This is a genomic window from Lyngbya sp. CCAP 1446/10 (assembly GCF_026130175.1).
GTDB lineage: Bacteria > Cyanobacteriota > Cyanobacteriia > Cyanobacteriales > Microcoleaceae > Microcoleus.
The window spans coordinates 1-57,671 of sequence record NZ_JAIGNI010000033.1 but is presented as its reverse complement, the minus strand read 5'-3'; the positions used below and the strand labels follow the sequence as shown (position 1 = coordinate 57,671).

Annotated in this window: 39 protein-coding genes, 1 tRNA gene, 1 CRISPR repeat array and 1 riboswitch (1 of these 42 running past the window's edge); of the genes, 13 read left to right on the top strand and 27 right to left on the bottom strand. The window is 44.9% G+C overall.

Translation table 11 applies throughout. The features are described from left to right. The 5 genes from K4039_RS15455 to K4039_RS15435 form a co-directional block, all read right to left on the bottom strand. Positions 1 to 647 carry the 5' portion of a D-hexose-6-phosphate mutarotase gene (locus tag K4039_RS15455; RefSeq protein ID WP_265236271.1) on the bottom strand. 259 nt of this gene lie to the left of the window's left edge, so only the first 647 of its 906 coding nucleotides appear in the window; its start codon is at positions 645 to 647; the stop codon falls past the left edge of the window. Between the two features lie 393 nt (positions 648 to 1,040). Then, a CRISPR array of direct repeats spans positions 1,041 to 2,833; the repeat unit is 37 nt; unit sequence GTTTCAATCCCTAATAGGGTTTTAGGTATTTTCCGGC. Between the two features lie 271 nt (positions 2,834 to 3,104). Further along, positions 3,105 to 4,145, bottom strand: coding sequence for a GTPase ObgE (gene obgE, locus K4039_RS15450; RefSeq protein ID WP_265236269.1), 1,041 nt, complete (start codon positions 4,143 to 4,145; stop codon positions 3,105 to 3,107). Between the two features lie 252 nt (positions 4,146 to 4,397). Then, entirely contained in the window at positions 4,398 to 5,273 is an 876-nt protein-coding gene (locus K4039_RS15445; RefSeq protein ID WP_265236267.1) for a Mo-dependent nitrogenase C-terminal domain-containing protein, read from the bottom strand. A gap of 587 nt (positions 5,274 to 5,860) precedes the next feature. Then, complete coding sequence (locus K4039_RS15440) at positions 5,861 to 6,934, bottom strand: bifunctional 2-polyprenyl-6-hydroxyphenol methylase/3-demethylubiquinol 3-O-methyltransferase UbiG (protein WP_265236266.1); 1,074 nt, start codon at positions 6,932 to 6,934, stop codon at positions 5,861 to 5,863. A 351-nt stretch (positions 6,935 to 7,285) separates the two neighbouring features. After that, positions 7,286 to 7,606, bottom strand: coding sequence for a 30S ribosomal protein PSRP-3 (locus K4039_RS15435; RefSeq protein ID WP_265236287.1), 321 nt, complete (start codon positions 7,604 to 7,606; stop codon positions 7,286 to 7,288). A 167-nt stretch (positions 7,607 to 7,773) separates the two neighbouring features. Between K4039_RS15435 and K4039_RS15430 the strand changes: the two genes are divergently transcribed. Beyond that, positions 7,774 to 8,562: a TIGR01548 family HAD-type hydrolase gene (locus K4039_RS15430; RefSeq protein ID WP_265236263.1), complete on the top strand. Its 789-nt coding sequence runs from the start codon at positions 7,774 to 7,776 to the stop codon at positions 8,560 to 8,562. Between the two features lie 263 nt (positions 8,563 to 8,825). Here the strand turns inward: K4039_RS15430 and K4039_RS15425 are convergent, their stop codons facing one another. Further along, the gene (locus K4039_RS15425) at positions 8,826 to 9,644 is read right to left on the bottom strand and encodes a tetratricopeptide repeat protein (protein WP_265236261.1); all 819 of its coding nucleotides are present in this window, start codon (positions 9,642 to 9,644) and stop codon (positions 8,826 to 8,828) included. A gap of 82 nt (positions 9,645 to 9,726) precedes the next feature. Between K4039_RS15425 and K4039_RS15420 the strand changes: the two genes are divergently transcribed. Together K4039_RS15420 and K4039_RS15415 are read left to right on the top strand one after the other, a co-directional pair. After that, on the top strand, positions 9,727 to 10,473 hold the full coding sequence (locus tag K4039_RS15420) for a cobalt-precorrin-6A reductase (RefSeq protein ID WP_265236259.1): 747 nt from the start codon (positions 9,727 to 9,729) through the stop codon (positions 10,471 to 10,473). Positions 10,474 to 10,758: 285 nt separating this feature from the next. Next, entirely contained in the window at positions 10,759 to 12,294 is a 1,536-nt protein-coding gene (locus K4039_RS15415) for an NAD(P)/FAD-dependent oxidoreductase (RefSeq protein ID WP_265236257.1), read from the top strand. A 428-nt stretch (positions 12,295 to 12,722) separates the two neighbouring features. On the opposite strand, the gene K4039_RS15410 is transcribed toward K4039_RS15415, so the two are convergent. Further along, positions 12,723 to 13,937 (bottom strand): CapA family protein, encoded by a 1,215-nt coding sequence (locus K4039_RS15410; RefSeq protein ID WP_265236255.1) that lies wholly within the window; start codon positions 13,935 to 13,937, stop codon positions 12,723 to 12,725. A gap of 63 nt (positions 13,938 to 14,000) precedes the next feature. On the opposite strand from K4039_RS15410, the gene K4039_RS15405 reads away from it, so the two are divergent. After that, positions 14,001 to 14,981, top strand: a complete 981-nt coding sequence (locus K4039_RS15405) for a metallophosphoesterase (RefSeq protein ID WP_265236253.1) — start codon at positions 14,001 to 14,003, stop codon at positions 14,979 to 14,981. Positions 14,982 to 15,059: 78 nt separating this feature from the next. Further along, a complete protein-coding gene (locus tag K4039_RS15400) occupies positions 15,060 to 15,620 on the top strand; it encodes a Uma2 family endonuclease (RefSeq protein WP_265236251.1) in 561 nt (186 codons plus the stop codon). Between the two features lie 158 nt (positions 15,621 to 15,778). Here K4039_RS15400 and K4039_RS15395 read toward each other — a convergent pair whose 3' ends face one another. After that, positions 15,779 to 16,189 (bottom strand): DUF1636 domain-containing protein, encoded by a 411-nt coding sequence (locus K4039_RS15395; protein ID WP_321161615.1) that lies wholly within the window; start codon positions 16,187 to 16,189, stop codon positions 15,779 to 15,781. 21 nt (positions 16,190 to 16,210) lie between these two features. After that, positions 16,211 to 16,358: riboswitch (cobalamin riboswitch) on the bottom strand. A 144-nt stretch (positions 16,359 to 16,502) separates the two neighbouring features. On the opposite strand from K4039_RS15395, the gene K4039_RS15390 reads away from it, so the two are divergent. Together K4039_RS15390 and K4039_RS15385 are read left to right on the top strand one after the other, a co-directional pair. Further along, positions 16,503 to 18,476, top strand: coding sequence for a protein kinase (locus K4039_RS15390; protein WP_265236249.1), 1,974 nt, complete (start codon positions 16,503 to 16,505; stop codon positions 18,474 to 18,476). A gap of 81 nt (positions 18,477 to 18,557) precedes the next feature. Beyond that, positions 18,558 to 19,829, top strand: coding sequence for a serine/threonine-protein kinase (locus K4039_RS15385; protein ID WP_265236247.1), 1,272 nt, complete (start codon positions 18,558 to 18,560; stop codon positions 19,827 to 19,829). Here the strand turns inward: K4039_RS15385 and K4039_RS15380 are convergent. The 3 genes from K4039_RS15380 to cynS all read right to left on the bottom strand — a co-directional run bounded on the left by K4039_RS15380 (position 19,821) and on the right by cynS (position 22,673). Beyond that, on the bottom strand, positions 19,821 to 20,411 hold the full coding sequence (locus K4039_RS15380; RefSeq protein ID WP_265236245.1) for a type IV pilin-like G/H family protein: 591 nt from the start codon (positions 20,409 to 20,411) through the stop codon (positions 19,821 to 19,823). The genes K4039_RS15385 and K4039_RS15380 overlap by 9 nt on opposite strands. Before the next feature lie 74 nt (positions 20,412 to 20,485). Then, entirely contained in the window at positions 20,486 to 21,871 is a 1,386-nt protein-coding gene (gene clpX, locus K4039_RS15375) for an ATP-dependent protease ATP-binding subunit ClpX (protein ID WP_265236243.1), read from the bottom strand. 358 nt (positions 21,872 to 22,229) lie between these two features. Further along, entirely contained in the window at positions 22,230 to 22,673 is a 444-nt protein-coding gene (gene cynS, locus K4039_RS15370) for a cyanase (protein ID WP_265236241.1), read from the bottom strand. 566 nt (positions 22,674 to 23,239) lie between these two features. Between cynS and K4039_RS15365 the strand changes: the two genes are divergently transcribed. The 5 genes from K4039_RS15365 to K4039_RS15345 all read left to right on the top strand — a co-directional run bounded on the left by K4039_RS15365 (position 23,240) and on the right by K4039_RS15345 (position 30,658). Next, positions 23,240 to 24,430, top strand: a complete 1,191-nt coding sequence (locus K4039_RS15365; protein WP_265236239.1) for a transposase — start codon at positions 23,240 to 23,242, stop codon at positions 24,428 to 24,430. 73 nt (positions 24,431 to 24,503) lie between these two features. Then, complete coding sequence (locus K4039_RS15360; RefSeq protein ID WP_265236237.1) at positions 24,504 to 24,851, top strand: hypothetical protein; 348 nt, start codon at positions 24,504 to 24,506, stop codon at positions 24,849 to 24,851. 144 nt (positions 24,852 to 24,995) lie between these two features. After that, positions 24,996 to 27,137 (top strand): PAS domain-containing sensor histidine kinase, encoded by a 2,142-nt coding sequence (locus tag K4039_RS15355; protein WP_265236235.1) that lies wholly within the window; start codon positions 24,996 to 24,998, stop codon positions 27,135 to 27,137. A gap of 491 nt (positions 27,138 to 27,628) precedes the next feature. Further along, the gene (locus K4039_RS15350) at positions 27,629 to 27,952 is read left to right on the top strand and encodes a hypothetical protein (protein WP_265236234.1); all 324 of its coding nucleotides are present in this window, start codon (positions 27,629 to 27,631) and stop codon (positions 27,950 to 27,952) included. Positions 27,953 to 28,081: 129 nt separating this feature from the next. Beyond that, positions 28,082 to 30,658 carry a PAS domain S-box protein gene (locus tag K4039_RS15345; RefSeq protein WP_265236232.1) on the top strand — a complete coding sequence of 859 codons (2,577 nt, stop codon included), beginning with the start codon at positions 28,082 to 28,084 and terminating at the stop codon, positions 30,656 to 30,658. Positions 30,659 to 30,773: 115 nt separating this feature from the next. Here the strand turns inward: K4039_RS15345 and K4039_RS15340 are convergent, their stop codons facing one another. The 16 genes from K4039_RS15340 to K4039_RS15265 all read right to left on the bottom strand — a co-directional run bounded on the left by K4039_RS15340 (position 30,774) and on the right by K4039_RS15265 (position 54,774). After that, a complete protein-coding gene (locus K4039_RS15340; RefSeq protein WP_265236230.1) occupies positions 30,774 to 31,235 on the bottom strand; it encodes a VOC family protein in 462 nt (153 codons plus the stop codon). Between the two features lie 523 nt (positions 31,236 to 31,758). Beyond that, complete coding sequence (locus K4039_RS15335) at positions 31,759 to 32,244, bottom strand: glutathione peroxidase (protein ID WP_265236228.1); 486 nt, start codon at positions 32,242 to 32,244, stop codon at positions 31,759 to 31,761. Between the two features lie 159 nt (positions 32,245 to 32,403). Continuing rightward, positions 32,404 to 33,303: a YsnF/AvaK domain-containing protein gene (locus K4039_RS15330; protein ID WP_265236226.1), complete on the bottom strand. Its 900-nt coding sequence runs from the start codon at positions 33,301 to 33,303 to the stop codon at positions 32,404 to 32,406. Positions 33,304 to 33,665: 362 nt separating this feature from the next. Then, a complete protein-coding gene (locus tag K4039_RS15325; RefSeq protein WP_265236225.1) occupies positions 33,666 to 34,520 on the bottom strand; it encodes a DUF2382 domain-containing protein in 855 nt (284 codons plus the stop codon). Positions 34,521 to 34,844: 324 nt separating this feature from the next. Next, entirely contained in the window at positions 34,845 to 35,351 is a 507-nt protein-coding gene (locus K4039_RS15320) for a DUF1499 domain-containing protein (RefSeq protein WP_375339809.1), read from the bottom strand. A gap of 175 nt (positions 35,352 to 35,526) precedes the next feature. Continuing rightward, on the bottom strand, positions 35,527 to 37,191 hold the full coding sequence (locus tag K4039_RS15315; RefSeq protein ID WP_265236222.1) for an adenylate/guanylate cyclase domain-containing protein: 1,665 nt from the start codon (positions 37,189 to 37,191) through the stop codon (positions 35,527 to 35,529). Continuing rightward, complete coding sequence (locus tag K4039_RS15310) at positions 37,166 to 39,739, bottom strand: response regulator (RefSeq protein ID WP_265236220.1); 2,574 nt, start codon at positions 39,737 to 39,739, stop codon at positions 37,166 to 37,168. The genes K4039_RS15315 and K4039_RS15310 overlap by 26 nt, the downstream gene beginning before the upstream one ends. After that, entirely contained in the window at positions 39,736 to 40,131 is a 396-nt protein-coding gene (locus K4039_RS15305) for a response regulator (protein ID WP_265236218.1), read from the bottom strand. The genes K4039_RS15310 and K4039_RS15305 overlap by 4 nt, the downstream gene beginning before the upstream one ends. A 210-nt stretch (positions 40,132 to 40,341) precedes the next feature. Beyond that, positions 40,342 to 41,766 carry a response regulator gene (locus tag K4039_RS15300; RefSeq protein ID WP_265236216.1) on the bottom strand — a complete coding sequence of 475 codons (1,425 nt, stop codon included), beginning with the start codon at positions 41,764 to 41,766 and terminating at the stop codon, positions 40,342 to 40,344. Positions 41,767 to 41,773: 7 nt separating this feature from the next. After that, entirely contained in the window at positions 41,774 to 45,718 is a 3,945-nt protein-coding gene (locus tag K4039_RS15295; protein WP_265236214.1) for a PAS domain S-box protein, read from the bottom strand. Positions 45,719 to 46,066: 348 nt separating this feature from the next. Next, a complete protein-coding gene (locus K4039_RS15290) occupies positions 46,067 to 48,826 on the bottom strand; it encodes a family 10 glycosylhydrolase (protein WP_265236212.1) in 2,760 nt (919 codons plus the stop codon). 404 nt (positions 48,827 to 49,230) lie between these two features. Continuing rightward, positions 49,231 to 51,972 (bottom strand): RNA helicase, encoded by a 2,742-nt coding sequence (locus tag K4039_RS15285; protein WP_265236210.1) that lies wholly within the window; start codon positions 51,970 to 51,972, stop codon positions 49,231 to 49,233. Between the two features lie 654 nt (positions 51,973 to 52,626). Beyond that, positions 52,627 to 53,778, bottom strand: coding sequence for a glycine cleavage system aminomethyltransferase GcvT (gcvT, locus tag K4039_RS15280; protein ID WP_265236208.1), 1,152 nt, complete (start codon positions 53,776 to 53,778; stop codon positions 52,627 to 52,629). Positions 53,779 to 54,034: 256 nt separating this feature from the next. Further along, positions 54,035 to 54,107 (bottom strand) — tRNA-Ala (locus tag K4039_RS15275). A gap of 147 nt (positions 54,108 to 54,254) precedes the next feature. Then, entirely contained in the window at positions 54,255 to 54,458 is a 204-nt protein-coding gene (locus tag K4039_RS15270) for a hypothetical protein (RefSeq protein ID WP_265236206.1), read from the bottom strand. A gap of 181 nt (positions 54,459 to 54,639) precedes the next feature. Continuing rightward, on the bottom strand, positions 54,640 to 54,774 hold the full coding sequence (locus K4039_RS15265) for a hypothetical protein (protein ID WP_265236204.1): 135 nt from the start codon (positions 54,772 to 54,774) through the stop codon (positions 54,640 to 54,642). 62 nt (positions 54,775 to 54,836) lie between these two features. Here K4039_RS15265 and K4039_RS15260 point away from each other — a divergent pair, with 62 nt between their 5' ends. Further along, positions 54,837 to 57,563, top strand: coding sequence for a BREX-1 system adenine-specific DNA-methyltransferase PglX (locus tag K4039_RS15260; RefSeq protein ID WP_265236202.1), 2,727 nt, complete (start codon positions 54,837 to 54,839; stop codon positions 57,561 to 57,563). The last annotated feature ends 108 nt before the right edge of the window (positions 57,564 to 57,671 follow it).

Genomic DNA, 57,671 nt, shown 5'->3' with positions numbered 1-57,671 from the left:
ATTCGATCGACCTCACCGACAGCTACAACTGCACCTACTTGAGTTTTTTCGACTCCACCGTCAACTTTATCAAGATATTGGCTGTTTTCTAAACCCAAAACCTGCACGCGGTTGATGTCGCCGACTAGGAAGTAGGTGTGGAAAGCTTGGGTGAGGGGAAATGCTTTGTCACCGAGATTGCGGGTGATTAATTCTACTGTGAGAGTGGTGCCGACGGTAATTACGATCGCCAGTTCAAAGGCTTGGGGCCAAATTGCTCTAGTTTCCTCGGTATCCTTGAGGCCTAAAGTGACTTGGGTTGCGCCGTCTGGTGTGGTGGAGGTGTTGACGACATTCCAGAGGCGATTGCGGACAAAACCGTGGGCTGGGCGGCCCAAACCTTCGGGATCTGGGCCAAACCAGGGCCAACAGATTGGTACACCGCCTTTGATGGCTTTTCCTTCGGCGTAGTAGGCTTTGTCGCTGAGGAACATCAAATCTGCGGTTTCGGTGGCTGGTTGGAAGGAGAGCACTTGGCCGGAATACACAGAAATTAAGGCTTTGGCTTGGCCGTTGTCGATGTGAATCATCGGGAAACCGCCGTTTCCGGTGGCGAAGGTGAGGTGGCCGGCGATGCTGTAGTCTGTGTTTAGTTGGTCAATACTCATGCTGGTGGCCTGGTTAATTGCTTCCCAATTATCCGATATTATGGTGGCTACGGTTGTTTGTATTGTTGAGTTTGAGTGGGATGTGCGATCGGTTAATACAGTTGTAATGTGGATAATATTGATGTGTTCTGAGAAAATTTAGGTTTGCTGGCGAGAGTATCTGGGAAGAAACCCGGTTTCTGGGAATTACGCAAAGATTAAGAAACCGGGTTTCTCAGAAAATCTAGGTTGGTGGCGAGAGTATCTGGGAAGAAACCCGGTTTCTGGGAATTACGCAAAGATTAATACCACTGGTTTTTGATATCAATTGCCAAAAATAATACTAAATCCCCGATACGAATTTAGGGTTTTTCTTGCTGTTTTTGATTGTGCCAATCTGCACAGGTATAACGGTTTCAAGCCCTAGACCGGAAAATAGGTATTTTCCGGCGTAGTGATTCAAAAGCGCCGAGGTGTAGCGCTTTTGGTTTCAATCCCTAATAGGGTTTTAGGTATTTTCCGGCGGTATTGATTTAAGAAAACGTACTCCCATAAATTTAAAAAGTTTCAATCCCTAATAGGGTTTTAGGTATTTTCCGGCAATCGGATCAAGAGTGGATACAACAAGCGAACAGGTTTCAATCCCTAATAGGGTTTTAGGTATTTTCCGGCCTTCCTTCATTCTGCGGATCACCTTTGTCACGGCTAGTTTCAATCCCTAATAGGGTTTTAGGTATTTTCCGGCTCACAATGCCATTGCGGATCGATATCATTGGTATAGTTTCAATCCCTAATAGGGTTTTAGGTATTTTCCGGCGATACGCTGTGGTTAAGCTCAATTATTATGCTTGTTTCAATCCCTAATAGGGTTTTAGGTATTTTCCGGCCTGACTGGAAAAAGGGGAAAAAACATGAGTCTTAAAGTTTCAATCCCTAATAGGGTTTTAGGTATTTTCCGGCTTTTCGATTGCGGAACGACGCGCTTTGTTGTACACATAGGCGTTGGTTTCAATCCCTAATAGGGTTTTAGGTATTTTCCGGCCTGTGCTAAGCATCTTGAAATGTGGTACGAGTCCGACTTTGTTTCAATCCCTAATAGGGTTTTAGGTATTTTCCGGCCCATAGAAAAGTTGTTGAAATCCCCTCCTGCTAGTTTCAATCCCTAATAGGGTTTTAGGTATTTTCCGGCCAAAACTGCTGGCTCGGTACTTCCAGAAATTAATAGGTTTCAATCCCTAATAGGGTTTTAGGTATTTTCCGGCTTGAAAACTACTACAGCAACGTCAACAAACGCCCAATTCCGTTTCAATCCCTAATAGGGTTTTAGGTATTTTCCGGCTTGGCAAAGGATTGCTAGATTCGATATCTTTTGCGTAGTTGTTTCAATCCCTAATAGGGTTTTAGGTATTTTCCGGCGTGGCAAACGAAACCCTAAATTAACTATTTCAATGTTTCAATCCCTAATAGGGTTTTAGGTATTTTCCGGCTTGAATACGAATATTGGAGAGATGAATGCTATGCCGTTTCAATCCCTAATAGGGTTTTAGGTATTTTCCGGCTTTGGACTAAAAAAGGTTTGGTGCAATCACAGATGTTTCAATCCCTAATAGGGTTTTAGGTATTTTCCGGCGTAAGAACTCCCGGACATATATCTAAGTTCGGGGGATGTTTCAATCCCTAATAGGGTTTTAGGTATTTTCCGGCTTGCAAACACATTTGGCAAACTGAAATCGCACCCGAAGTTTCAATCCCTAATAGGGTTTTAGGTATTTTCCGGCGTAAGCAGCCATTCCAGCAAGCTGCCTTTCGTTCCGTTTCAATCCCTAATAGGGTTTTAGGTATTTTCCGGCTTCCAACTGTTTGGAGTGTAGCTGTAGATGGCACGTTTCAATCCCTAATAGGGTTTTAGGTATTTTCCGGCATCGACTGGTTTGTGGTAGTTCTGGCACTGTTTGGTTTCAATCCCTAATAGGGTTTTAGGTATTTTCCGGCTGCGTCAGGCGTGGCTCCTAGCTGTATACAGGGTGTTTCAATCCCTAATAGGGTTTTAGGTATTTTCCGGCTTTTTGTCTGCGCGCCCGCAGCGGGAGGCAGCGGGTGTTTCAATCCCTAATAGGGTTTTAGGTATTTTCCGGCGCGCTGGTAAAAAGTTTGGATTTCTTCATGCGCGGTTTCAATCCCTAATAGGGTTTTAGGTATTTTCCGGCCGCCCGTTCCAGAAGGCTTGCTGTATTTGGTTTTCAACGTTCATTTGCGTCTGTATTAGCAAAAATACCATTTCAGCCACCGGCTTGTCAAGAGGCAAAATTTTCAACAGCCCTCAAAACCAATCACAGCAACCATTACAGAGTTTGCGGAAATCGTTTTTTTCGGCTAAGTACCTCAAACCCATGCTCTGCAAGCAATACAGCCGAAAAACTTGACCCCTCAAAAAAAACACCTACCGGTTCCCGCAAATTCTCATAAATCAGAACCGGGCTACAAAACTCCGACTGCTGACAGCGCCTCCGCTTCAACCTCGTTCATCTCATCGAGTTTCTGCCAAACTTGGTGCATCAACTCATCCAACCCAACTCGACTCACCGCCGAAATCATCAACACCGGAGCACCGCTGATTTCCTGCAATCGCGCGATCGCATTTCCAATTTCCTCATCCTCAAGATCGATCGCATCTACCTTATTAAAAGCCAAAATCTGCGGCCGATCGCCCAAACCTCGCCCATAAGCCTTCAATTCTTCTTGAATTGTGATGTAATCGGCGATCGGATCTTCATCAGTAATATCCACCAAATGCAGCAACAACCGAGTCCGTTCAATATGCCGCAAAAACTCATAACCCAAGCCCGCGCCCTCGTGAGCCCCAGCAATTAATCCAGGAATATCAGCAAAAACAGTACCGTCGCCGCTCGGTTTCCTGACTACGCCCAAATTCGGAATTAAAGTTGTAAACGGATAATCTGCAATCTTCGGACGCGCCGCCGACAAAGCAGAAATTAGCGTCGATTTGCCCGCATTCGGCAAACCAATAATTCCCACTTCAGCTAATAGCTTCAATTCCAAACGCAAAAACTTATGTTCCCCTTCTTTTCCCGGCATCGCATAATCTGGAGCCCGGTTAGAATTTGTCAGAAAACACTTATTTCCTAAACCGCCTTTGCCACCTTTGGCCACACAAAAAGTCTGTCCCGGCGTGACTAAATCTGCTAAAACTGCCTGAGTTTCCGCGTCGTAAACTACTGTACCGCAGGGAACTTCAATTGTGCGATCGTCCCCAGAAGCCCCAGTCATATTCTTCGGCGCGCCCTTCTTCCCGTTTTCGCCTTTAAAAATCCGGTTGTACTGGAAATCTAGCAGCGTTTGCAGGCTTTCCACCGCCACCATAAACACAGAACCGCCCCGCCCGCCGGTGCCACCGCTTGGCCCGCCCGCCGGTATATACTTTTCTCTGCGAAAAGCTACCATACCGTCGCCGCCTTTGCCGGCTGCGACTTGAACATCCGCTCGATCGATAAATTGCATAATTTAGTCAGTTGTCAGTTGTCAGTTGTCAGTTGTCAGTTGTCATTAGTTATGATACCAGATCCAAGTACAATGTTTATCTTTTGGTGCGCTGTGTACCATCCTAATCAACTAATTAGTAGTCATTGGTTAATAGCTGACACTCATTAATCGAACATTTCAAAAGAATGACAACTAACAACTAGCAACTGACAACCTGACAACTGACAACTAGCAACTAACAACTGACCAATGACAACTGACAACTGACTACTAACAATATGTCGATACATCTTCCTTACAATCATCTGCCAAATAGCAGAGAGCTCGAAAGCGCATCCCCACCAACTGTTCGTAAAGTGGGTTAATCTGGCACATCGCCGGAATGTGGACGATTTTGCGACCAAATAGTACGACATCTCGCTCAAACGGACACTGAGACGGAATCATTTTGCAGACGAAATGTGCCACTCTGGGATCGTGAACTTCCCAGGCGTCAAGCCAGTCTTTGACAGGTTGCAGGACATTTTTGTGGTGAGGTTGAGGTGGCCGCGCCGAAAGCGGTGTTGCTGCATAATCAACGACTGCTTGGCTGCTTGGGCCCTGCGGCTGACAGTTGCTGTCTTCGATGGTGTGTCGCAGAGATTCGATCGCCTCGACGTTATGACCCAAAGCTATGCAAAAATTGTAAAGTACCTCGTCTTCGCTGAGCGAGTACGTACCGTCTGCTAAGGCTACCATGACTGCTGTTCTCAAAAAATTCTCGCCGTTGGCGGTTCCTTTCCCTAACACAGCAGCTAGTTCCTCTGGGGCAATCGGTTCAAAACCGGCATCGAAAGATACTGGATGTAATTGATCCTGAGTTAGATTCGCAATCATTTTTTGCTCGTTTTCGTCAAAGTTGCCGTCAGCCCAAGCAATTGTCAGCAATCCCCGCAGCCAAGCGGCAATCTCTTGATCCGTGCAGTTGCATTTCGCGTTACTCATCAGCATTTCCAGTTCGATATACCAGTCGATTTGTTGGTTTGGAGCGGGATCAATATTCCACCCTAAATAATTTTTACTGCTTTTTTGCTCGATCGATCTTTTTGTTGAAGGTTTGTGCCCGAAGATTGCTCCAAACGCTTGTAGTGGACGTGTTAAAAGCATATTTGTGTCTCAGGAGTGTCGCTGTCTAGCGAGCTAATCTATTGGCTAATTCTATTCCCCTAAAGTGTCATCTATCTGGAGGAATAGGTTTGTCTGATTCATCTTAACTATAGTTGCACCGATTCGAGATGGCGATCGAATTTTTGGCAAGAAATAACAGATTGGCTAATATAGGATCTGCTAGGGAACCCAGTTTCTCGCGGACGGGGCGATCGAACTTCGCTATGTTTATATCTTAATATATATTTTTGTAAATTTTTGTGTATCGGAGCGCAATATTTGACAGCGAGCCGGCTTAATGCTTTGGAAAGAACAAAAGCTGATGCAACTATTACCGTCTATCAAGGGTTATGATTGCTGTGTTCGTCTAGAAATAATACCATTTATCAAAAAAAATTACTGCAAAAGAAGTGTTGGGTTTGTTTGCTGAATCTGTTTGTCGGGTGCGTCGCTGTGAAACTCTCTATCGAATTGAGAGCTTCTCGACAGGGACCCACCCACGGCTTTATGTATACTATTCCCTTCTTCCTTCTGTCAACAGCCAACTATCAACTATCAACTGTCAACTGTCAACTGTCAACTGTTACTTAACTGCGGCGACACAAAATCCAACGCAATTCCATCGGCGGGCGTCCATTTGCCATCGGGAAAACATCTCTACCCGTGGCCCAACTGGGAAACCAGGGCGTCGGAGGCCAGGCTTCTTTTGGCAGGTGGTGGCGTTCGTACTCCCACACCAATTCGTCGGAGATTTGGACTAAGGGTAAGCCTTCCATTGCGGTGGCGAGCTCTTGGGGCGTAAATAAAGTAGACCAGGAGAGTTGGGCAACTTGTCGCACGAGGGGATCAGGCTGGTAGTCGCCGACAGTTAAGAATGTGCTGAACAACAACACGCCTCCGGGACAGAGGAAATCGCACATTTTAGCGAGGAAAAGCCGTACTTGATCGATGTCTCGAAAATGTGAGATGACTTCGGCGGCAACTGCCAACTGGTAGCGGGCTGGTTTCATCCGCATTAACGGGTCGAGCACATCGCCTTCTGTTACTGTGACGGGAAGGTTTTCGGCGGTTGCGGCTGCTTGCAATTGTTCTGCAAAAGCTGGGGTGAGCTCGATCGCATCTACAGAATAGCCTAATCTCGCCAGCGGCAAGGTATTGCGGCCAGTACCAGCACCCACGTCTAAGATGCGGATGCGATCGGGATTTCCCAATTTAGCAGCCGTTGCCATCAATTTTGCATCGGGATGGGAGCCAAATAGAGGCGGTTCTCTAGTGTCAACCCAGCTTTTATATTGTTCTCCAACTGTTGAAGTAGTGACAATTACTTTGCAAGCTAAACCGGTTTGTGGCGGCTCCACAGATTCGTATTGCAGGATCATCATTGATGCTGTTGAGGTGCGATAGCCCTGTTCTAACTTAGTAACTAAAAGCTTTCTGAGTTCCTCTTTACGGTCTTCTGGGAGGGGTCTGTCAAGGGTGCTAAATAGCTTTTCGATTGACTTGAGATAGTGGTTTACCATTCCCGGTACGCAGGGGAAAGCTAATTCTCCGCGTGCGGTGACACGAGTATTGATTTTGTAGAGGATGGCTTGCTGGAGAATGTCGGGATTTACTACCAGCGGTAGCTGTTCGGTTTGGTCGATCGTGCTTTCGGCGCCCATAAGTTCAGTTGACAGTTGACAGTTGACAGTTGACAGTTGACGGTTGACGGTTGACAGTTGTCAGTTGTTAGTTGTCAGTTGTTAGTTAAAAAAAATAGTATCTTGTAGATACGATGTTTTTGCCCTGATCTACTTAGAGCTTTGTTTTGGATAAATCTTAAATTTATAATCTCAAATCTACCAAGCCCAAAATCCGATTAAGTCTGAAAATTCGAGTTAATATCTCGATCGACTGTAGCGCATTTAAATTGGATCTTTTACGGCGAGGTGGAAAAAGCGTCAAATCTTCCCGCCTTCTCCCCCCGTCAGCCATCACAGGCAATTTATCTGGGTAGCAACTTAAAGCAGGGCTTAGTTGCTGCCGGTAAAAGTCACTTCGGGGAACTTTGACTGAGCCTCAGTCATCGGGCGCCGTCTGCCTTCCTCTTGCCAGTAGTTGATCACTTCTGTGGCTTGGTTAAGGACTTCGACGCGATCGTTGTCAGCAATCCAGTGTTTGGCTTCGAGTTCGTTTTTGAGTTCTTCCCACGCATCCTTGCGGGGCCAGAAAAAGTAAGCAGTCAGCGGGCTAGTTCCTTTACCGACCACTTGGTCAACGGCGAGGGCAACATTCTCTTCTAGCCAGAGAACTTTTAAGATGAACTTGGACAAGCAAACCTCCGGGGTTCCGATCGAACTTATTAAAAATTTCTACAATCGCTAAGTGTAGCACATTCTGTTCAATAATGAGTCATCGACGATTAAAAGTTTTGTCGCGCGGCTGGGTTTCCCGCTGCTTATGGGCTGGAAACCGATAAAATTTGTGCAAAACCCGCCCCAGCTACAGGGATAATTAAGTTGTGAACAGAGTTATTTTAGTTTTTGACATTGACGGTGTGGTGCGGGATGTGTCCGGTTCCTATCGGCGGGCGATCGCCGATGCGGTAGAACATTTCACGGCGGGTGCTTTTCGCCCGAATTCTCTGGATATCGACTCTCTGAAGTCGGAGGGAGTGTGGAATAATGACTGGCAAGCGTCTTTCGAGTTAGTTTGCCGTTATTTTGAGCGGATTGGGCGATCGCGAAATCAACTTGCTTTCAACTATGACGAATTAGTCGCTTTTTTCCAAAGTCGGTATCGCGGAGATGACGATCAAAATTGGACTGGTTACATTTGTGACGAACCGCTACTATTAAGTCCAGCTTACCTGGAAAATTTAACAGTTGGAGGGATTATTTGGGGCTTTTTCAGCGGGGCGATGCGAGATGAAGCAGCTTATGTTTTGAAAGGGAAACTCGGCTTAAATTCTCCCGTGTTAGTGGCGATGGAAGATGCACCGGGAAAACCAGATCCGACTGGACTTTTCGCCGCAATTGAACAGTTGGAAAACCTGCACGATTTAGACAAAAATTTGCCCGTGATTTACGCCGGAGATACAGTTGCCGATATTTACACTATTGTGAAAGCGCGGGAAGTACAACCAAATCGGGTTTGGCTGGGGATAGGAATTTTGCCACCTCACGTTTTGGATGATGCTGTGCGCTGCGAGGCCTATGCTGCGGCGCTGAAAAATGCTGGTGCAGCAGCAGTTTTTAGGAATGTCGAAGAGTTGACTGCTGCACGAATTGGAGAATTAGACGGCGGTTGAAACCGCGTCTACGGAAGATCAGAAGATCAGACGGCGGTTGAAACCGCGTCTACACAAACGATGTCCGAGCTCAGAGGGACTCAAGAAAATAACATAATTTAAACCGTCCGATCTTCAACCCGCGCAGGCGGGTTTTGTTTGTGTAGACGCGGTTTCAACCGCCGTCTTCTTCGGATAATATTGGCATTTTTGGGGAGAATTCCTGATTGCAAAATGCCGTACAATCATCGGGATTCTCGAACTTTACCATTAACACTTTGAAATTATTTCAAATTCAAAAAATCGTCTAAGGCGCTAACTACAACTGGCGGCCAGCGACGGGTTTTTGCCACCCAATCGAGGTGTTTGTAGCGGGAATCGAGGCCGACTGCGGCTACCCAATTGCTCTCAGCTTCACCGGGCTGTCCTGCCTCCCAAAGACAGGCACTGAGGGCTGCTCTCATGTCAGCAAATTGGGGATATCTGCGGACAATATTTTTCATGTTGCGAATTGCTTCTTTGGTTTGCCCGTTTTGATAAAGTGCGAGGGCGTGGTTGGCGCGGGCAAAGGCGTATTCTGGAGCTAATTCAAAGGCTTTTCCGTAGTCGGCAATTGCTATTTCCCATTTACCTAAACCTGCTTCGGCGTTACCTCGGTTGTTGTAGGCTGCTGGATCTTTGGGGTCTAATTCTAGTACATGATTGTAGTCGGCGATTGCTTCTTCCCAGCGTCCTAAACCTTCTAAAGCTGTGCCGCGATTTAGGTAGGGATCGGGGGCATTGGGAGCTAGTTCGATCGCCTTTTCGTAGTCAGCAATTGCTAGTTCTAGTTTATTTTGGCTAACTCTAGAATTACCTCGGTTACTCCAAGCTGCGGCTTGTGAGGGAAATTTGTCAACGATTTGAGTCCACAAAGTTTCGGCTGCGGGAAATTTGCCTTCGTTTGTAGCTTCAAAAGCTTTCTGAACAAGTTCTCCTAATTCCTGCTGGGGATCGGCGAGATCTGTTGGTTGTACTTGTGCGGTAGCGGGCGCGATATTTCCCAACCAAACTAACCCAGTTACAATTAATACTGTAAAAAATGTGAAAAGTGAGCGAATCATCTTTGGTGGCAGTTGAAACTTTACTTAAAGACATTATTAACCGAAATTCCGGGTATTGGTTCGATATTTTAGGAGTAATTTTATGAAAAAACGCTTATTAATTTTGGGCGGAACGGGTGATGCTGTTGAACTAGCTGCCAAAGCGTCTCAAATCGCTGATATCGAGGTGATATCTTCGTTAGCAGGACGCACTAAACAGCCTTTGACCCCAAAAACGGGTACGGTGCGAATTGGGGGGTTTGGTGGGGCGACTGGGCTGGCTGAGTTTTTGCGTTGTAGCCCGATCGACTTATTAATCGATGCGACTCATCCGTTTGCGGCGCAGATTTCTGCCAATGCTGCGATCGCTGCGGTTGAGTGTAATGTCCCTCATTTGATGATGGTGCGCCCTGGTTGGGAGATGGTGGAGGGCGATCGCTGGATTGAAGTTGCCAACCACTCGGAGGCTGCAACGGCTTTATCAGGGCAGTCTCAGCGGGTGTTTTTGACGATTGGTAGGCAGGAATTGGCTGCCTTTGCGGGTTTGGATGCTATTTGGTTTTTGATGCGGGCGATCGATCCTCCTGCACCCAATACTCCTGTTCCTAACGGTAAATTGTTATTAGCAAGGGGGCCTTTTTCTTTGGCAGATGAGCGGCAATTGCTGTTAGAATATCGCATCGATACAATTGTCAGCAAAAACAGCGGCGGCGCTGCTACCTATGCGAAAATTGTGGCTGCTAGGGAACTGGGTATTCCGGTTGTGATGGTGCAGCGGCCGCCGATTCCCGATGTTGAGCAGGTTGCTGATGTTGAAGGGGCAATTTCTTGGTTAGTTGAGCAGTTATGAGTTATTAGTTATTAATTACATCCTTTTGGCGATCGGAATGTACCCGATCCAGAAACTGAGGTTGTAGCAGCCAGACTGCAAAAATTGCTCTCCCCCTTAGTGTCTAATCAACTAGCCTACTAGCAGCAGTTGGGGTTAAGGTCGCAGATCTGACGGGGTGACAACGCTTCTGTCTTTTTAATAGCGATCGATTTAAACTCTTATAAGTGCAAGGCTTTCCGGTTGCTGGTCACTGCCTCAGTAAAATTATTCTAATACCCATACCAAATAAGGAGACTCAAATATATGCAATACAAAAACGGTATGCCCATTGCCATTATTGGCGCGGGAATATCAGGCATTACGACAGCCCATATTCTCAAGAAAAATGGTTTCCAAGCAGTTGTTTTCGAGAAATCCCAACAGGTTGGCGGAGTATGGGCACTTGCATACCCAAACGTACACCTGCAAAATATCAAGGAACAGTATCATTTATCTGATTTTCCCTGGCCATTCACCCCTGATTTACATCCCACCGGAGAACAAATCCTGAATTATTTGGAGCAAGCGGTCAACCATTTAAATCTTGATGTGCGGTTAAATCACGAAGTTATCGAACTCAAAGAAACAGAAGATGGTTGGCTATTAAAATATAAAAACGAGGATGGCGTTCACGAAGAATTATTTGGATACGTCGTTATCTCAGTTGGGCAATATACAGAAGGAAAGTATCAACCTGAATTTCCAGGTATAGAAAATTTCGGCGGCAAAATCATCACTGAACGGGATGTCCACACCCTTGATATATTCGACAATCAACGAGTTGTAATCCTTGGCTTCGGAAAAAGTGCTTTGGACATGGCGACTTTCGCAGCCAAACAAGGCGCACAAGTAAATCATGTATTTCGTACACCGCGCTGGCTTGTGCCAGAATGGATTTTGGGCGTACATTTTACCCACGCATTATTCAGCCGTTTTGGAACAGTGATGATGACAAGTTGGGCACATCCAACCGCCATTGAACGTTTCCTGCACAATCGCCTTGGTTTCATTGTTTCAGGTTTTTGGGATTTGATTGCATCCATCTTCCGCTTTCAAGTTCAGCGAAATGCTTCTGGAAAAGGTCAAGAGGCCCAGCGCCGCATCCAAGCTGTACAACCAGATCACAAACTATTGCCTGATTTACGTTCAGCCACAGCGGTTGCGCCTGAAAATTACTATCCGTTTATTGCAGAAGGAAAAATCTCGCCCCACCGTGCAGAATTATCTGGTTTTTCGCGAGAAGCAGTAAAGTTGAAAAATGGTTGCGAGATTCCATGCGATTTAGTCATTCTATCTTTGGGTTCGCAAACGCCGATTTTTCCATTTTTGCCTGATCAATATCGAAAAATGTTGGAAACCGAACCCGATGGCGTGCAGTTATATCGCCACTTGCTTCATCCTCGCATTCCTGGCATTGCCTTTGCCGGGTTCAATCATGGATATATGCACGTGCCAGCAGTCGAAATTGCCACACAATGGCTGTGTGCTTACTTGCGTGGTGAACTTGAGTTACCTTCCAGCGAAAATATGGAAAAAAGTATTGAATATATCCGCCAGTGGAAACGCGCAAATATTCAATTTGAACCTTCGCGATCCTGTGCGATTAACACTCGCTTTCAACAATATATTGACATCATGCTTAAAGATATGGGTGTTTCTCCTTACCGAAAATTGCCTAACGTTTTCGCTGAGATATTCGGCAGATATCAATCATCCGATTATCTTGGCGTATCGGAAGAATATAATCACAAAAAGAAAAGTCGCTCTACTCCACTACACCCTCTTCCGTTGGATACATGATTGCTTCTAAAGCTTACCAGGGGGTCAATTGATATAAATTCCGGTTGCACCGGAATTATTGTTGACTGTTGACTGTTGACTGTTAACTGTCAGTCAACAAACTGAATGATAGTTGAGTATTGACTGTTGGTTCGATTGTACAATTCCGATGCTAGCGGAGTTGATATGACGCGCTATTCTGCTGTCCATTTCGCACTTATTGGAAAGGATATCCAAGTTTGGGTAAATTTATTTGCTGACAATTCGGCATGATTGTTCGATCGCCAAAATCTAAGTTTTCTACCCAAAATTTGAGTAAATTCTGAGCATAATTCCTGATTGAAAAATGCTTCCCTAGCTGAAGTTATTACCTTACCAATGGGTACTGCCTGGGAATATAAATCTCTCGGCTATGCCTTCAATTCCAATCACCAATTCTAAATGCCAAATTACTTTGATTTTTTCTGACTATTCAAAGAATTAAGATGATTTTTCATCTCTTGTAAATATGCTTTTAAAACTGGATACTGCGAAGTTGTTAGCAGCGCATCTTTTTTCTGGGTGACAGTTGTTTCTAATGGCAGAATGCGATAGTTAGATTTATTGTTCAGAGTATAGCGGTGTACCCAAGTTGGAATTGCTTTGATGCTAGTAATTTCTGTAGTTTTTTCGGGAAATTTCTTGCGAATATTGATTTGCAAAATTACGCCTAAGTCTGTATGATCTTGAGTCTGACCGGAGATGAAGTTTCCCATTGAATAAATTGCTACGGCTTTTCTTGTTTTCCCGTTTTTTCCGGGGAATTTAAAGATTTTGTAAGGCTGCACGACGTGGGGATGACTGCCGAGAATGATGTCTGCACCGGCTTTTAATAAATTTTCAACTAATTGTTTTTGTTGGGGGTTTGGCTGTCGCTGATATTCGTCGCCAAAATGTAGGGAAATTGCAATTATATCTGCTCCTTTTTTTCTGGCTTTGGCGATGTCTTTGACTATCTGTTTTTCGTCAATTAGCGAAACCAGGTAATCTTTGCCTTTGGGTATCGGGATGCCGTTAGTGCCGTAGCTGTAGGCTAACATCGCAAGTGAAATCTTGTTTTTGGTGATGATTAAAGTCGTATCGCCCGCTGCTTTCGATTTGGCTGTCCCTGTGGACGCTATTTTGCGATCGCCCAAATTCGCGATCGTCTTAATTACTCCTGTTTCTCCCCGATCCAAAGCATGATTGTTGGCAGTTGTCAAGATATTAAATCCAGCTTTTTTAGCCGCATCCAGTAATTGAGCCGGTGCGTTAAATAGCGGATATCCCGTATATCCGCCCGCATCTTTGCCCGCTAAGGGTGTTTCGAGATTTCCCGTTACCCAATCGCCTTTTGACAGGATGCTTTTAACTGGTGCGAAGAAATTATCAAAATTGTATGTTTGCTTTTTTGCGTCGTAGCCCGATCGCGTTTGCGTACTGTGCATCATGATATCGCCCACAGCAATCAGTTGTGCTTCTTTGATTTCAGACTTGGGTTTTGCGCGTATAGTGGCTGCAATGGGCGATGGCATCCCGCCCCGCAAGCTACGACTTTCGCGCTGTATATTGGGTTTTGGCGTTTGGATGTCGCAGCTTGCGATCGAAAGCACAGCAATTACCGAAAGCAACCGACGAAAATCCATAACTTTTAATAGTGATTTATCGGCATCTATGGTATCATAACTAAATTAGTTTTCGCGAAATAAATGACTAAAAAATATCTAATTATTGCCTTTTTTATTTTTATCTCAATTACCACTTTTAGTATTTTAACTTACGCTCAAAATTCTGGCGATAAACCTTTTGAATTTGCCTTAATTGGCGACTTGCCCTACAGTGCAGAACAAGAAGCAAAATTTCCGAATTTGATTGCAGAAATCAATCGATCGCCCGCAGCATTTGTCGTCCACGACGGCGATATCAAAAACGCTTCTAGTGTGTGCGATGATGCAACTTTTGTCAGTCGCCAGCAGTTATTTAACAAATTTGAAATGCCGTTTATTCTCGTCTATGGCGATAACGAATGGACTGACTGTCACCGTTCAAATAACAGCAGTTACAATAATCCCATAGAAAGACTCGCTAAACTGCGGGAAATCTTCAACAAAGGTACTCAAAGTTTGGGAAAGCGCACCTTGACTCTCACCCGTCAAAGCGAAAACCCACAGTTTGCTAAATACCGTGAAAATGTCCGCTGGACTTATAATGGGATGGTATTTTTTGCGATAAATATGCCGGGAAGTAACAACAATTTTGGTCGCAAACCTGAACAAGATCAAGAATATGCCGATCGCAATTCAGCTAATTTAGCCTGGATCAAAGAATGTTTTACCTTAGCCAAACGCAGCAACAGCAAAGGAATTATGTTAGTTGCTCAGGCAAATCCGGGCTTTGAACTCGATCGAACCGACAAAAGAATAACTGGCTACAACGATTTTATCACAACTCTGGAAACAGAAACCCGCAGTTTTCCGGGACAAGTCGTATTCGTGCACGGCGATACTCACTACTTCCGCATCGATAAACCTTTACCCCGTTTTACCGATGAAACTCAACTTCCGAGACTGAAAAACTTTACTAGAGTTGAAACTTTTGGTTCTCCCAACGTGCATTGGTTGCGCGCTACTTACGATCCTAAAAGTCCTAATTTATTTGAATTTAAACAGCAGATTGTTCTGCAAAATTAGGCGATTCAACAGCACTTTTATACAAGATAAATATTTTTTGTCTTACAATGAAGATCGGTAGCATTGAGGAATTTATTTATGACGATCGCAATTGAGCGCATTACCCTTGAAGAATTTCTGAAACGGCCAGAAACGAAACCAGCCAGCGAATACATTGAAGGCGAGATCATCCAAAAACCTATGCCGAAAACAAAGCACAGCCTATTGCAATTAAGAAGCTGCAACGAAATTAATTGTGTGACTGAAACTCCCAAGATAGCTTATGCTTTTCCTGAGTTGCGGTGTACGTTTGGCGGGCGATCGATTGTTCCCGATGTTGCGGTACTATTGTGGGAACAGATTCAATTTGATGAGAACGGCGAACCGTTGGATGATGTGCTAATTGCACCCTATTGGGCGATCGAAATCCTGTCGCCACAACAAAGCTCAAATCGCGTAACTAAAAAAATTATTCACTGTCTGCAACATAATTGTCAGTTGGGATGGCTAGTCGATCCAGGCGATCGATCAATTTTAGTATTTTTACCCAATCAACAACCGCAATTCTGCGAAGGTAGCGATGTCGTTCCCGTGCCCGAAATGATTCCCCTAAAAATCACCGCCGAACAAGTGTTTAGCTGGCTGAGAATGCAAGCATAAACAGCAGGTTCTTAGTGAGGACTTGGCGTTGCTGATTGACGGTATGAATTAAGTTCTACCCAAAACCTCAACGACCCAAAAAGTCTATGTTTTACTCAATGGTAAAAAAAGTCAATTCATACTCAAGTTCAGCAACGCCAAATTTTCGTTCCTTATCTCTAATTTCCCAGCGGTGGAATCTTCGCCAAAACACCTTTTTTCAAAGCTTGAGGACGCTCAGACCAAGGCAATAAACCATCCGGCTTAGCATAATATTGACTCGCACATTCAAGCACAGCCTCGACGCTTTCCGGCTCATTGGCAGGCAAATCACCAAACAAATAAGTATACTTTCCAGCAGCAGCAAAAGACACGGCACAAGCATGACTGCAAGCACTCATACACTCAACTTCCCGAATATCAAATTCATCTGAAAACTTCCAATCTTTAGCGAGTTTCGATAAATCTTCCATGAATTGTTGGCCGCCACTTTTACCTTCGCGCTTGCCATCTTTCCAAACACTAGCGCAAGCAGTACAAACTAAAAGACAGTGTTTTGTGCGTACAGCCGTGTTAGTTCCATTCATCATCCATACCTCGCAGATGCGTTTAAAAGTGAGTTAGATATCGGCGGGCATTCTGACTTGAGAAACCACAAGGATTTCATTACAGTTGCGGGACAGCGCCGGACTTGCACCGAACTTTCCCCGTTTCCTCTGGCGGCTGCTCCCCGCTAGAACCGATCGCGAATTCAAATCCTACCACACTTGCCGCCTTTTTCCAAAAAAGTTATCTTGGTAACAGCGCTTTTTAATATCTACCCACATAAACCCCGTTCGTAGTAAGGACTTTAGTCCTTCTTAAATAACGGCTGAAGGACTGAAGTCCGAACGATCAAACCTTATGAACACTTTTCCCGACTTTTCCACCCACGGCTATCAAATAACCCGCGAACTCGGATACAACAGTTTGGGCGGCCGCGTCACCTATCTCGCCACAAAAGTTAACACAAATAAGTCCGTTGTCATCAAGCAATTTCAATTCGCGCAATTAGGTGCTAGCTGGACAGAATACGATGCTTACGAACAAGAAATCAAAGTGCTCAAAAAGCTCTCACACCCTGGAATTCCCCGCTATCTCGATGCTTTCGGGACTGACAGCGGATTTTGTATGGTGCAGGAATACAAAAATGCCGAATGTGCGATCGCCCGGACTTTCTCGCCGCCGGATATTAAACAAATTGCGATCGCCACTTTAGAAATTTTAGTTTACCTGCAATCCCAGAAACCGCCCGTAATTCACCGGGACATCAAACCGGAAAACTTGTTAATCGATGACGAGTTAAACGTTTACTTAGTAGACTTCGGTTTTGCCCGCTTAGGAGGCGGAAACATCGCCGCCAGCAGCGTTGTCAAAGGCACAATGGGATTCATGCCACCAGAGCAAATGTTTAACCGGGAATTAACACAAGCATCCGACCTTTACGGCTTGGGCGCGACGCTGATTTGCTTGTTGACTGGTACCAAATCTGTGGATGTCGGCAACTTGATTGATGATAATTATAGCATTCATTTCCGGCATTTAGTACCGCCGTTGCAGCAGGGTTGGATGAATTGGCTGGACAGGATGGTAGCGCCGAGAATTCAAGATAGATACAAGTCGGCTGCTGATGCTTTGGCTGTTCTGGAATCTCTGGATGTTAGCAGCTTGCCGAAAGTGAGAAGTAATCGCGATATGCTGGAATTTGCCGCTACAGAATATGGAGAAACAATAACACAAACCATCGAAATTAGCAACCCAATTCCCGATACAATACTTTCAGGGCGATGGGAAGTCGCTCCGCATCCGAACGACCGGCCGCACACGCCTTACGACCACTCTTGGATATCTTTTGAACCGGAGGCATTTGACAGCAATAATATTCAGTGCAAAATCGCAGTCGATACGAGCCAATTGCTGGCAAGTAAAACTTACAAACGCCAAATTATATTGCGCGCCAATTCTGAGCCTGAAACTCATACAATAGAATTACAAGTCACCACATCTGCCCTGCCAGTACCTCAAAAAACTAACGCTTTGTCGGCCTGGCTGGCTTTTATGTGCAGTTTTATTTTTGCAGGTTTTAGGCTGCACCAGATTGCAATCCCCAACTTTTTTGACGACAAAAATACCGAGAATTATATTGTTGTTACCATTTTTATGAGTGTATTATTGGGATTTTTAGTTGCTGAAATCACAAGCACGACCAAATTCAACAAATACAAGTCTAATTGGTTCGGAGCGTTATTTGTAGGGGCAATTGTAGCTCTATTATCGGTTATATTTATGGACTTCTTAACGGCTACTAATCCTTTACTCTATAACAGTAATATAAATCAGTTTATTATTAGAGTGGTTGTTCCTATAGCATTAACTTTACTGGGAGCTTTGGTCGGCAATATAATGAATGTTATGGCAGTGGCTTTGCTGTTTTTATTAGTTTCATTGTGTGGTTTGACGTGGCCGTCATTGTTGCTGGTTATTGTGCCGCTCGCATTCGTGATGTTGATATCCGCTTTGGCTTACGCGATCGTCAATCCGATAGCTAACAATCTAGTTTCCGATCAGACAACCAGAAAAGTTCTTAAAGTAGATGCTGCCAAAATAGCCTTTCTTACTGCCGGATTTTGTACTAGCTTGGGAGCAGCATTTCCACTGTTTTTAAAAGTCGGTACTCAATTAGAATGGGTGGAACCAATGGAAATGATAGCTGTTGGAGGAACAACAATGGCATCTCTAGCCGTCACTGCAATTCCGTTAATTGACCTGATTGTTTTTAAACCAAAAAGAATTATTGCCAAGTATCGCAAATCTCAACCAAATTTAATCAAACCGTAAAAACTTTTTCGTAGTAAGGACTTCAGTCCTTACTACAAGCTTTTTCAGGACTGAAGTCCTTACTACAACCCTTACTAATTTATGAACGATTTTCCTGACTTTTCCAACTACGGCTATCAAGTAACTCGCGAACTCGGACACAACCGCGCGGGCGGTAGAGTTACCTATCTCGCTACTGAAATTAATACCAAACGTTCCGTTGTTGTCAAACAATTTCAATTTGCCCAGACTGGCGCTAATTGGGCGGAATATCAAGCTTACGAAAAAGAAATTCAGATTTTGCGTGCACTCGATAACCCCAACATTCCCCGCTATTTAGATTCTTTCCAAACTGCATCGGGTTTCTGCATGGTACAGGAATACAAAGATGCCAATTCCCTCGCTACTTCGCGCCAGCAAACACCGCAAAAAACCAAGCAAATTGCTATTTCTGTGTTAGAAATACTCAAATACCTGCAAAATCGGATGCCGCCAGTTATCCACAGAGATTTGAAGCCGGAAAATATCTTGGTGGACGATCGCCTAAATGTCAGCCTTGTCGATTTCGGATTTGCTAGAATCGGGGGGGGAGAAGTGGCCGCCAGCAGCGTTGTCAAAGGCACCTTGGGCTTTATGCCGCCCGAACAAATGTTCAACCGCCAGCTAACCGTCGCATCGGATTTATACAGTCTCGGCGCCACGCTAATTTGCTTGCTAATCGGCATTAATTCTACCGAAGTTGGTAGTTTGATGGATGAGACGGGCCGGATTAATTTTAAACATCGCTTACCGCAGTTAACTCCAGAATTTCTTGACTGGCTGCAAAAAATGGTGGAACCAAATTTTAAACACCGCTATGCTTCCGCAGATGCAGCCCTCAATGCTTTGATTCCTTTAGAGGTAGTTCAGCAGCGTGAAAAATCAAAATTTGCACTGATATCAGTCGGAGTATTAACAGCAATTGCTGCTATTTTCATTCCGTTGTTCTGGAAATCTCCCGAACCCCAAGCAGTGAAACCAAAATTAAAGCCAAATGAAAAAATATTGAATTCTCAAACTCAAGTGATGTTAACTAACGAATTAGAATCGACAATAACTAGAGATGTTTGGTATCTGAACCAAAAGAATAAAGTTTATTTTGCGGTAAGTGCTACTGAATTGCCAGAGGGAGAATATGAAGGTTCTTGCAAAGTTGTCAACTCTCAAGGAAAAATAGCAGCCGAGAGTCGAGCTTATTTAAAAACGACGGGCGATCGATTAAATACTTGGTGTTGGTACAATTTTAACAAAGATGACAAACCAGGCTATTGGCAGTTTCAATTTTACTTAGACGGTCAAAAAGTGGCACAAAATAGTTTCAAAGTTTTACCTTAATTCTCCAATCAGCATAGTTGTTCCGGGCTGGCAGCGAATTTCTTTGCCATCAAAAGTTGGCGGATTCCAAATCACTGCATAACTTGGATTAACACTATTACTTTCGCAAACGCCCGCAATAGTTATTATTTGAATTGTCCACTTTGGTTTAAAAGCAAATACTGCGCTTGTATAGGATTTTCCGGTTTTCATATCATTAGGTTTGGCAATCGCGATCGCGCTTTCAAATTGTGCTGGTTTGCGTTGAGTTTGTAAGGTTTGAACCGGCCCCATTGATGACACGATTGTGTAATTATAGTTATCGGTGTGTTCTTTAATTCCCAAACCCAATTTGGCAATATCATTGCTAAATTGACCGTTTTTTGCATAGTAAGCTTGCTGTCCTTTATTGATCCTAGCAATATATTGTTTGGCTTCTGATGAGGATTTCGTACCGATTGAAAAGGAGAATGTATTGAGTTTGAAGTCGTAAAGTGATGATATGATGCCAGCGACAACTGCACTGTAAATTGCTATTCTCGGCAGCAAGCTGGATACTAGCAATCTCGATTTTTGACTGGCTTTAGTTAAATTTGCTGACATTTATTTTTTTAGCTGGCATAAGGTACATCTGCTAAGTTTGCAGGGTGCGCGCCGCACACCCTACAAACTACAAACTAAGCTGTTTCGTGCTGTTTGTGCCATGCGGGATGCCACAGCAATTCGGCAGTCGATCGCTTCTCGACCATTTCCTTGGTAATCATACAGTTAGCAACATCCTTGCGGGAAGGCAATTCGTACATCACATCGAGCATTAACTCCTCTAAAATGCTGCGGAGAGCTCTCGCGCCGGTTTTGCGCCGATAGGCCTCCTGGGCGATCGCCCGTAGCGCATCCGGCTCAAATTCCAACTCCACACTATCCATCTTCAACAGCTTCTGATACTGCTTCACCAGAGCATTTCGGGGCTCAGTCAAAATCTGCATCAAAGCCGCCTCATCCAGCGGCGAAATCACCGTCACCACCGGAATCCGCCCGACAAACTCAGGAATCAAACCAAACTTAACTAAATCGTCCGGTTGTACCTGCTGCAAAATATCAGCCGCCCGCTTATCCTTCGCCGGCAAAGTTGAGTTACTTTCGGTTTCTGTTGGCTGAATAAAGCCCAAGGATTTTTTACCCAAACGCTGTTCAACTATTTTTTCCAAACCGACAAAAGCACCGCCACAAATAAATAAAATCTTGCTAGTGTCAACTTGAATAAAATCTTGGTAAGGATGTTTGCGGCCACCTTGCGGGGGCACGTTAACTACCGTTCCTTCCAACATTTTTAGTAGCGCTTGTTGCACTCCTTCTCCCGATACATCCCTGGTGATCGAAGTGTTTTCACTTTTGCGAGCAATCTTGTCAATTTCATCAATATAAATAATCCCGCGCTGTGCAGATTCGACATCAAAATCCGACATTTGCAACAGCCGCAGCAAGATATTTTCTACATCGTCGCCCACATATCCAGCTTCTGTCAGCGTCGTCGCATCGGCTACCGCAAACGGCACTTCCAGCATTTGCGCCAAACTTTGCGCTAACAAGGTTTTGCCGCAACCAGTCGGCCCGACTAGCAGGATGTTGGATTTTTGCAATTCGACATCGCCGTCGGGGGAAGATTTGCCGCTCTCTTTGGCTTGGTCTACGCTTAAGCGCTTGTAATGGTTGTAAACTGCGACAGAAAGGACTTTTTTGGCTGAGTGCTGGCCGATGACGTGGTTGTCTAAATGCTGTTTAATGTCTGTGGGTTTGGGAATTTGGGCTAATACAATTTTAGATTTGTTCGATCGACTCTGGCGTCGTGTTCCTTGTCCCTGAGACTCTCGCACCTCTGATTGGGGAATCTGTTGACCAACTTGTGTTTTGCTGGAATCAAAGAACTCTTCTTCTAAAATTTCATTGCACAGTTCCACGCATTCATCGCAAATGTAGACGCCGGGCCCAGCTATTAACTTGCGGACGTACTCCTGGGACTTACCGCAAAAGGAGCATCTGAGATGGGAGTCATATTTTGACATATTTAGCCTCTTACTTTACGGTTACGGTTGCTTGTTTTGACTGGAGAAGTTGCGGCGCGATCGAATTCTTTGCCCTAGAAAGGTTTCCCGATCGGACACCCACGCCAGTCTGTCGATTTTAGATTGAAGAATTTTAGATTTTAGATTTACTCCACAAATAAATTTTGGAGGTTGAACCTTCGTCTAAAACTTGGGGATATACACAAATTAAGTCAGGGGCTTGTCTCAATTTTTTGCTTGGTCAAGCTTCGCGGTCTCTATTTCTAAGTTAACACTTTTGAGGCACGGTCATTAGTCGTCAGCCCTCCGACCCAATTTTTAATTTTTAATTTTCACTTTCGAGCAAAGCGGCACGGGCTTACCATTTTTTGTATTCCAAAAATTTTCCCGACATAATTATTTTCACTCGATCCCCTTTTGAGTCTGCTTCTTTCTCGACATCCAAAGTAAAGTCGATCGCGCTCATAATCCCGTCACCAAATTTTTCGTGGATTACTGCTTTGAGTGGCATTCCGTACACCTGCATGATTTCATAGAAGCGATAAATCAGCGGGTCAACCGGAACAGCAGCATCCAAAGAACCTTTTAACGGAGGTTCACAGAGAATCGCAGCCGTCTCGCCCGACAGTCCCAAAGCCGAGAAAATTGTCTCGGCTTCATCGACCGATGCGGTAGCTTGACGGTAAATAACCGCAGCAATCCAAACTTCGTCGCGCCCCAAAACTTTTTCCAAATCTGCAAAACTAATTCCCTGAGCTTTTTTAGCCGCCAAAAGCTTTTCTGTAATTCCTGAAATTGCCATTAAATATTCTCCCTTCACTTCAGTCTCAGATGTGCAATATCTCTCACATTTTGGTGATTTTGTCAATACTAACTTGAGAAAAAAAATCGAATTGATAGCTCGGAACTTCAGCAAAAGCTGGTCTCGTCAACCCCACAACTCATACAATTTGAGATTTGAGATTTGAGATGTTAGATTGGCAATGACTGATGACTATCAGGGTTTGGAGCTAGTCAACAGTTGCATTCTTTTTTCCAACAGGTATCACAACTGGTAAATTTTAAAAGAACTCATAACTGCCTGTGGCAATGGTACAGTTGGCAGTATATGTAATAAAAGTTACACACGCAAAGGCCTTCGGCATTCGGCAAACGGCTGAATTTTGATCGTGCTAGCCTGAAGCTCAATCCTCGCTCACGTAGCCAAAGCCCCTTTACCGGAAGAACGAGACGAAAGCCCCTAGCTTTAGATATGGGGATGAAGTCGGGCGCGGTTTCAACCGCCTTGAAATTAATTTCCCAATCTTCCTGATTGCTTATTGCTTAGTATACTATGGTATAGTAAATTAAGAACACAAAGGAGGGGAAATGAAAGGGCGGTATCAATACAGATTCTATCCGACAATTGAACAAAAAATTAGATTATCTAAATTGTTTGGCTGTGTGCGGGTAGTCTGGAATGATGCTCTAAGACTTTGCAAACAGTCAGACAGAAAACCTAGTTCTGCCGAATTGCAAAAATTAGTTTTAACTTTAGCTAAAAAGACACCAGAAAGAGAATGGTTGGGAGAAGTTTCAGCTATTCCTCTACAACAATCTGTCTCAGATTTAGAGACTGCGTTTAGCAATTTTTTCAAGTCCTGCACAGGAAAAAGAAAAGGAAAAAAAGTCGGCTATCCTAAGTTCAAGAAAAAGACAAACAGCCAATCGGCAAGGTTAACGCGCAACGGTTTTGTATTGAGAGGTAATGAGGTTTATCTGGCCAAAATAGGGGACGTATTTCCCGTTTGGTCTAGAAAATTACCATCCAATCCTAGCTCTGTTACGATAATCAAGGACTGTGCAAACCGATATTTGCTAAGCTTTGTTGTAGAAGTTTCCACCATCCAGAGCGAGGCTAAAGACCAAAGCATCGGTGTAGACTTGGGCATTAAAACCTTCGCTGCAATGAGTGATGGTACAACCGCACAAAGTCCAAGCTACAAAGTGCTAGATCGTAAAATTCGCAGACTACAGCGCCAGCTATCCCGTCAAGTCCAGACCTCAAAACGTCGGGATAAAACTAGGCTTAAAATTGCCAAGCTACACAACCAGATTGCTGATACTCGAAAGGATTTTCTGCACAAACTATCTACTAAGTTGGTGAGTGAAAACCAAACCATTATCTTAGAAGATTTGAACGTAGCAGGTCTGGTTAAAAATCGGAGATTGTCAAGGGCAATAAGTCAGCAAGGATGGGGAGAATTTAGGACGCTTTGTGAGGGCAAGTCGGAGAAATACGGCAGAGAATTTAAGGTAATTTCTCGCTGGGAGCCGACCTCTAAAATTTGCTCAGAGTGCGGGTTTAGATGGGGAAAAATAGACCTCTGTGTGCGCCGGGTCCAGTGCTTAAACTGCGGAGCTAAACACGATCGAGATTTGAACGCCGCTAAAAATATAGAAAAAGTCGGGATGGGGCATCGCCACGACTCTAAACGAGCACAGAGTTTGAGTAAAACTACTTCGGTAGTATCGGACAATGAAGTGAAGCGCCTAAACTTCGGAGACTATTTATTTTAGTCCGGGTTTAGAATCCCCTCGCCTTTAGGCATGGGGAGTATGTCAACACTCAAAACCGGCAACTGACAAAAGTATGGAGATTCAGACCAAAGATTACAACATCCATTACGATCGCCCTACACAAACAGTCACCTGCTGCGGCTCGTTCCGGCTCAGCCAGGCGGAAGAATACGCACCGATCGTCGATCTGCTCAACGAAGTGGCTGACTCCTGCCCAAACACCGTTACTCTAGACTTGCGAAAGCTAGAATTTTTAAATAGTTCTGGAATTAATATTTTCTCAAAATTTGTGATCAAAGTGCGCCAGCAAAAAAATATTCAAATCGCCATCAAAGGTTCTAAACAGATCCCCTGGCAGATAAAATCCCTGAAGAACTTGCAGCGGCTGATGCCTTCCTTGCACTTAGAATTGGAAGAGTAGCGAAAAAGGTAAAGATGAATCCCAGGCTAAGTCCGGGAACCAGGATGAGGGTGGCTGAAGTTAATCGGAATAAGTCATAGTTAAACTAGCACAAAACCGTAAAAAACTTCAGCACAGACTAAAAATTACCAATTTTCAATTGCTATGCAGGAAGAACCATCGAGAGAACAGCTACTTTTGGACGTTCAGCGGCTGAGTGCGGAACTTGAAAACTTGAAGCGCGAAAAGGTTGACCTAGAAATTTTGCTGGAGACTACCACCGAACATTCAGATACGATGGAAGCTCACTTGCTGAGCAAAGCTCAGTTGGCGCTGCGTTCAAGCGAAGAGCAGTTTCGGGCGATCGCCTCGGCAACTCCCGTGCCCGTATTAGTTTCTCGCCTCTGTGACGGCTTAATTCTGTATGCGAACGCTCAATTGGCTTCTCTCCTGAACATACCCCTAGAAAAATTGATCGGCTGCACCACTCCAGACTTTTACTTGAACCCCGCCGATCGCCCAAAGGTACTTGAGGCACTTGCTAAAGAAGGACACCTGCAAAACTACGAACTCCACTGCAAAAAATCAGACGGCACCGTTTTCTGGGCGATGATCTCGGTTCAGTCGCTGGTGTTTAACGGGCAGCAGACGGCATTGTGCGCCTTGTACGACCTCACCCAACGCAAGGAAGCAGAACAAACTCTCCAAGAGAGCGAAAAGCGTCTCCGCCGCCAGAGTTTGGCTTTGTTGCAGCTAGGTAGGCAGAGGACTCTCAACAACGGCGCGCTGAATGTGGGAATTCGCGAAATTACCGAGGCTGCTTCCCGCACTTTGGAAGTGGAAAAAGTCAGCGTCTGGCTTTACAACCACTTGAGATTTGGAACTCGTTACCCCAATCCGTCTCAGCTAAATTTTACCGAGAGAGTGCTCGCCCAGAACCAAACAGAGGCACTCGATACAGAGGCCACTGCCCCAGAGCAACACGAGGGGGTGAATCATTCTAAGTTTAAAATCCCCAACCTCAAATTAGTTTGTCTCGACTTGTACGATCGCACCCAGGAGAATCATTTGAGCCGGGAGTCCACATCGGCAAGCGATTTAAATTTATCAATTTTAGAGGTTGAAGGCGACACACCGGGCGAAAATTTGCGATCGGACAATGCTTTAGAACCTACGACAAAAACTCAAAAATCTCTACAAACAAATTTTTCCCACTCATCTTCGCTAGCCGAACATTCCACTGTGCGGCCAAATGCCAGCAAGCCCAATTCATCCATATTAAATGTAGCAATTAGGCTCGGCGGCCAGATCGTGGGCATCCTCTCTCTCGAACATATCGGCGCGCCCCGCCAGTGGGCTTTGGAGGAGCGAACCTTCGCTGATTCTTTGGCAAATTTGGTAGCGTTGGCGATCGAAGGATTTGAGCGCCAGCGGGCTCAGGAAGCACTCTCCAAAGCCAAAGCGCAGCTAGAAATGACCGTCGATCAGCGCACCGCTCAACTCACCGCCGCCAATAAACTGCTCCGCATCGAAATTGCCGAGCGCAAAAGAGCCGAAATAGCCTTGCAAGAAGCCTTACACAAAGCTGAAGCAGCTTCGAGAGCTAAAAGCACTTTTTTAGCCAATATGAGCCACGAGCTGCGGACACCGCTCAACGCGATTATCGGTTACAGCGAAATGCTACAAGAAGAAGCACGCGAATCGGGACTCGAAGACATCATTCCCGATACCCAAAAAATTTATAACGCCGGCAAACACTTGCTGACTTTAATTAACGATATTCTAGACCTTTCTAAGATAGAAGCTGGTCGGATGGAGCTTTATTTAGAAAAATTTGACCTCAGTAATTTAATAGAAGAAGTCGTTGCAACTTTGCACCCTTTGGTCGAAAAAAATCAAAATCAATTGCAAGTTTCTTGCTCTGAAAATTTGGGAGTGATGTATGCAGATTTGACTAAAGTCCGGCAAATTCTGTTCAATTTGCTCTCGAATGCCCTGAAGTTTACCGAAGGTGGAACGGTGCTGTTGAGCGCGACTCGCGAACCAGCAGGCGACAGCGATTGGGTTTATTTGCAGGTATCTGATACGGGGATTGGAATGTCGCCAGAACAGCAGCATGGTTTGTTTCAACCTTTTATGCAAGGAGATGCTTCGACTACTCGCAAGTACGGTGGCACCGGTTTAGGATTGGCGATTAGCCGCTTGTTTTGTCAGATGATGGGCGGCGATATTACTCTTGAGAGTCAATTAGATATTGGCTCTACTTTTACAGTTCAATTAAAAGCAAAAGTTGATATTAGTCAGTAGTCAGTAGTCAGTAGTCAGTAGTCAGTAGTCAGTAGTCAGTAGTCATTAGGAAGAAGGCAAGGAGTACGCGATGGATTTAACAGATTTAACGGATGGGTGAAAGATGCAATAATTCGCCATGACCAATGACCAATCACCAATGACCAATGACCAATGACCTATTCCTGTTTTAATTGTGACACCGATCGCGATCGACCTCTGTTGCCGATCACACAGTAGCATTTTTTCCCAGCCTAGAATACCTGTATTATCCCAAAATTGTGTCGCAGGCGGGATCAGGCGCCTCGCTGCATTCACAAGTCGCACCTCAACCTGATTAAGGGGGTGGGGGGTTGCTTGCAGAAAGGCAATTGGGTAAAAGTAATGCTATGGTCGGGAACCAGTAGAAGGCAAAAGTTAACAGGAAATCAGGAATTATCAAAGGTCTCTGGACGCAGAAACACAATTCTGCTTTTTACCTTCAAACTGCTGCCTCTACTGGCGAGATAGCAATGCCGCCTTCATCAGCGCGCAAGTTCTCAGAATCAAAGGAGTGCATCTACATGATTAAACCTTGCAGTCAACCGCTAAAAATAAATCCTTTCACTTGTCATCGCGATCCCGCTACAGGCAGGTGGATTGTAGTTCCAACAGTTCAGAATGCTTGCGAAACAGACTCTACTTTTAAAGCAAAAGCCGAAGGCGAAAACGAGGGTAAAGTAGAAACGATTCTTTCTGCTTCGCCTACGATTTCGCTGCCGAAAAAAACCCTTTCCTTCTCCTTACTTCCGTTTAAAAAGCTTGGTAAAAAATCTGTTGTAACTTTCAGCAGGTAGCTATTGCAGGGGTCTAATCTAGTTTCCACGGTTAGTCCCCAGTTATTGCCAAACAAAAAAATGAACTTATCCCTAGCCTAAATTGCCAAAAAGCGATATACTGCCAACAAACTTTATCCTTCAATATCCGTGAAGTATTTGCTCGATCGCTTCATCGAACTTACATGGACAGACCGACCGATTCGCCAGCGGGGAACAGTCATCGTTGCTATCCCCGTGATTTGTCTGTTTGCTTCACTTATAGCAATTGTAGGTATCCGCGATATTACCCTAAAAATCAGACAGCGAGCAGATACTAATAGGGAAATACTTCAGGAAACTAACCGCTCGTTAACACTGGCGGTGGATGCGGAAACGGGCATTCGAGGTTACGGGTTGACGAATCGCCGCGATTTTCTAGAACCCTACTTAAAAGCAAAGAAAAGTTTGCCTCCGCTGCTGGCTAAAATCAAAGTTATGGTTCGAGAAAATAAACTGCAAGCTCAGCCATTTGAAGAAATCAAAAAAAGTAGCGAACAGCAAATAACTTTCTTGCAAAATACTTTGAATAAGCTCGACAGTTCTGCCATAAAAGTACAGTCACCGGAAATAATTCAGGTGTTTGCTCAAGGCAAATTGAAGATGGATAAGCTGCGCGCACAAATTAATGCGTTTCTTGATGTCGGCGAAGCCCAGCAGAAAGCTTTAGATCGGCAAAGACGAGAGTTGATAGATTTAACTAATTTCGTACAAGTTGCTGGTTTGGTTTTCGGCTGTTTAGGTGCAGGGGCTTCCTGGTATTTATTTGATAGTTTAGAGCAGGAATTGAGGAAGCGGCAAGCAGGCTTGGAGGAAAGTAAAACTCGGATTCAAGCTGTGGTAGATAATGCGGCTGACGGGATTATTACTTTGGACGAAGGGGGAAATATTGAGTCTTTTAATGCGGCCGCAGAACGGATTTTTGGCGCTCAAGCCGATCGCACAATTGGCTCGAACCTACGCAGGCTGATAGCTCAACCACAGCCGTACAACACCGCGGGGGATTACTCGATAGAATATTTTATGTTAAATCCCGATGCTAAGCTGAAGACTTACCAGCAAGAAACAGTTGGACTTCACAGGGACGGAACCAAGTTTCCGATGGAGTTGGCCCTCAGCGAGATGCGTCTGGCAAATCAACACTTGTTTATTGCGATTTGCCGCGATGCTAGAGGACGAAAACAAGCTGAGGAAACTCTGCGCAAGCAAGCGCAAATGCTGGATTTGGCGAACGATACGATCGCGGTACTCGACTTGAACGGGACGATTTCTTATTGGAATTTGGGCGCGAAGTGGCTCTACGGATGGCGGAAGTCGCAAGCAATCGGAAAAAATATTCACGAGCTTTTGCAAACAGAATGGAAGCAGCCTTTGGAGGAAATTCAAAAAGTATTTTTCGAGCGGGGTTCTTGGCAAGGGGAACTGGTGCGTACCAAGAAAGACGGCACAAAAATAATGGTGGCAAGCCGGTGGACTTTGCAGTACGACGATCAAGATCAACCCGTGGCTATTTTGGAAATTAGCAACGATATTAGCGATCGCAAACGCTCAGAAATTGCTTTAGCCGAAAGCGCACAGCGGTTTCGAGATACCTTTGAACAAGCCGCAGTCGGCATGGCTCAAGCGAGTGTGGATGGCAAGTTGCTGTTAGTCAATCAAAAACTTTGCGAAATTTTGGGCTACAGTCGCCCAGAATTGGTTGAGAAAAGATTTCAGCAGATTACTTGGCCCGGAGATTTAGCAAGCGAACAGGAACTTTTGCGCCAATTGTTAGCAGGAGAAATTGAAAATTTCTCTCTGGAAAAGCGCTACATCCGCAACGACGGAGAGTTGGTTTGGGCAAACTTGACGGTTTCGCTGCTGCGAGAACAAAATGGCAGTCAATTTCTGATGAGTGTGGTAGAAGATATTAGGGAACGCAAACAAGCTGAAGAAGCGCTCAAGTTGCGCGCTGAAGAATTGAATTGGATGGCGCAGTCGCTGGCTAAGACGACGAGTGTTTTGAGAAAGCGGAATCAAGAATTAGACCAGTTTGCTTATGTAGTTTCTCACGATTTGAAAGCGCCACTCAGGGCGATCGCAAATCTCAGCAGTTGGATAGAAGAAGACCTCAGCGAGTCGATGACAGAGGATACTCTGCACCAAATGAACCTGCTGCGCGGCAGAGTTCACAGGATGGAAGCTTTGATTGAGGGACTGCTGCAATATTCCCGCGTCGGACGCATTCAAGTGCCTTCAGAAATGGTAAAAGTTGAGAAGTTATTAGCAGAAGTTATTGATTCGTTGGCGCCGCCGTCGGGATTTGAGGTGAAAATTGAACCGGGAATGCCAACTTTTGTGACTGAAAGATTGCCGTTGCAGCAGGTTTTTGCTAATTTAATTAGCAACGCTATCAAGCACAATAGAAGTGAATCCGGTTACGTAAACATATCGGTTAAAGACTTTGACGATTTTTACGAGTTTGCTGTGGCGGATGACGGGCAGGGGATTGCTGCTCAATATCATGATAAAGTTTTTGTGATTTTTCAGACTTTGGAAGCTCGTGATAAAGTTGAAAATACTGGCATTGGTTTGTCGCTGGTGAAGAAGATTGTTGAAGGTCAAGGGGGCAGTATTTCCATAGAATCAGCCGAAGGTGAGGGAGCAACTTTTCGGTTTACTTGGCCAAAGCAATCTGTTAGCAAATAAGATATAGCCTTTCTCAGAAAGATCAGGTACGCTTCCAACATAGGGCATAGCGCACCGCGAAGCCGATCGTAAATGTGTGGTGATCCGTGCGCACCGAAAGTCCGATAGCGCCTGTTTAAACGGCATCGCAGCGGATTTCGATGATAAATCCATCAGGATCGTAAAAGTAAATGCCGCGTCCTGTAGCGCGCGTGACGGGGCCACTGTCGATCGCAATTTGATTAGACTTTAGCACTTCCAGAGCGCGATCGAACAAATCGCGATCGATATCAAAAGCCAAGTGGTTAGCGCGAGTAAAAGCCTTCTGGGGATCTGGGTTTGGCGGTTCCAAATCTGGCTGCCAAAATAGGTCAATCACAGTCCCGTCTGGAGTGATGAAATTAGCGACTTTACCAGCGGCGACCATTTCTGTTAAACTTGCGGGAATTTCCGCACCTGTGAGTTCCTGCAAGCCGAGAATTGTACCGTAGAAGTGGCGGGAAGCATTCATATCGCGCACGTTTAAAGCGATATGGTGAACGCGGCGCAAGTTCCCCGGCGCGAGGACAATTTTGACGGTGCTTTCGGTAGTTTGCATGATTGTCAATTGCGAGTGTTAAAATTGAATGCTGTTAAGCTATTCTGCATTTAAATTATATGTCAAAAAACAATCAAACTCTTGTGGTACGTTGCTCTGAGCATCGCCCCGAATATATAATTTAAATGTGCAACAGCTTAGTGAGGACATTAGCTAAATTATGATTATTTGTCATTAGGGAACGATGCCATACCTACAAATAGCATTGCTAGCCCGCCTCCCAGAATCGCGAACGCCAATAAACCCACAGCTAAATCTAATCCCGATGTATTTTCCATTAAATTAAACCATTCTCCAATTAAATCTAATCATCGGTATTTGTTAATTGCTGATTGCTTGTCAACAATGGTGAAGAGAAGTAGGTGCCATCTTATAGCATCGGCTAATCTTGTAGAGTGCGAATTTCGCACCGAAAAAGTCAAGCGATGCCGAAGCGATGGGGGGTAAAAGTCAATCGGTGCGTAGTGTACACCCTTCTTCCTTCTTCCTTCTTCCTTCCTTCTTCCTTCTTCCTTCTTATTTCTTATTTTGCCAATTCTTTGTCAATCGCAGCGATCAATTCTGCCGAATCTGGGCCCACGCTGCTGCCGAATCTGGCAACTACTTCACCCTGTTTGCTAACTAAGAATTTTTCAAAATTCCAGGAAACCTCACCCTTGGGATCGACTGCACTCGTCAGCTTAGCGTACAGCGGGTGCTGCTGACTGCCTTTAGCGTGTACTTTGTCAAATAATTCAAAGCTGACACCGTATTTTGTAGTACAGAAATTGACGATTTCTGCGTTACTTCCTGGTTCTTGACCTCCGAAGTCGTTGCAGGGAAATCCTAAAACGCTGAGTCCCGCAGCGCTGTACTTCTGGCTCAATTCTTCGAGTCCTTTGTATTGAGGTGTATAGCCGCATTTGGAAGCTACGTTAACTATCAAGAGTACCTGGCCAGCGTACTCTCCTAGCTGCTTGTCTGCGCCTGCGATCGTTTTTACTTTAATGTCGGAGATGGTGCTGGGCATTTTCAAATACTTCTAAATTTGACCACCACAATTTTACTGCAATTTGGTACATATTTGTCGATGTGTCGATCGCTCAAAATTTCAAGATGTTTATAGTGAGGACTAAACTCCTCATAAATATCTCAGGACTTTAGTCCTCACTACAAACTAATGTGATTGTTAATTTTGGTCATCTGAGTGGCTTTCCGTCATCCATTTTTGGTAAGTTTCTTCCAGTTGCTTGTTCTCTAGAACGAGTTCTATGCGGACTTTGACGCAACCGTGGCGGGGTTGAGAGGCGATCGCATTTAAGATTTTGCTAGCTTTCTGCACAGAGGTATATTCCGCCTTAACTGTCGGTTCCTGGCGATCGCTCTTAGTCTCCGTCAAGTCTATACCGGTAATGTGTCCCTCGCCCAAATCTATTTCTGCCAACACCTTCGGATCATCGCCCACTTGTTCGACAATCAGCTTTTCCCACTGGATAGGCACTTGTACCATCCGAGTTTCAATTTCTTTGCGGACAATGACTTCGCCGACTTTACGCTTGCTGCGATTGATCACCAATCGTTCTTCTAGCAAGCGAATTACATCTTGATCGACAATATCAAAGTCTTCCTCGCGCTCATCTGTCTCTAAATGTTCATTTGGGCGATCGGTATCTGTGAGATTTGACATAACTGTTGAGGGATTAGTTGACTCGCTGTTGCTGACTTCACCAAGCTGTTCTGAGGGATTTTCCCAAGACTGAGGCTCGGCATTTGCCGAAATCACCGGCAGCCGATCGACTTGCTCCGAATTAATAATTAAAAACAGCGCTTTTTGGTGATAATCAACTTTTTTTAGCAGCTTAATACTTACTAAAAAAATCTTATAATTTTCGCTACCTAGCCCTGATACCACAAAATTTAGCTGACCGCTAGCATCAAAATAGACATCTTTTATTTTGCCTACCAAGTGACCTTGGCTGTCTTTGACTGTAAAACTTTTTAGCTTAGTTCTGACTTTTTCCGGCACTCGGTTGAGATGGGTAATTGATTTTGCCATTGCTATTTTTTCGGCTGATGCTTGACCGTTCATTTTTTAAACTTTCCTGCTAATGGATTTTTATTATGAATTGGTAATGGCGAATTGGTAAAGGCGGGGAAAGTGCATAAAATTTGCCAAAACCCGACAATTTTCGTACTCCACCCGCCGTTATATAGGAATACGATTCAGTTAAGAAAGATGCCCCCTAGCCCCCCTAAAAAAGGGGGGGACAAGAATCTGATCAAAGTCCCCCGACTATCCGGGGGATTTAGGGGTATCTCCGGGAAATAAACACTGTTAACCCAAGCGTATTGCGTTATCTAGGAATTGCGCGATCGCACAACTCAAACCTCTGCGGTGACAGAATTGTGTGATGAATGCGCAATTCCTATTCAAGACTTGCTGCGGTTGGTTTAGATAGTTTTATTATCTACAACCGGAGTGCCATCGGTGTTAATGTCTAATTCTTCACGGCGCAAGGTTTCTTCGCCCTCAACCGTGCTGCGGACAACTTCTTTTCTGATGTTGACTTCTTCGCGCACGAAGGCTTCTTTGTGAATGTCGGCCGTTTCTTCGTAGACTTCCATGCGTGCAACTTCCCCTGATTGGAAATCAGCTTCACCGACTGAAACTACTCGACCCGCTTCTACGGGCGTTACTCGCTCGATTACGACTCGTTCTTTTTCAATGGGTACTGAAGCTCGTGCTGTTTCTGTTTCCACGCGCTTACCAACTGCTACGGAGCCGGTTTTGGCGCGGTTTTTGTTGGCAATCAAGCGTTCTTCATAAAGCTTGAAATTTTGGTGGTTCTGTTCGTTGGTTTCGTAGAGGGGGCGATCGATATCGTAGCTGTAGCTGCTGCGATCGTAGCTAGCAGGAGCTGCTGTGATTGCTGCTGATGTGCCTTGATTGCGGTAAACGCTTCTTACTTCTTCTTCGCGATCGTAATCTACGGGTTCTAATTCATTGTAAGCCGGCAATAGTTCTGCTTGCTCTTTGCTGCGAAGGCCTGTGGCGTGGACGCGATTGGCTGCGTAGTCGAAGCGGGCCGAGCCGATCGGCAGCAACACTTTTTTACCAAAAATCCAAATACCGGTATCAACTACCAGATAGCGGAAACGACCCGTTTCATCAACCAAAGCGTCATAAACAGTACCTACTTTTTCGTCAGATTCGCCGGCATAAACATCAAATCCCTTGATGTCGTCTCCAGCAAAAATTTCATCCTTATAATTGGGTTCAAAATCTGCAATTCTTTGAAGTGCCATGTTTTTATCCTCGTTGCTCTACTTAAATTAATAGTAGAAATTAATGGCTTAACTTCCCTCTCCCTAAAGTCTGAAGTGTTTAATTTAGGGTGTTTAATACTATAGGAATACAGCGCGGTGTCGGTGTTGACGCACTCAGCAATTCAGAACCCGATCGAGAAGACCGGGCGGTTGAAACCGCTTCTGGACAAACAAAACCCACTCCAAGCGGGTTAAAGACTGGGCGGTTTAAATTACGTTATTTTCTTTAGTCCACGGAGGTGGACTACCGTTCAAGAAGGCTAACACGTTTGTTTAGAGGCGGTTTCAACCGTACCTCCTATCTTAAAGTTGAGTTCTGAGAGTCTCTATCCTTTTGCGGTTGACTCCTAAATCTGACTCTCCCAGACGCGAAGCCGATCGCACATGAATCACCTTTGCCCCATCATCTACCAAAAATTCTACGTCATCAACAAACCCCATCAAACCACTCGTGAACTCCGCATAGAGGTAATTATCAGTTGCGGTGATAATCTTAGTTTTTGCAGAGGACTCGATCACCCCTTTGAGCTTAGCCATTGCCTCAGCAGGCGACGAAGTGTATGCCAAAGGCTCGATTTGGTGTTCGGCATCTTGACTGAAGCTGCTGACGCAGTTGGGGGAAGCAGGGCACGCGGCGAGTTTTCCTGACACAATGCCGATATTGGCAGGTCTTTTTCCAGCAAACATGGTTTTTTCTCCGGGAAGTGCGATAAAAATAGCGATCGACAGTACCGCTACCGCTATCAGTGATATTAAAATAACAAGGACTCTTTTCAATGCTGTCGGCGATTTTGTTTCAACTGTCTGCAAAGGATTAGCCCTCCTAAAAGTGCAAATTGGATCTAATTTTAATATTAATTGAAATTGACATCAAAAAATTAAAAACATTTATCATAAAGAATTGGTTTAAAGCCGGAACCCTGATCGGGATCAATTGAAATCAGACTATTCATTACTGCAATCCTAGGACTTCTTTTATCAACTGTCAACTGTCAACTGAATGAATTTGTTCTTCAATCAACCAGTAAGTCAGCATTGTTCCTTTACCTTTAACCGCAATTTGACCACGATCTTCAAAAACAAACTGCTCTTTCAAACGCTCGTAAGTCTGTGCAGTCACTTGAATTTTACCCGGCAATCCGTTCGACTCCATCCGCGAAGCAACATTCACAGTATCCCCCCACAAATCATAACTAAATTTGCTAATTCCAATAATTCCCGCCACCACCGAACCGCTGTGAATTCCGATCCGCAATTGAAAACTTTCTCCAATTTTGAGATTAAACTTTCTCAAAGCTACCTGCATCTCCAAAGCCAAAAGTGCGATCGCCTCAGAGTGATCCTCCCGCGCCGTCGGCAAACCCCCAACCACCATATAAGCATCCCCAATCGTCTTAATTTTTTCCAACCCGTGCAACTCAGACAACATATCGAACTCCGAGAAAATCCCATTCAAAATTTCTACCAACTGCGTCGGACTTTTGTGAGCAGAAAACTCTGTAAAACCCACCAAATCAGCAAACAATACCGTCACCTCATCAAAATGATCCGCGATCAACTTTTGCTCTTTTTGCAAGCGCTCAGCAATAGGTTTCGGTAAAATATTCAGCAGCAATTTCTCTGTTTGCTCTTGCTGCAACTTCAGCGCCGCCTCAGCTTGTTTCCGCTGAATCATCGAACCGAGCTGCGTAGCAACCGCACTCACCAATTCCAACAAGCGCGGCTGGCTTTTCAGAACTTTCTCGCGATAAAAAATCAAAATAGCTAACACTTGGTTGTCCGCCAAAATTGGCAAACCAAAAGCTGCTTTCAATCCCACATTCACCGCAATTTCCGATCGCAAAAAAACCTGATATGGTGCAATAGAAATATCCTCAATCCATTCAGACTGATGCGACTGCCAAATCCTCCCCGGCAGTCCCACACCAGCAGGAAAAGTTAACTGCCAACTTGTCTCTCGGAATTGGGCAAAAATCGAGTCGCTGACATACCTGCCTTTAGCGCATCTTAAAACGCCGTCACTGCAAGGAATCCAAGCTTCGCCCAGATTCCATTCAATAGTTTGGCAAATTAAACCTAAAATCACATCTATAGCCGACTCAAAATCCTCAGATTTGCTAATAGCTTGAGTGGCCTGTAGGAGCAATCTTGTTTCCATTTCAACCTGACGGCGTTCGGCAATTTCCTGGTGCAACTGAACATTTTGATCTGTCAACTTTTGATTTTTTTGTTGCAATTGCATTTGCAAGGAACGCACAGTAAGTTGATTGCTCACTCGCGCCAATACTTCTTTCACCTGAAAAGGTTTTGTGATATAATCTGCTCCGCCCACTTCAAAAGCTTGTGCCTTATTTATTCCTTCTTCTAGCGCGCTCAGAAAAATGATGGGAATTCCCCTAAATTGCGGTTGTGATTTCAATTGTTTACAGAGTTCGTAACCGTTAAAATCCGGCATCATAATATCGAGCAAAATCAAATCTGGCGCGCTCGATTGAATCGCATCTAGGGCAGAAAAACCATTAGTAACAGGTCGAACTTTATAGCCATTGTTCTGCAATATTTTAATCAACAAACGCAGATTATCTGGCGTGTCGTCAACTACTAAAATATCTGCTTGATAGTTTTCAGTTTGTTCCGCCTTCATATCCACGATCTGATTCCTCCGCCTCGGCAATTAAATTGAGAATTTTCTGGTAATCAAAATTATCGAGATGACCCTGGAGGATTTCGACAAATTCAGGATGAGCATCCCTTAGTTCTTCGATTGTCCTGGCAATTAAGTCAAAATCAGCACTGCGGATTACCTGCCTAATATTATCTATCCATTCTGCGGGCAGTGTGGGTAAATAAGCAAGCGCAGCATTAGATGTGGAATCAGATAGATGATGCCGATCGCCCGTTGGGATAAAATCAGTTGAGTCAGAGTATAGATACTTCACCCCCAAATGTTTGTTAAGGGTATCAAATATATCATTTTTGCGGAAAGGTTTGCTAACAAAATCGTCGCAGCCGACCAATAAAGCAAACGATCGCCTGCCTTCAATTGTACTAGCTGTCAAAGCAACAATCTTCGGAATCGGGGATTCTTGATGGGAAATACTCATTTCCCAGTTTCCTTGCTGCTCTTGCTCTCTCTGCTGTATTCTGGCCTTAATTTCTTTAGTAGCTTCGTAGCCGTCCATCACTGGCATTCGCACATCCATCAAAATTAAGTGCGGGTGCCAATTTTCCCACATTTCTACTGCTTCGCGGCCGTTGGCAGCTTGTTGCAGCTTAAAACCCAAAGGAGAAAGCATTTTGACTAAAAGTTCGCGGTTGTCTTCGCGATCGTCCACAATTAAAATCCGGTAGCACGGTTGATTTGGTTCCAACCCAGCAACTTCGCGGTTAATTTCCGGGGCTGGAATATCAGCAGTACCAACCGCACAGACTGGGATTTCAATTTTAAAAGTAGTGCCTAGTTCCAGTTGACTTTCTACCACAATTTCTCCTCCCATCAGGCGGACAAATTGACGGCTGATCGTCAATCCTAAACCCGTGCCTTTCTGAGTTTTTTGACCAGAAGCTGTTTGCACAAATGCCTGAAAAACATTGCCCAATTCTTCAGGAGCAATGCCAACTCCTGTATCTTCTATTTCAATCCGAAGGAAAACAATCAGATCCCGATCAGAATTATCAACATCTTCTCTCAATTCAATAGTTGCAGAATCACCTCTATCGATCGCAAAGTCCCTAATACTTTTTGTGGTATCAAAACACACTGTTGGATTCGCCAGTAAATCAACAATTTCCGAACTCTTTAATTTTACAACTCTTAATATAATCGTGCCTGTCTGCGTAAATTTAATCGCATTACTGAGGAGATTGATCAGCACTTGCCGCAGTTTAACATCATCGGTTCGCACGTACTGGGGAACGTCATCCTCACGCTGGAAAAGCAACTGCAATTCTTGATTTTTTGCCCGCAATAAAAACATATCTTGCAAGTCGTCCAGCAAATGGTAGAGATCGAAGTTTTTCGGATCGACAATCATCCGCCCAGCTTCGATTTTTGACAAGTCTAAGACTTCATTGATCAGGGTGAGCAAGTGTTCGCCACTGCGGCGAATTATTCTCAGATTTTCTCTGTTTTCGACAGTAAGATTGGGGCTGCCTTCCATGATTTGTGCAAACCCCAGTATGGAATTGAGAGGAGTCCGCAACTCGTGGCTCATATTTGCCAGAAACGTGCTTTTAGCTTTGTTTGCAGATTCAGCAGCTAAGGCGGATTGTTGCAGTTGTTCTGTACGTTCGTCAATTTGGGTTTCTAAGGTGTGCTGGTAATCTGCTAGTATTTTTTCGGCTTGTTTGCGATCGCTAATATCTTGAAAAGCTGCGATCGCATAAACAATATTTCCGCTCTCGTCAAAAATCGGCGTAGTATTGATCTCGATCGCAATTATTTTGTCATCTTGACGGATTTCTACATCGTCAACCTTGACAAAATCTCCTTTCAGTGCACGCAAAATTGGCAGATTATCCGGCGGGTAAAGCTGATCAGTATTGGCAACATACAGTTGATAAGTTGCAGCTAATTGTTCCGCTGTGCTTTCCGGGATCGTGTCTGCACCCAGCAAATCGCGCGCTGTCTGGTTGAAATAGGCGATCGAGCCGTCGGGATTGTAAACAGATACCCCCACTGGCAAAGCTGCTAAAAATTGCTTCAGGCGGCTTTCACTCGCCGACAGAGCCACATTTGCTAGCTTCAACTCCTCGTTTACCTCTTGCCTCTTCAGGATTTCATCTGTTAACTTTTGGTCTTGCAAGTAACTGTGAATTGCTTCTACCACAGTTAATTTTAAGTCTTCATTTTGCCAAGGTTTAGGGATATAACGGTACAATTTAGCATACTTGATAGCATTGCTCAGAGCTTCCAAATCTGCTTGCCCCGTCAGCATAATCGTCAGCGTATCCGGCGAGCTTTCGTGAATTCTTCTGAGCAGTTCATCCCCTTTAATATCCGGCATGATATAATCGGAAAGCACCAAAGCAATCTCGTATTCATCTGCCTGCAAATCTGCCAGCAACTCTAAAGCATCTTCCCCTCCTTCAGCCGTTTCAATAATACACTGATCGCCGATCGCCTTTTTCAGTTCAATCTTTAAACTGTTCAAAACATCAGGTTCGTCATCAATACACACAATCACAGGTTTTTTCATAATAACTTTGCCAGCCCAGATTTGATCGTCTCTATTAACTGTTTGCTATTCCACGGTTTGTACAAACAGCAATATAAATCAGCTTCTTGTACTGCCCGCTCGACTGCCGCTGCATCCGCTTGTCCGGTCAACATCACCTTAATAATTTTAGGATATTTTTGGTGAACTCTAATTAAAAGTTCATCACCTTTAATTCCCGGCATCAGCCAATCAGAAACAATCACAATCACCTCAGCTTCTTCTTCAAAATCCTCAAGCAAATCTAAAGCTTCATCACCACTTTCAGCTAATTCATAAAAGTAATCATCTTTAAATTCATTTTTGAGCTGCATCTTGAGAGTCTTCAAGATATCGGGTTCATCGTCAACGCAAAGAATTACAGGCTTATTCATCTTTTCCTCTCTGCTTGAATTTTAGTGGGTTTACCGACATGACTTGCTCCTCTGTGATTGATTTCGGGCGAGGATGCACGATATCTGCCCCGTATCTTATTTTAAGAGGACTTCCGAAAAGAAACCCGGTTTATCGCAATAAATCTTGTCTTTGTCAGCGAGACAGCCCCTGGCGCTACCGGGAATCAGCCCCCTGCGGGTAAGTTTTGTTTAATAGATTGGCAGCGAGACGGTAAAAGTTGTCTGCCCCGGTACCGATTCTACAGCAATTGTACCTTCATGTTTGTCAACAATTTTTCTCACAATATCCAATCCCAAACCGCTACCTTCGCCCGCAGATTTAGTCGTAAAAAATGGCTGAAAAATCTTAGGAATAATTTCTGGGGGAATACCTTTGCCGTTATCAGTAAATTTGAGCAAAATATTTGCCTCTTGCAGCAGAGTTTCAATCGTCAAAATACCTTTATAATCCATTGCTTGCAGGGCATTGTGAACAAGATTCGTCCAAACTTGATTTAAGTCATCGGGATAGCACATAATTTTCGGTAAATTTCCATAATTTTTAACGACTTCTATACCGTGTTTCAGTTGATTTTGATAAAGGGTTAACACCATTTCAATGCCATCGTGCAAGTTCGCCTGGACTTTTTCTTGCTTGCTATCGAAATGAGCGTAGCTTTTTAAGGCAAATACTACTTTTCCCGACTTAGCTGTCGCTCTTTGGATTAGGCTAATACTTTTCTTAAAGCTCACAAACTGGTAAGCTGTATTGAAAACTACTTCCCAATCCGGCAATTTAAAAAGTGGCAACAACTGTTCTATGTTATCGTAGATTTCCATGTCAACTAAAGTATCCGCAATTTCTTCAGCATTTTTAACAGATGCTGCCCTCAAATCCCCAGTCAACTGCTGCTTAAATTTTCGCTTCTCTCTGCTAGTAAATAAAATTTTTTGATTGGTAGATCTGTAAAGTAACGCTAAAAAGTGAGCTTGACTTTCTTCGGAAAGTTGTTGAAAAAAATGAGGCATTTTTCCTAAATTATCGTCCCAGAAAGTAGCTATATTATCAATAGAGGAGCCGATAATGCCCAGGGGGGTATTTATTTCGTGGGCAATGCCGGCAATCAGTTGTCCCAGTGCCGCCATTTTTTCCGATTGAATCAAATGCTCTTGGGTGGCTTGCAGTTGGTAGATGGCAGTTGCTAAATCTTGATTTTTTTCTTGCAAATTTTGTTGCAGCGAACAAATTTTTAAATGAGTTTCGATCCGGGCTAAAACTTCTTCAACCTGAAACGGTTTGGTAATAAAGTCCACTCCCCCAACTCCAAAAGCTTTAACTTTATCCATCACGTCGTTAATCGCACTGATGAAAATCACCGGAATGTCTTTGGTTACTTCAGAATCTTTGAGCCGCTGACAAACTTCATAGCCATCCATCTCCGGCATCATAATATCCAGCAGCACTAGATCCGGGGGCATTTTTTGAGCGGCAGACAGTGCTAGCTTACCGTTAGGAACTGGGCGAACTTGATAGCCTTTTTCGCTCAAAATTCCTGCCAGCAGCCGCAGGTTTTGTGGTGTGTCGTCTACTACTAAAATATTAGCTCGATTGGTGTTGGAGGAACTTGAATTCATCGGGTATTTAATGATGATCGCTGAGCTCGATTATGTTCAAAATTTTGTCGTATTCAAAATTATTAATGCAATCTTGAAGTGTGGCAGCCAGAGATGGGTTGACGGTGCTGATTTGTGCGATCGAACTGGCGATCGCCTCCATATCCACACTCAAAATATTTTGCTTGAATTCAACCATCCAGTCTGGAGAAAGAGAGGCGATCGCCTCCGGTGTCAGCACATCCTGACTGGACTCCCCTACACCCGCCACACTGACTGCTGTTGGATCTTCATAAATATAACGTACTCCCAAATGTTTGCCCATTGCCGCAAAAATATCCTCCTCTCGGAACGGTTTCCGCATAAAATCATCGCAACCCGTCGAAAGAATCACCGCCCGTTCTTCCTCCAAAACACTAGCAGTCAGAGCTACAATCGCCGTTGCTTGCCCGCCAGTTGTAGTTTTAATCTGTTTCGTTGCCTCGTACCCGTCCATCACAGGCATTCTCATGTCCATCCAAATCAGATGCGGTTCCCAATCCATAAAAATATCCACCGCTTCTTGACCGTTATTCGCTTCTTTCAACTCAAATCCCAGCGGACTGAGAAGTTTGACCAACAGTTGGCGGTTCAGGGGTTTGTCGTCCACAATTAGCAAGCGGTAACTCGGCTGATTCGGTTCGAGGGCAATAACTCGACGTAGAGCTTTTTTGATTTCAATATCAGCAGCTTCAACCAGGTGAACTTGGATGTCAAACTGAAATAGTGCACCCTTGCCAACCTCGCTGCTAACCGTAATTTCACCTCCCATCAATTGCACGAACTGTCTGCTGATCGCTAAACCTAAACCTGTGCCTTCCTGAGAATCTTTACCTGTTTTTGTCTGTACAAATGCTTCAAATAACTGATGAATTTCCTCAGCAGCAATGCCTGCACCAGTATCTTGAACTTCAAAATGGAGCGAGTAGCGGCCGGGCAATTCATCAGGGCTGTTTTTGTGCAAATTCCGCTTTCTTCCTTTAACTTGCACCGAAACTCCCCCTTCTGAAGTAAACTTAATTGCATTATTAAGCAAATTAATTAAAACTTGACGTAATTTCACTTCATCGGTGCAAATGTAATGGGGAACTTCCGCGTCCCGATCGAAGATTAATTGTAAGTTTTTTTCCTCAGCTTTGAGAGCAAACATATCTTCTAAATCGTCGAATAATCGGTAAAAATCGAAGCTTTTTTCATTGATAGTAGTGCGTCCCGCTTCGATTTTGGACAAGTCTAAAACTTGGTTGATTAAAGCCAGCAAATGTTCGCCACTCCGCAGGATAATTCCGACATCTTCTTGATTTTCGGGAGACAGATTTTTACTGCGGATCATGACTTGAGCAAAGCCGATGACTGCGTTCAGGGGCGATCGCAATTCGTGACTCATATTGGCGAGAAAGGTACTTTTAGCTTTGTTGGCTGCTTCGGCAGCTTCTTTCGCCTGCTGCATTTTCATTTCCGCTTGTTTGCTATCAGTAATGTCTTTAATAAAACCTTCGTAGTAAAGTAAATTTTCTGCGGCATCGCAGACAGCGCGACAATTTTCCGAAATCCAGATGATGCTGCCATCTTTGCGGTAGATTTCCGCTTCAAAGTTTGACAATATCCCGTACTCGTCGATCAGCACTGTAAATTCGCGGCGGCGGTTGGGATTTACGTAAAGCTGGTTATTGAAATTCGGCTGCGCTGCGATCAATTCTGCGGGCGATTCATAACCGTAGAGTTCAGCTAAAGCGGGGTTAGCGCTGATGTATTTCCCGTCAGCAGCAGTTTGAAAAATGCCGTTTAAAGCATTTTCATAGATGTTGCGGTACTTTTCTTCTGCTTCGCGGAGGGCTGCTTCTGCTTTTTGGCGATCGGTAATATCGCTAGAAATCGACAGAAAACAAGCTTCTCCGTCAATATCAATGGTTTCAATCGACAGCAGCGCCGTTCTTTCTGCACCACTTTTATTGCGAAACCTCAGCTCGTAATTGTGAATTGCCGTCTTGTTTTTCAACATTTGAATCATGCGATCGCGCTCTGCTAAAGTCGCCCAAAAATTCAGATCTACCGCTGTTTTTCCAATAATTTCTTCGTGACTGTAGCCCATCATTCGGCAAAAGCTGTCATTAACTTCAAGGTGGCTGCCGTCACTGATTCTCGTGATTGTAATTGCATTGGGACTGGAACGAAAAGCTTTAGAAAACTTTTCTTTTGCCTTAGCAAGATCGCCCGTGCGTTCTGCAACTTGCACTGCTAAATTTTGGTTGTATTCAGTTAACAGTTTATGCGCCTGTTTGCGTTCAGTAATATCTTGAAAAGCGCACATCCCGTAGACAATGTTGCCTCGATCGTCGTAAATAGGAGTGCCCCAAATTTGCAGGGGAACAGTTTTGTCAGTCAAGGAGATTTCAATGTCATCAACAGTTACACTTTTGCCCTGCAAAGCATTTAAAATTGGGTCACGCTCCGCTGGGTAAATTTCTTGAGTTCCAGCTAAATAAACTTTGTAAGCTTGGCGCAAATTTTCGGCATCTGCTGCTATAATTCCTTTACCTAAAAGTTGCTCTCCTGTAGGATTAATGTAGTGAGGTTGACCGTTTGGCTCGGTAATAAAAATGCCTAGCGGTACTGCATTGAGAAATTGTTTGACTCGGTTTTCGCTTTCCGATATCGAAGTAAATGAATGCTGCAATTGCTCTGCCATGCTGTTAAAAGCAGTGGCAAGTTCTCCGAGTTCATCTTCGCGATTCAGAGTGAGGTTTGTATCCCATTCATTCTTTGCCAAAGCTTTGGCCGCTGCATTCAATCTTAAAATCGGCCGCACCACCCATTTAGCAGTAAGAATTCCCAGAATTGTCGCCACAATCAAAGCTGCAACCGACAGCAAAAAAGTCGTGCGGGTATTGGCGTTAATTTGCTCCATAAAGTCGGACTCTGGCACAACTACGACAATCAGCCAATCCAACCCCCGATCGTCTTGAAAAGGAGTTACCTCCATAAAATTGCGCTTCCCGTCAATATCAAAAGGAAGCTGTTGAGAATTTTTGATTTTAGCTAAGCTTTGGTAGGTTTTTTCTAAATGCTGTGCGGTTTGGCGAATTACGGGATTCTCGCTTGCTGAAGCTTTGATGCGTTTTGCTTCTTTACCTTCCACTGCGAATTCTTGGCCCGCTGTTGAAGTGGCAATTAACATTCCCGATCGCTCCATCACAAAAGTTTGCCCAGATTTACCAATTTTGAGGCTGACGAGAAACTCTTTGATTTTGGAAAACAGCAAATCGCTGCCAGCTACTCCTAACAGCTTGCCAGCGTCGTTGTAGATAGGCATAGCAGCAGTAATTGCCAGTTCCCTAGTCAAAAAATCTGTATAAATTGGAGTCCAAACAGGTTTTTTGGCGGCGGCTGCTGCTATGTACCAAGGGCGAATTCGCGGGTCGTAAATGTTGGGCGAAGTTTCCATTAATTGAACGCGGTTTCCCTGAGAGTCACCAGTATATCGAGCTAATTTGTTGCCAGTCGATTTGTCAGCCGCAGATATCATAATCTGATCTTTAGTGCGGATTGCTCCAGAGTGGTCTCCATTTTCTTGGGCTATGTAAATGATGCTGATTGTATCAAAATATTGAATTTGTTCGAGAAAATGAAGTTCTAATCTTTGTTTATCTTCTAGGTTTAATTGCCCCAATTTTACGCCTTGAACGTTGAGGTGATTGACAATGTGGGGAATTGACATATAGTTTTCCATGCGGTCTTTGATGCGATCGCTAATTTCTCCCCGCAACTGAGCGGCAACATCGTTGACCGCGCGCTGACCGTTTTGGAACGACAGCCAACCTACAATTCCTACGGTGCCGACAATTTGCACTAAAAAAGGAAGCACGAGCACAGTTTGTAATGGAGCTTTGCCGATAATTTTGGTAGCAAAGCGATTGAGCGGTTTAGGAAACATATTCATCCTAAGAGTAATTGGTAATTGGTAATTAGTAATTGCTGAAGAGAAATAAAAAATAGTTATCGGTGTATCCGTGATTTTCGCACCGTGAATATATGGTAATAGTAGAAGGTATGGATTTAAATAACTATAACGTATTTCTGCTGACAGTTTTTCCGTAACTATTAATACAGATAATTGATGCGATCGCTCTGTTGGTCACTGCTGCACGATGCTGTTTTCTCTTTTGCTGTTTGGTTTTTGGCGCAGCGCCTAGGGTTGGCAGCAGCGCTGCCAACCACGTATGTGTAGCACGTGTTTGTTGAAAGACTAGAAGGAACCGCCCGATCGCACAAAAAGCTGATTTTACCTGCGATTTAACTCCACCCTTTCGCCGTAACGCAATAGCATATCCAAACTCTCCAAACGATTTTGCCAAGTTTGCACCTGATAGCTATTGTCGGCAGAATGCAAGCGCATGGAAGATTGAAATTGAGATTGAAAACTCGCCAACAATCTTTTAGCAGTTGCTAAACTTTCGGTAGAAGGATTGGCTGCCAATTTGCTGAAAGCTTGCGCCAATTCGTCCGATCGACTTTTGAGCACTTTCAGTTCAGATTCCGACACCCGCAACTGATTGTTAGCCAACAAAAAACTCCATTCCTGCTTGAGAGTAGTATACCGCGAAGCCGCTGCTGCAAAGGGCTGGCGGTAAGGAATTGGTTCGGAAGCAGAAGCGGAACGCACGGGGCGCCCTTGAGTGCGGTTAAAAAAGCCCTGCATCCCGCTGTTGATACTTTCCACCGCAAAAATAGCATAGCCCCCAGTCGGCAAATCGCGCAAAGCTTGAATTTGGTCGATCGCCACAACTTCCGGGAGTGTCAACAACTTAACCGACGGAGAAATCAAAGCCGAACCGAGCATTTGTTCCTTTGCTAGCGGTTCAGTTATGCGCTGAAGTCGGTTCGTATCCAAAGCATAAGTCATCGGCACAATCAAATCTACAATGCCTTGACGGGCCCAAACTTCCCAATTTTGTTGAATTTTGTAAATCCGCTGACTTTCTGGGTGCGGAAACACCGCCACCGACAGAATTGTGCGGGGAGAATTCGACCCCAAAAGCCGATAAACTTCAGCGACAAAAGTATTAATTTGATTAGTTTTAAATTCAACCCACTGCCGCCACAAACTGCCGTCTTTGGGAGAAATATTCACCGGATCTACACCAGTCAACTGCTTAAATTGCTGTCTCGCGGCAACACCGTAACCGTAGGTAAAACCCGCATTGTCATTTTGAAAAGGATAGCGAATATAGTCTAATTGGACTCCATCTACTTTGTAGCGGGTAGAAATTTCGCTAATAATTTGGAGTAAATAACTGCGCGCTTCCGGGTTTGCCGGATCGATATAAAATTTACCGTCATTAGGATTTTGGATGCGTCCTTTATTGTCAATATTTGCCCAAGTTGGATGAGCTGAAAGCACTGGCCCAGGATAAGAATTAGGTTGACCAATTAAAGCATTGTGGCGCTTATTTCCGGTGGCAAAAATCCAAACCCAAGCATGCAATTCGATGCCTCGCTCATGGGCTAATTTAACCGCAGATTCCAGGGGGTCCCAGCCCACTGTCAGGGGGTTTTGTTGGGGTGCAACTTGACTGGGATAAATCGGATATCCGGCATTCAAAGTTTCAAAGAAAACGGTATTGATCCCGGCGGCGGCAAGCCGATCGAACACAGCGGCCAAACCCTGTTCCGATCGCGCTGCGACGATCGTACCGCGATCGAGCCAAACCGCGCGAATTTCCGCCCCAAGGCGCTGTCCTTCCTGGGGATAATTTTGCCACAGCAACTGGCGCGCTTGCACCCACTGCTGCCTAGCCTCAGCGTATTTTTGCTCTTGTAGGAGTTGGTCAAAATTTTGCAAAACCTGCCGGGCTTGGGCGACCGCCCGCGTCCTTGTGCCTTGCAAAGGCAGCGGGCGACTCGCAGACGGCCCTACACTGTTGGTTGACGCCACCAGTTGAGGGGGGGTAGCAGCATTGAGATTGATGGGGGTATTGGCTGAATTAGCTGCTGTCAGGGCGCTTTCAAACCGGCCGAGGAGGTTGGTGAGTTCTTGGCGCATCAAGTACGCTTCAATGCTGACGATCGGCTGATTGGAATTTGCCTGCACATCCAAACCCGCCGGCGCCGACTGATCCGAAGGGTCTGTAAAAGTTGCAGGTACTGGATCGGGAAGGGGGGGAGAAGGAGAAAGTCGGCTCAGCGGGGTATTTCGTGGCGAACTAGGCGTATTTCTCGTAAGTCGGTCGGGGGGATTTGGTAGCGGGGGTGTGGCTGCTATAGGCGCAGCAGGGGAGCCGACAGTTCCGCCCCAGCGGGCGATCGAGGCCCGCAGCCAAGCCGAGTCTATATTTGGGGAACCGTCGCTACCCCAGCGCCAGCCGAGATAGGTAGCGCGATCGGTGGCGATCGCAGCGGAGGAACCGGAACTATCTTTCCAAGTAGCGACAGTTTGACTGTTCGCGTCGGCAGGAATCAAGACACCGCCTTGGACTGAGGCATTTTGTTGTTCCGGTGGCACCCAATTGCTAGAAGCGGTGCAAGCCAGATCCCGGCAGCGGGTGCGGGGTTGCACCGCCCCCCGCTGAGTCAAGGGAAAAGCCCAATAGGCCCCAAGGAGCGATCGTAAAGATTGACGCACCAAAGCCGGGGAACTGCGGCCGACTGGCCCCGAAGCAATCAAGCGGCCGCCCTGTTTTGTCCAAGCTTCTAAAACTTTTATTTGCGCTGGAGTCAAAGTTTCAATATTGGCCAAAAACAGCACGTTAAAGCCTGCTAAATCTGCCAAATTTTTGATGTCTTCGAGATTGATTGGTTTGTAAGCAATGCCGCTTTCCCAGAGGCGCGTGGTAATCTTTACCCAATCGGGGGAATTCTCGGAACTGCGAACAACGCCGAGAACTACTTCCGCGAAACTGGGAGAGGGAAATAGGATGGAGAGATTGAGTAATGTACTCGCTAGAGTTCCAATTAAGACTCTTTTCCAGAAGGTGAAAAAGCGATTTTTTTGAGACTGAGAGCAGGCTTCAGGCATTTGACCATGCTCTTTGATTTGTTGCATTGACACGACAATTACCCACCACACCGCTTATTCAGTTGACAGTTGACAGTTGACAGTTGACAGCTTGCCTCTACGTGGAAGTCCGAGGATTGAAGCAATGAATAGTTATTGTAGGGCGATGCACACCGCACCGGTTGATTCAGTTGGTAATTTTTTTTACTAATATCATTTTTACAAAATTTTGCGACAAAAGAAGTGTTTGGTTTGTTTACACTGGCTTTGTAAGCAGAGGTGCGTCGCTGTTAGATTGTCGATTTTAGTTAGGGATTTATCCCAGGCGACGCACCCTACAATAACTTAGTCAACCGGCGCACATTGCGCACCCTACAAATTGAATTGGTGCGCATTGTGCATACAAGATGTTCGACGATCGCAAATCCCATCCCCAACTCACAACTCAAAAATTATTGAGTAGCAGCTTCATTCACTGGGAATCGATCGATCAACTGCATCGCCCGACAAGCATTCCTCCGCAAAGAATCAGAGACGTGAGGGACATGAGGAATCTGAGATAAGAAATCCAAAGTCCGGCGCAAAATCCGCACCACATCCCCTTCATCCAAACTTGTATGACTAATCAGTTCCAGCCATTCAACGCCCAGAGCCCACTGTTCCACCAAAGTTACTATATCCCGTTCCAGCCAAATCGGGATTGCAGCTTCGTGGCGGTACTGTACTTGAAACAATCGGCGGCGCAGGCCTTTTTGCAGATTGTCCAAAGGTGCCAAAACTTCCGCAGACAGCGAGTAATGAGTCCAACTGTCAGGCCTGGAAACTTCTGTAACTAAGGCCGCGCAAGCAGCAGCGAGGTGGTGGGGGTCGAGTTCGTCAAACTCGGCAGACATTAGGGACAAACCCAGCCACAGTTCATTATCACCGCGAATGGCGGCGCAGGCTTGACCCAAGATTGTGGGCACCAACCTCTCGGAGGCATCATCTCGGTTGACATTTGCCGAAACTACTCTTTCCAAGCAGCCGAAATTCAGCAAGATGTCAATTAAATTGAGAAATTGCTCCCAGTAGCGAGCTCGCTGTTTTTCTAAGTCTTGTTCGGCTTTGCGAATTTCTTTTTTCAATTCTTCCCGGCGGCGCTGGCGCTTGAGCAAAGTACCGGGATTGCCCCATTCTAGAACTGGGTGAATTTCTAGTTGATCTTCTACGGCGGCGATTTTCTGCTGTTGCTCGATCGCCTCTGGGCTCGGTTCCGGTATCGGCAATTCTGGGATAGATTGAGCAATGGAGATAGTGTCTTCATTTCCCAAGCGGCACTGGCCGAGTCTCAGGGTCAATTCCGGCGGCGGGATCAAGGTATCTGCAACGCTCAAACGGGGTAATTCGGCGTGGAGGGTGGCGACATCGCTAATGGCGACGATATACCAGCGGTTATCTTTGCCCAAGCATACCAAGTTTGGTGCTTGCCCAGAACCTGCGATTTTGGCAACCAGTACGGCGGGCACGGGAGTTGTGTGCGATCGTTTAGCTGTGGGAACGTGCTTACCTTTGAGACTCAGAACCGTTCCTAGCACTGCAAAAGCCACAGCTACGGACATCTCCTTAATTCGAGCTTCTTCTGCTTGGTGCAATAAAGTTTTCAGCAAACGTTTGTCTTCTTTGAGCCTTCCCTGCAATTTTTCGTAATGGGCGAGTTGTTTTTCCAGGGTGGAGACATTACCTCCGGCCGCCAGAGACTCTTCCAGCACAGCCAATTCAGCTTGTACCCGGTCTAATTCCGATTGCTGTGGCTGCAAATACAAGGTAGACAGATATTGACCAAAACTCCGTTCTACCAACTCTTGAGCTTCATCAATAGTGTGAGTTTGCAGCAAATTCAGCACCATGCCGTAGCTGGGCGTAAACTGACTGGCGAGGGGGTCGGCTTTGGCTGTTGCCAAATAGGAGGCTTCTTTTGCGCCTTCAAAGCGCGTCTGAACTGCGACTACGTGCCCCAGCTCGTCCATGCCCCTGCGACCAGCCCGACCGGCCATTTGCAGGAATTCTGAAGCGTTTAGCAGTCGGTGTCCCTTGTCGGTGCGCTTGGACAGGGTGGAAATGACTGTGGTGCGGGCGGGCATATTGATCCCGGCTGCGAGGGTTTCGGTGGCAAATACAACCTTAATCAAACCTCTGCCAAAGAGTTCTTCTACTAAACCTTTCCAAGCGGGTAAAATGCCTGCGTGGTGGGCTGCGATGCCTTTTAAAAGTGCTTCTTTTTGACCGAAGCGTTCTGCTTCTGGGTTTCGCTGTAAAAAATCGTCGATGATGCGTTTGAGTTCGGCTGTTTCGGCTTCGTTAACCAGGGAGAAATTGCCTACTTCTGCTACTGCTTGGTCGCACCCGCGACGGCTGAAGATGAAGTAGATTGCTGGTAGCATATCTCGATCGTCCAACCGGGACAAAACATCGGTCAAACTGGGAGTAGGAATGCTACCTCTTTCTGCTTTTTGCTGCTTCTTTTTGGGGACTAACCGCGGATTAGCTCTTTTGCCGGTTTCGTCTAGCAGCGGGAATATGCCTTTTTGATTGGCGAAGTGGAATTGCAGCGGTACTGGCCGAAAGTCTGAGTAGACAAGCTCTGTGGGCCCGTGAACTTTGTTAATCCAGTCTGTGAGTTGCCCACTATTGGCAACGGTTGCTGAGAGGGCGAGCAGTTGAATTTCGCTGGAACAATAGATGATCGATTCTTCCCAGACGGTACCACGCTGGCGATCGTTCATGTAGTGACACTCATCGAGCACCACGGTTTCGACTCCGGTGAGCGAAGCACCAACAGCGCCGATCGGTGTACCGTAGAGCATATTCCGAAATATTTCGGTAGTCATCACCAAAATCGGCGCATCTCGATTGAAGGAGATGTCACCCGTCAGCAAACCTACCATCTCGTCTCCAAATTGATGGCGGAAGTCGCGCAGCTTTTGGTTAGAGAGGGCTTTCAGGGGAGTGGTGTAGAAGACGCGCCGCCCCCTGGATAGTGCTTGATGGATGGCGTATTCGCCGATCAAAGTTTTCCCGGAGCCTGTGGGAGCACACACCACAACGGATTTACCTGCATCGAGGGCGGCGATCGCCTCTCTCTGAAAGTTATCTAGCTCGAATGGAAATATAGTCTTCAGATCCAGCGCTGGGCGGTTCTGGGCAAATTCTGGCACAAGGGTTATTATGAGGTTTCAGGGTAAGTATGCTTAAATCTTGCCGAAAGCAAGGCAGCAGAGGACTGTACTGATTTTAGACCTTTGTTAGCCGATCGGCACTCGCAGGAAGAAGAGACGAGGAATGGGAGAATTTTTCTTTTGCCTTCAATCGTTCCTTACCTCAGCTTTCAGCGGTCAAGTTCTGACTACAAACTTACAGCACTTTTCAGGTATCTAGCTACGCGAAAACCCGGTTGCTGTAAGGGCGTGTCCTCTGCCCGCCCTGATTCCCGGCTTCTGCCGTGTAGTCGATCGACCTGGAATCTGCTATCTTATCGCAAAAATTCTAATTTTTTGAAATGCTATTTCATTCAGTTGACAGTTGACAGTTGACAGTTGACAGTTGATAGCGACCTCTACCTGAAAGGAAGAGGATTGGAGTAAAGAATAGTCTGATTTTAATTTCTCCCTAGAAGGGTTCCGGCTTTAAACCAATTGGCGTTGCTTAATCAGGGTATGAAATAAATAATTTTAAAATCCAGAAACTTTGTAGACGCTGGTTTTTATGAATTGCATATTTAGCCTTTCATACCGTAAATCAGCAACGCCGAAGTTTGTAGTGAGAACTTTAGATCCGGGAAAAGGACTGAATTCCGAATGCTCGAACCTGATTTAATTTGGTCGATTTTGCGATCGATAAAATGGCTTTTTCACCACTGTAGCCGGGTAACTTTTCCCGCGAATCTCGACTTCTAACTGCTGACCGATTTTAGCTAATTTTGCCGGAACAACCGCGAGGCCTACCGCCCGATTCAAAGTAGGCGATAATGTACCGCTAGTAACTTCTCCTACAATTTCGCATTCAAAGATTACCGGATAGCCGTGGCGCGCAATGTGCCGCCCCTGCATTTCTAACCCTACCAACCGTTTTGATACTCCCGTAGCTTTCTGCTGTTCCAAAACCTCGCGCCCAATAAAGTCACCTTTGCTATCGAGGTGAACTACCCAACCCAATCCCGCCTCTAAAGGCGTGGTATTGTCGTCAATATCTTGACCATAAAGTGCCATTGCTGCTTCTAAACGCAAGGTATCTCTCGCACCCAAACCGCAGGGAACAACACCAGCATCTAGCAATTTTTGCCAGACTTTTTTCCCAGTTTCTATATCCACCATTATTTCAAATCCATCTTCGCCGGTGTAACCTGTTCTGGCGATAAAACTCGGCTGTCCCAACAGCTTGGTTTCTAAGTGTCCGAAAGCTTTGATTGGTGCGAGATTGTCTTCCACGAAAGGCTGGAGATATTTAACAGCTTCTGGCCCTTGAATTGCGATCAAAACTTGGTCTTCGGAGATGTCTGTGAAAATAAGTTCGTTCAAGTCTAAGTGGGCGAGAATCCAGGCTTTGTCTGTAATGCGAGTGGCGGCGTTGACAATGATTACTGCACGTTCTTCACCACTGGTGGCATCGGGTTCTTGGCAGTAGAAAATAATGTCGTCTAAGATGCAGCCTTTGTCATTTAGTAAGACTGTATATTGAGCTTGTCCTGGTTGCAAGCGGCTCAAATCTGAGGGTACTAAGGGTTGAAATTTTTCTATTACTTGTTTTCCTCTCAAGCAGAACTTTCCCATGTGGGAAATATCGAACATTCCTGCTTGCTGACGTACTGCTTGGTGTTCGCTGCTGATGCCTGCGTACTGTACTGCCATCTCCCACCCGGAAAAGGGCACTATCCGACCTTTGAGCTCTAATGATAGTTCGTACAGAGGCGATCGCGCAAGCTGACTCGGATTCTCTGGATTGTTGGGTTCAGTTGACTTTGCCACAGGTAGCGCTTTGTTTTTTTGCGGGTAGACTTGTTTTGATTTTAGGGGAAAATTGGTTTTTGTGGTGTGCGATCGAATTTCAGGTAATGCCCAAAGAAGACCGGGCGGTTGAAACCGCGTCTATACAAACGAAACCCGAGCTGAGAGGGGTTGAAGAATGGGCGGTGAAAATTGCGTTATTCTCTTTACACCGCGGAGGCGGACTTGGTTTTTGTAGACGCGGTTTCAACCGTACGTCTTATCTAATCTTGATTTATGGAGAATAGCGGGCTCGAACCGCTGACCCCTACAATGCCATTGTAGTGCTCTACCAACTGAGCTAATTCCCCTTTCTTTTCGCGCTCTCAATCATGCCTTAACTGACCGATGTTTGTCAAGCCTTTTTAAGAAAATAGTTTCGAGCCTTGGACTCGCAAGGCTTTTGGCTTTTTTTTTGCATTCCTCGCTTTTTGACAATTGTCGATCGCTACTTTGATTTAGTAAGTGTGCTGGGATATTTCGGTTAAATGGCTCAAACAAGACCCCATGAGGAAGTAGACGACTACCAGGGCCGCTGCTGAGGCAGCAACTAGGGTGCCGGCTAGCATTAGTGAAAATTCCCGTTGCGCGATCGCCTCTTGCATTAGATGCAAAGACCAGGCAACTAGGGCTACGTCAATTATTAAAATAGAAATCAGCATAAGTTACGATTTGTAACAGCTTGACCATTGTAACAAAACTTTGAGATTCGTGCAGATTAGCTTATACGTATTTAATTATTGCTGTAAAACCCGGAGGGAGCAGCGGAAAGCCATCAAGAAAAAATTATAGGTTTTCTTGATAATTACAATATGCTAAGTAAATGAGAGCTAGCTCAGCTTGTTAGGGCGGTTGTGCGATCGCGGGTGCGATCGCCTTTTTTGAAGGTAGGTGCGTTAGGGAAGCCCGCGCCTGCGGGAGGCTGATCAACGAAGAGCGATCGCCCGTTTTGAGTATAACTGGATGGGAGAATGGCAAAATCTCAGCCGTTGTTGCACTTAGATGCGGTAAAATTAACTTGATTAATCTGCTTTTAAAAGATGACCAATCGCTCTACTCGCGCCCTTTTTCACAGCAAAACACTCAACACAGCTTTGCGTGCTTTTAGTTTTCCGCAAGATATGGAAGTGCGCCGCCAAAAATTGGGAACGTGGATTGCTGCACTTAAAACGGGTACGTTAGACGAAATTAAAGAAGTTTCGCTGCACGGCAGTTTTATTAATGATATTTTTCAGGATGTGTTGGGATATTGCTCGGTAATTCAAGGTGCGGGGAAAGCTTGGGAAATTAACGCGGAACAAACGATATCTGATGGCGGCGGTTCTGCTGACGGGGCGATCGGCTTTTTTACTGCTGCTAGCAATCCTAAAGGCAAAGCGGTGTCCCTGCAAGGTAAAGTGATTGCTCCGATCGAACTCAAGGGAGCGAAAAATGATTTAGACCGTCCCGCATCCGGGCGATCGGAATCAGCAGTTGACCAAGGATGGCGCTACGCTAATTATACACCAGATTGTCGCTGGATTATCGTCTCGAATTATCGAGAATTGCGACTTTATCATACCAATAAAACTCCCGCTTATTACGAACAATTTTTTCTGACTGACTTGGCGGATCTTGAAGCTTTTAAGCGGTTTTACTTTCTGCTTTGCAGGCGCAATTTTCTGCCTCCCACAAATCAAGCTCAAACAGTTTCTGCGATCGACAGACTGTTAAAAGACTCTGACGAAGCTCAAGAGGAAATTACCAATAAATTATATCAAGAATACAAAGCAATTCGACTCGATCTAGTCAAGCATTTTCGTTTTACCGGGCCGCAGGACATTCCCAATCGCGATCGCCTACTGATCGAAAAAGCTCAAAAAACTTTAGACCGCGTTTTATTCATTGCTTTTTGTGAAGATAAAGGATTGCTGCCACCAAAAACCATCAGCAACGCTCACGATAACAAAGACCAATATAATCCTAGATTAATTTGGGAAAATTATCAATCAGTCTTTCGCTGGGTTGACGTGGGAAATGATGACCCTCCCGTACCGGGATACAACGGCGGTTTATTTAAATTCGATCCGATTTTAGACGCACAATTGACTGTTCCCAATCTTCTATGCAGTAGGCTTAATAAGCTGACCAGATTTGATTTTGATACCGAAGTTTCTGTCGATATTTTGGGACATATCTTCGAGCAATCTGTGACAGATTTGGAAGAGTTAAATGCTGAAACTGCCGGACAGGAATACAATCAGAAAAAAGGCAAACGAAAAACTCAAGGTGTGTTCTACACGCCTGCTTTTATTACTCAGTATATTGTCGAGGTTTCTCTCGGCGGCTATTTGCAGCGGCGAGAGCAAGAATTGCGCGATTTCTTCCAGATGGGCGAAGTTGCTGAAGTGTCCGTTAAGCCACCAAAGAAAACAGCAATTAAGTTTTGGAAAGCCTATCGAGACGAGGTGCTGCAAAAAACGCGAGTCATCGATCCAGCCTGCGGTTCGGGAGCTTTTTTGATTGCGGCTTTTGATTATTTGATGCAGCAGTATGAAAGAGTCGATCGCGAATTGAATGCTTTGGGGTATAAACCAAAAAACGGCAACTCGCTGGAATTTGACAGAAGCATTTTAAGCAACAACCTGTACGGCGTAGATTTGCTGCCGGAATCGGCGGAAATTACCAAACTTTCTCTGTGGTTGAAGACGGCCGAACCTGGTAAAACCCTGACGTATTTGGATGATAATATTAAAGCGGGAAACTCGATTGTCGCTGACAGTAATGTAGCAGATACAGCGTTTGATTGGCAAGCTGAATTTCCGCAGATTTTTGCTGATGGCGGTTTTGATGTTGTCCTTGGCAATCCGCCTTACGTGCGCCAAAAGTTGTTTTCCTCGCTTAAGCCTTACCTACAAGCTAATTACGAGTCTTATCATGGAATGGCGGATATGTATACTTATTTCTATGAGAAAGGATTTAAACTTCTTAAGCCAGGGGGGATTCTTTCTTATATTGTAACTAATAAATGGCTGAGATCAGGTTATGGCGAACCGCTTCGCAAGTTTTTTGCTTATCATGCCGTGTTTGAGCAGATTATTGATTTTGGACACGCTCCAATTTTTGAAGATGCTGATACTTTTCCTTGTATTGTAGCAGTACGAAAACCTGAGCCATTTTCCTCTATATCTGAAACAAAGAAGGAGATTGAGGAGAAAAAACCACAACCTAATTTGCCTGTGATTATTTGTCCGGTTCCCCGTGAGGAACTTGCTAATATCAATCTCACCCAATACGTGAAACAAAACGGTTACGACATTCCTTGGTCGCGCTTTAATGGTGAGGCATGGAGTTTAGAAATACCAAAGGTTGATGAGTTGATGCAAAAAATTCAGCAAGCAGGCATTGCACTCAAAGAGTTGGCTGAAATCAAGCCTTATTGGGGAATATTAACTGGATTAAATGAAGCATTTTTAATTGATGAAGCCACCAAAAATAGTTTGATTCAATCCGACCCAAAATCTGCTGAAGTTATCAAACCATATCTCAGAGGTCAAGATATAAAACGTTGGCACTCCCAATGGCAAAACCTCTGGATGATTTTTGCTCGCCGAGGAATTGAAATTGATAATTATCCAGCTATTAAATTTTATTTAAATCAGTATCGAAAACAATTAGAACCCCGTCCCAAAGAATGGAATGACACTAGAGATGGTGATTGGGGAGGACGCAAAGCTGGTAATTATAAGTGGTATGAAATTCAAGATACTAGACCTCTTGCAAAATAATTTTATGATATAATGGAAAGTTTTGCTTTACTGGATTGAATCCAAAGTCTTAACTTATTTTTACTCTTGCCTTGCTAGAAACAGGATAAAATACTAGAAACTTATATT

Coding starts and splice junctions, on each gene's coding strand:
- K4039_RS15350 (WP_265236234.1), top strand. CDS start 27,629: ATGCCGCCTTCATCAGCGCGCAAGTTCTCAGAATCAAAGGAGTGCATC.
- K4039_RS15400 (WP_265236251.1), top strand. CDS start 15,060: ATGACGATCGCAATTGAGCGCATTACCCTTGAAGAATTTCTGAAACGG.
- K4039_RS15300 (WP_265236216.1), bottom strand. CDS start 41,766: ATGAATTCAAGTTCCTCCAACACCAATCGAGCTAATATTTTAGTAGTA.
- K4039_RS15270 (WP_265236206.1), bottom strand. CDS start 54,458: ATGCTGATTTCTATTTTAATAATTGACGTAGCCCTAGTTGCCTGGTCT.
- K4039_RS15380 (WP_265236245.1), bottom strand. CDS start 20,411: ATGTCAGCAAATTTAACTAAAGCCAGTCAAAAATCGAGATTGCTAGTA.
- K4039_RS15420 (WP_265236259.1), top strand. CDS start 9,727: ATGAAAAAACGCTTATTAATTTTGGGCGGAACGGGTGATGCTGTTGAA.
- K4039_RS15385 (WP_265236247.1), top strand. CDS start 18,558: ATGAACGATTTTCCTGACTTTTCCAACTACGGCTATCAAGTAACTCGC.
- K4039_RS15290 (WP_265236212.1), bottom strand. CDS start 48,826: ATGCAACAAATCAAAGAGCATGGTCAAATGCCTGAAGCCTGCTCTCAG.
- K4039_RS15415 (WP_265236257.1), top strand. CDS start 10,759: ATGCAATACAAAAACGGTATGCCCATTGCCATTATTGGCGCGGGAATA.
- K4039_RS15425 (WP_265236261.1), bottom strand. CDS start 9,644: ATGATTCGCTCACTTTTCACATTTTTTACAGTATTAATTGTAACTGGG.
- K4039_RS15295 (WP_265236214.1), bottom strand. CDS start 45,718: ATGTTTCCTAAACCGCTCAATCGCTTTGCTACCAAAATTATCGGCAAA.
- clpX (WP_265236243.1), bottom strand. CDS start 21,871: ATGTCAAAATATGACTCCCATCTCAGATGCTCCTTTTGCGGTAAGTCC.
- K4039_RS15440 (WP_265236266.1), bottom strand. CDS start 6,934: ATGGGCGCCGAAAGCACGATCGACCAAACCGAACAGCTACCGCTGGTA.
- obgE (WP_265236269.1), bottom strand. CDS start 4,145: ATGCAATTTATCGATCGAGCGGATGTTCAAGTCGCAGCCGGCAAAGGC.
- K4039_RS15325 (WP_265236225.1), bottom strand. CDS start 34,520: ATGGCACTTCAAAGAATTGCAGATTTTGAACCCAATTATAAGGATGAA.
- K4039_RS15335 (WP_265236228.1), bottom strand. CDS start 32,244: ATGCCCAGCACCATCTCCGACATTAAAGTAAAAACGATCGCAGGCGCA.
- K4039_RS15410 (WP_265236255.1), bottom strand. CDS start 13,937: ATGGATTTTCGTCGGTTGCTTTCGGTAATTGCTGTGCTTTCGATCGCA.
- K4039_RS15395 (WP_321161615.1), bottom strand. CDS start 16,189: ATGATGAATGGAACTAACACGGCTGTACGCACAAAACACTGTCTTTTA.
- K4039_RS15390 (WP_265236249.1), top strand. CDS start 16,503: ATGAACACTTTTCCCGACTTTTCCACCCACGGCTATCAAATAACCCGC.
- K4039_RS15355 (WP_265236235.1), top strand. CDS start 24,996: ATGCAGGAAGAACCATCGAGAGAACAGCTACTTTTGGACGTTCAGCGG.
- K4039_RS15310 (WP_265236220.1), bottom strand. CDS start 39,739: ATGAAAAAACCTGTGATTGTGTGTATTGATGACGAACCTGATGTTTTG.
- K4039_RS15340 (WP_265236230.1), bottom strand. CDS start 31,235: ATGCAAACTACCGAAAGCACCGTCAAAATTGTCCTCGCGCCGGGGAAC.
- K4039_RS15260 (WP_265236202.1), top strand. CDS start 54,837: ATGACCAATCGCTCTACTCGCGCCCTTTTTCACAGCAAAACACTCAAC.
- K4039_RS15330 (WP_265236226.1), bottom strand. CDS start 33,303: ATGAACGGTCAAGCATCAGCCGAAAAAATAGCAATGGCAAAATCAATT.
- K4039_RS15305 (WP_265236218.1), bottom strand. CDS start 40,131: ATGAATAAGCCTGTAATTCTTTGCGTTGACGATGAACCCGATATCTTG.
- K4039_RS15405 (WP_265236253.1), top strand. CDS start 14,001: ATGACTAAAAAATATCTAATTATTGCCTTTTTTATTTTTATCTCAATT.
- K4039_RS15365 (WP_265236239.1), top strand. CDS start 23,240: ATGAAAGGGCGGTATCAATACAGATTCTATCCGACAATTGAACAAAAA.
- K4039_RS15360 (WP_265236237.1), top strand. CDS start 24,504: ATGGAGATTCAGACCAAAGATTACAACATCCATTACGATCGCCCTACA.
- K4039_RS15445 (WP_265236267.1), bottom strand. CDS start 5,273: ATGCTTTTAACACGTCCACTACAAGCGTTTGGAGCAATCTTCGGGCAC.
- cynS (WP_265236241.1), bottom strand. CDS start 22,673: ATGGCAATTTCAGGAATTACAGAAAAGCTTTTGGCGGCTAAAAAAGCT.